Below are 44901 nucleotides of genomic sequence, written 5' to 3'. Positions count from 1 at the left end.
GTCTATGGTGTAATCCAGAGTCGAAAACCATATGATATGAACCATATTTGTAATGACCCAAGACAATTGAATTGAAATACTCAGGATTTTATTTGGTTTTTAATAGAGTATATAAACGGCAAAGGGAAAAGAAGTGGCTTTATGCCGTCCCTTTTCCGAGAAATATTTTGCGACGTTTATTTTTCGGGAATATTGTATGAATATCTATTGCCTTACTTTACTACCCTTAAAGGAGTAAATCCGTCGCTATTTTGAACTGAACTATTTTGCCCTTTTTGGTTCAATAAATCTTTCAACCTTCCCATATCCTTGCTTATTTTTTTCTCCACGACCCTGGCATATCGTTGGGTCGTTGAAAGCTTGGTATGCCCCAATAGCTTTGAAACGGTTTCCAAGGGAACGTTGTTCATCAAGGTTATGGTCGTGGCAAACGTATGCCGTGCCACATGAAAGGTCAAATGTTTGTTTATCCTGCCCAGTTTCGCAATCGATTTAAGGTGCTTGTTCGATTTTTGGTTGGAATAGACGGGCAGTAGGGAATGCTCGTTAATGATATTGGGATAATCGGAATACTTGTCCAAAATCTGTTTTGCCTGAAAAAGAAGCGGCACCCTGACCGGGGTCTTGGTCTTTTTTCGCCTAACGTTGATCCATTGCTCCCCGTCGATACCCTTTACAATGTCCTTTTGCTTGAGCAGTTTCACCTCGATATAACTGAGCCCGGTATAACAGGCAAAAAGGAACACGTCCCTTACCAACTTGATCCCGTTTTCCGATATCTTGACCGATGCAAGTCTTATGAGTTCATCTTCTTCCAAAAAATCACTGTCATATTCCTCAAACTTCATCTTGTAAAAGTTGAACGGATTCTGCGGAATACATCCAAACTTATGGGCAATCCCCAACAGTTTTTTAAACCGTTCCATATGCTTCATGATACCGTTGTTGTTCAACGGTTGCGATTTACATATAGGGGGACATTTTCTAAGGTAATCCTCAAATTCAAGGATAAAAGTATAGTCAATGATGGGTAGGTTGACATCGATGGTCCTGAATTTTTTCTTGGTGAACCGTTTCAGATATTTTTCCGTGGCCGAATAGTTCTTGACCGTACTTTTCTCCAACCTCGAAGTTTCATGGGTTCGATGGTATCGGAAGATGTCATCAAGGGTAATGAATTGCTTGTCCTTTCCTAAATACCTTTGCTTGATGGCCTGGGAGGTAATGGGGACACCCTCTGAATGCAGTTGCCGATGGCACTCCAATAACTTGGCGTGTATATCGTCAAGATACTTGTTGATCTCTTGTGCGCCTTTGGCCCTATGGTCGATTTTACCCGAAATAGGACACCAACATTCTTCGATGGTGGATCTATGGACACTGATATCGGCAAGAATGCCTTCAAATCGGATGCGGGCATAGATGGGAATCTGCCCATTTTTCTTTTTGGCCGTTTTTTTCAGCCAAAAGCTGATACTGAACGAGTTGGAAGTCTTCATGTGCTTCGCTTTTAGTGGAACAATCCGTTAAGCGAAAGTCAAATCACACGAAAAATCGAATCAGGATGTGCAATTTACGAAATCCTGCCCGACAAAAATAGGACATCGTATAGGACATCGTCACCCTTGATTTCAATTGGATATAAAAAAAACCAGAAAATATTAATCTTCTGGTTTTTAATACATTATGGTTTTGTTTGTACCCACAAAACCATGGTTCGTCGGGGTGGCAGGATTTAAACTCCAAAACCAATCCGTTCTATACCAGTATTTTAAGTCTTAATTTTCGTAAATAGGACATCAATTAAGACATCAACGAGAGCGTTTTACGCTTTCTATAGTACAAATTTAGCCAAATGATTTCAAATAATATCATATGGCTATTTTTTGTTCGGCAGTTCCGCTGCGTTCTTACCTTTCATTCTACCACCGACCAAATCTCCCAAGAATTTTGTAAATGGCGCTATATTCTGCCTTACACTGGCCTCTTCCAATGCTTGCATATATTCATCGCGCTTTTCCACGGGAATTACGGTCCACGGATAGCCTCCGGAGGCTAGCATGGCGTTCATAAGAAATCTGCCCATACGACCGTTACCATCCATATACGGGTGGATAAAAACAAAGACAAAGTGGCCCAGTACGGCACGTACGGAAGCCTCAGGCTCTTCCTCCAGCAATTCAAATAGGATGGGCATGGCATCGCGCATGGCATCCACATTTAGGGGAACGTGTTTGGAATTACCGATGTACACCTGGTTATTGCGGTAACCGGAAAGGTCGGAAGCCTTCAACAGGCCTGCCACCACACTTGGGTCGAACAACTGCCTGTACCATGCGGCATGGTCTTTATCGATTTGTGTTCCCGAATTTGCTCCTTCCAATATGGCTTTGATGCTCTGCTTTACGGATTGGAAAGCCTGATAATACCCTCGGGCTGCCATGGCATCCCTTTGTTTCCTATCCCCTTCATTTTCCTCGGTGTCCCATTCCCCTGAACTCACTTTTTGAATCAACTCAGGCGTCACCCGATAACGTTCAATGGACAGTGAATGATAGGCATCCGTTATGTATATATCGTCCACGTCCTTCATATAAGATTCGTGGTCGGTCTGTATGCCGAGGGCTTTCGGGAAATTGGCCATTACTGCTTCACGCATCTGCTGCCATATAAGGCGTATGCGATTAGCATAGGGAGAACGTTCCCTTGCCGACAATTTTAATTCCAACCTGGTATCAAAGGGGTCTTCCTCCCGGATGTCATAATCAGCCTGTTTGAAGGTTTCCATAATCTGGTCGGCTATTCTGTCACGTTGAATGTTACGAAAAGCCCCGGCCAATCGGCCAGCCAAGGTGGTATGGCCATTTTCCAGTAGTATGGGCAGCAATTCCGAAGCATCCCGAATCAGGGACAATGTGGTACGGGCATCGATGGCATTACTTGTATATACTGTTGCTCCTGCATAAATCAGGGAGGCCTGTAAATTATACATGCGGATGCCTTCTTCTACTAATGTCTGTTCTGAAGGAGGGATATCGGTTTTCAGATTGAACAGGGAGGTGTTATGTGGCAATGGCGTAGGTTTGTTGTTGCCCTTGGGCGACCGTATAAGCAATTGCTGCGGTACCGATCGGTTTCCGGCATGAAATAACAAAGATTGGTCTGCCGAAAGCGACCAATCGTCTCCATATTTTCGGTTAAGAAACCGTGCTATAAATTCCCAATATGAGCTATACCAGGCTGTGGTCTCACCATCTTTCCCGTTGGGGTCTGTGGCAATATACCATCCTTTAGTGACTTCCTTTAAAAAGCCGTTCTTGACAAGTAGTTGACGGTGCTTTACATTCGGGATATCATCAGTATGAATTCCTACTATACCTTGGTCTTGTATTCCTTTCAGAAAGGTAAGGGCCTCTGCGAATCTTTCCCTTGGAGTTGCCATGTCGTTGAATTTACTTTTTTAATCTTTGCTTTCGGGCTAAAATTAGCTTTTTCTATCGTGCTAATATTAGCAAAAACAAATGTACTAAAATTAGTAAACATAATCGTGTAAAAATTAGTAAATGTGCTTTACTGTATTTTGGAAACACAAAACATAATGGCTCAATTTTGTCAATACATCCCTTCCACGTTTCTTCTTGGAAATGCTCTTTTATATTTTACGCTTGATACTTACCATGATTTGAACAATCTTATTTTGTAACATATTCAGGAAATATTTGTTACAAAAAGAGTAAGTGTTGAAATAAGAAAGATTATAACCTAGTCTCCAAAATCACTTTCCTGCTCCCGTTCAGTTCCTTCAGCTCAAGCATCATCTTTTCGTTATCTCCCAAGACGAATTTTGGAAGCACGTACACGAAACGCTGGCTTTGCCCATTGGTAATGGAATATGGTATTTTATGTTTGTAAATAGCCTTTTGCAGTAATCGTTGATAAGAGGCTTTGCGTTTGTTGTTACCATTGGTACGGTACACATTGAGATAGTCGATTTCAAAATCGATTCCGGATTTGTTCCTGACCTCTATGACCAGATACACTTCTGAAACGTCATTGGCCATTTTCTGCAACTGTAACCGGATTCCTTTTTTGCGTTTTACGGCAATGGTTTCAGAACCGGATCTGAGCAAATATTCACTTGCCCTTTCAAAATAAGCGGTTCTGTCCTTATTGGAAGTGGTGTTTTCAGCTTTGGATATTTCCATTACGGGACTTTCATTGCCGATGCTTTCATCTTTATAGATGAAGTAGTTCAGCTTGGGGAGTTTGTCGGAATACTTCAAAATATAGGAATATACCTTTCCGTCACTGGTAACGGCCAAAAGATTGCTTTCGGTTCCTGGTTTAGCCTGTAACAGCCCGAAATACTGTTCCTTTTCACGATTGTAGGTAAACACAAAATGTGAAGCTCCCGTAATACCTTGTCGAATAGGATTAGGAAAGAACAAAGCAACGTTCTTTTGGTCATTGGCATAAATGGTGTCCAATGATTTTTGTGCCTGTATGGACATTGTAAAGGTCAATAGCAGTAATGTAAGATATGTTTTCATAATAGTAAGATTAATAGTTACCCATCATGGGTTTTCCTTGAAACTTGGTTTTGGATATTTTTAAAATGAGCCTGTAGTTATCGGTTATAGTAACCTTTACGTTTTTATGGTTTCTCTGGAAAATCTTTTTAAACCCGCTTACCTGTGGCACACCAGCAATGTTGATATCGTCCATCATATCGCCAACAATTTCATTGGTAACTTCAGCTCTGAAACTGTTCTCCACATAAATTCCCTCGCTACCGTCCTGATAGTCATGAGCCCTTAATTTTACGGGTTGATGGTCGATGTTCTCAATATCGATAATGGCTCGATTGGGCTTAAAGCTGACAAATCCATAAATGGGCGTATTCCTCGAATAACGCTGCCCGTAAATGGTGGCATCCTTTAGGAGCCGCATCTGTAGGCGATAATTGTTCTTGACTGTCTGCGTGCCATCCACACGGACGTATATGAACGTGTCCGTATTTTTTGCGTTCAAATCGTCATTCTCAATGGGATGGGAAGCAAAAAAGAGCTGGTGCTCCAAAGCACGTTCCTTGACCTCGACTTCGGTTTCCTGTTCATTAATGACATCGATAGTGTCCCTTTTCTCCTCAATAGTCGGTTTCGATGGCCTGTACCTCGGATTGATATTTTGATAGGATTGTTCCGAATATTTTATCTGCCCTTGTTGGTAGATACTGTCCACCAATCGCATCTTTTCCTTGTCCAACAAATCCGGGTCATAAATGCCCGTGGAATCCAACAGCCGTTCATCATAAATACTTGGTGCGTTGGTTTCCCTAACTTCTTTTAAATCGTTCAGGGCATCCAATTTGGAATCGTACTGCTTTTGGTCGTCCTCCAGTTCCGGCACGGGAACCTGGTTGTTTTCCAAAGTCGGTTCTTCATCCTCTCCCAATACCAGCATGGCATAGCTACCTATAAAAAGTAGGATGCATACCAGTACAATGGAAAAGATGATTTTGTTTTTTTCTACTTTCATATTATCTGAATTTTATTGTTCATCATTGATTTTTCGTAAGCTGCTTTCAAAAAAATTGGTAATCAACAATCCGTGAGTATTGTTCGGAAAGTTCCTATCCACCTTGATAAGGTTCCCCGTTGTGATAAGCTCGTAGGTATCGGTTACGGAACCCCGATTGATTTCAAAAACGGTCCTGGTCTCAAACTTGTGGGGTTCGTTTTCGATATCCACTTTGGATTCGATACTCAACACTTTTTGCACCAATGAATACTGTAACAAACGGTTATAGACCCCATCGGCCTTTTTCTGGTGGTACAGGGCATCCACCGAGCTATTGCCCAACCACAGCGCCTTTTCCAGATTTCTTTCGTAATTGCTCGCATCAATGTTGTAGAAGTAGGTGTGGAACAGCTCCAGATGCGCCAATGCCTCCACGTTTAAATTTTCATTTTGTAAAACTAATTTCAAGGGAATCACGCTACCGTCCGAATTGACCACAAATGCACTGCCCACGGTCTCCTTGTGCAGTTTGATGACCATGAGTACAGAAACAATACAGGTAAGCACAGCTCCAATAACGACCGTCAAAACAATAAAGCGGTTCAGCTTTAGGATGTCGTATATATTTTTATAAGGTGTTTTCATATAGTAATTAATTTTCATTTGCCTAATGTGCCTTAGGCACTTATCCACCAGTGAAGAGTTTAAGGGTGAACGAGATGGCCCTACGGTACAGTTTAAACTTCAGGAATACGATAAACCCGATGGAGCCCAATTGCAGCAACGGGGCAAAAAAGCTGCTCCCCCAATCCGTTCCGAACAGGTTGCTCCAAAAATTGGTGTTGATTTCGGTGTAAAGGTTGTTCACGAATACATTCACCAAAAAGAAGGCTGGTACCAACATATAGACCCCGGAATAGAGCTTAAAGAAATTGTACGCTAGCGACCTGAACTTTTCAAATACGGCCAGACTGATGACCAACGGAAAAAACGCCTGCATGATGCCCAACAAGAAAAACCGCTCCGCCAAGAACAAGGGATAGATGAACAAATCCAACAACCATAGGAATACCCCAATGATAAAGGCCAGCATTTTCATCCCGAACAAAGGGGTGACCAGAGCCTCGTAAAGCATGGCCATCGCTTTTTTGGCGGCTTCCAGGGCACCCACATCCTGTTCGATGTCTATATCCTGCATCTGCAACGGGAGGAGTGCCGGAGCCGTGTCCCGGTATTGGGTCTCGATGGCCACCAAAATGGCATCAAAAACGCCCAATACCTGTGTAGAAAAAATGACTAAAATGACCACTGCAAAGTTCTTCGCCAATTCCGCAGGTGTCAATCCCCAAGTATAGCCCTCATTGTTCGCTACGCCCTCGTTGTATTTTTTCAGGATATTGACCAAGAAGAACAGTACCGCAAGGGCCTTCATACCCCCAATGGTATATTGCGAAAAGGCACTATTTTTTATGGTTTGAAAAATAGTGTCCACATATTCCAGTCCTATGCCCAAAAAAATACCCGACATCAATAATTGGTTTCGCGGTTATTGATTTTATGTTGTATTTCCCGAAAAGCGATAATCTCCCGATAACGTTTGGTCTTGGCCTCGATTTCCGCTACCATTTCCTTGGATTCCAGTTCCTTTTCCTTGAGGACTGCCGCACGTTCGGCATCGGTCATTTTCATATTGTCACTGGACAGGATCTGGTCAATATATTCCATGGCCGCAATGGAATTTTCCAAAATGGCATCAAAGGAATCCGATATACGGGTAACTTCATCGGGCTTGATAAACGGGGAATTCAGGATGTCCCTTAAATCGCCCTGCATCACTTGGTACAGGCGTTGGTTGTTCTCGGCAAGTTCCTTGACCGCCTTCAACTGTTTGATGACATTGTTGACCTTATCGATGTTCTCCTTTTGCTGTTTGAGAAACTTGACGGTCTGCATCAGGTTGCTGGTCTGTTTAGCAGATTCGACCAACGATTTCATAAAGGAAATAAAGTTGGTGTTGTCATACACAGGCATCCCCTGGGCCGTAGCACGGGTGCCAGTGGCACTCACAAGTATGAGCAATGTTGCGGATAAGATTGTTTTTTTGATTTTGTTCTTCATTTGTTTGTGTTTTAAAAGTGAATATTATTGTGATTCTTGCAAGAAGCGACCAATGGACGTTTCCATATCGTTTGTTTCGTTATAAATGGCCATTATGGACTCGTTTTCCTGTCCATCGGTGAGGTAAGCTGCAAAGACCTCGGGCGGTACTTCCAATCGGAAAATGTTGCTTTCCTTGCCAATTTTGATGAACATTTCGGTGTACTTTCTGTCCCCGGTCAAATTGTTCCGGATGGATTTGAGTTGGTTCAGGTCGTGACTGGAGAGGTTCAACCTCTTCTTTAATTCTTCATATCCCTTTTCATTGCGGAGGCTGTAAATGACCTGTGTATTTTCAAGGATGCTTGCCGATGTGGAATTGTTGGGCAGTTGGTTAATCGACTGGAGGATGATGCCAATGGCGCCGTTCTGTTTACGGATGGCCTGATAGTAGAATTCTACGCTTTCCAACACGTTGCCGAATTTCAATTGTTTCGCAAACTCATCAAAAAGGATAATGCCTTTTTCGGCCTTGTTTCTCCAAATGGTGCGTTGGATGGCCGACTTGATGAGCTTCAGCATCACCGAAAGGATTTCCTTGTTATCCTTCACTTCGTCCAGTTCAAAGACAATCAGCCGTTTGTCCTCGATTTTATAGGTCTGGTCTTCGTTGACATTGAACAGGAAACTGTACAGCCCGCCATCGACATACTCTGAAAGGATGTGAAGAAAATCATAGATATTGAAATGCTGTCCCTGGATATGCAGCTCTTCCAAAAGGCTGTCCTTCTTTGCATCGATGAATCGGTACAGATTTTCCAAAGAATGGGTACTGTTGCTATTTTGTAAATAGTAATGTCTCAATACTTTTTTAACAGCCACTTCCTCGGCTTTGGTCGTTGCCTTTCCTGATGCTAGAAGCTCCAAAATAAAAATGGCCAAATCCTCCAATCGCTCCGGTGTCAAATCATCGGTATTGGAGATGTAAAAAGGGTTGATGCCCAGGTTTTTCCCTTGCTCGTATCGAAGTATGATATGTTTATCAGGATAGAGTTTGGCGAACTTGGCATAAGAACCTCCCAAGTCAATCACCACTAATCGAACGCCACTTTCAAAATATTGACGTAAGATGTTGTTCGCTAAAAAGGATTTGCCCTCGCCCGTTGGGGCAAAAATGGCAAAGTTCCTAGCCTTGATGCGTTTCTTCTTTTCATCCCATACATCCTTTAGCACGGGAATATTATGTTGCCTGTCATTAAAGATGATACCCGTGGCATCGGACTGATAGCTGGTATTGTTAATGTACAGGCAAAGGGCGTGCTTTAAATCGGTGACGTATAAATCCTCATTTGAAAAATTTGAGGTATGGCAGCAATAGGAGTTCAGAAAATAGTTTTTGCGTTCCTCGCCTTTTGGGTAGTATGGCACGATGTCCAGTTCCTTAAACTCGGTCTTGATTTTAGAAGCGATTCTCTCTAACAATGCTTCATCTCTGTCCCAAAAGATGATATTTATGTGTCCACGAATAATCCGTGAACTATCGTCCTCATTGATTTTGCCAACGATGTCTTCAATCTTTTTTAAGATGACTTTGTTCTGTGTGCCGAAATTGGAACTCTTTTTAAGTTCCTCGATTTTCTTGTCGAGCAGTTTTCGCCATTTATGCTTGTCGTCCAGATAGATGATTTGGTTGACAATGTGGTTCTCATTGAGGTCCAGCCCCAATCCATCGATAAATCCCTGATGGAACACAAAATCGTCCGAAGTAAATTTATCATTGGTTTTACTGCTCTGTACCACATCGCCAAAGCACAGCTCGCTGTTGACGGCCAATACATCAAAATGGTTTTCTCCGATTTCAATGTTGGATTTCCCACCACGACGGGCAGGCTTCAATTGAATATCGGTATCGAAACCCTCATTGAACCCGTTAAAGTAAGCGTTGGTAAGCTCTAATATTTCGTACTCTTTTAATGGGGTAAGGGACACCCTTCGGCTATTGTTGACAAAGGAAACGGCATCGTTTACCGAAGCGATGAACTCCTGCACGGTATGGTCCATTTGTCTGTGGATGCCCTTTTCGCCCTTACGGAACGGGTTGGTAAACTTGGCAGTGTTCAATGCCTTGTTATATGGAAGAACAAAGAACAGGTAGCAATGATGTTGTAGATAGCTACGCCCCTTAAAATAGTCATGGGTCGCCTTTTGAAGAAAGGTATCATTGGGCAACCCGTTCGCCGAATAATGGTTTTTTTGGTAAATGTCCTGTTTGTGGATGATCGTAGCCACAGGCAACGATTTAAACGCCTGAAACCACGAACCGTGTATGTCCTCAAAATCCTTTTCCGAAAGGGAATAGATTTCAGGGTTGTCCACTTGGTAGCCCAAGACCACATTGCCATTGTTGGCAAAGTTGATATGGCCTTGGATGTCCAAAATGGGATGGTATGCCGATAGGTTAATTTTCTTCATAATTCAAGCGACTGCCTTTTTTATTGCTGATTGTTTGTGGGAATACTTTTTTGATGTGCATCAAAGCAGGGTTTTTGGTAAGGTGGGTCAGCACTGCATATAATGTCCCGTTCCATAGGAATACGGAAATGATGACCGAAAAACTGAACGAAAAGATGATGAACAATAAAGAGCCGATAACGGATGTCATCATCAGGGCGAATAGGGATATGGGCAATCCCATAATTACCGCTCGCTTACGAATGTTTTTATAGACCTCGAACCGCTTCATTAAACCACGATTCCGATTAGGTAGGTGAAGATGCCCACTACGGCTCCGGCAATCAGTACAAAGACCAGTACTCGGGTAATCCCTTTTTTCAAATCGGCATTTTCACCAAAGAAATGTCCCGCATTGAACAGGAACCCGATTAGGAAGATGACCCCGAGGATTATTGGGAAAATGGCACGGATGGTATCGGAAACATCGTTGACGGAATCTTCGATGCCCCCGATTTGGGCAAAGGTTGTACTTGAAATGAACAGCGAAAGAATAGTTACATACAATGATTTTTTCATAATGAAATCGATTTAAAATTTGCTTGATTTTGATATTCGAAAAATACTGTATATTGTAATTCAAATAATTGATAATCAATTATTTGTGAATAAAATAAATTTTGAGTCCGTTTGTTTTTGTTTGATGCGAATTGGCATCAAATCGTATGGAAATCTGAAAAGCCTATGTTGATAACTCTAAAATTTTGGAAGTGGTCGGGCTTCAAAAACGTCAGTTTTTGGGTTTTGCTACTAAAATTCTGCTTTGTTTTCGGTCAGCAAAAAACGATTGTCATCGACCCCGGACACGGTGGAATCGATTCCGGTGCAATAGGTATAAATGATGTATTGGAAAAAGATGTGGTTTTGTATGTTGCCAAGGAAATTATAGGACTTAACAAAACCCTTTTTGATGATAGGTTTGCTATCTATTTGAGCCGATATACCGATACCTTGGTTCCCCTAAAAGATAGGGGTCGATTGGTCAGGGCACTCAAAGCGGATGTTTTTTTATCCTTACACTGCAATGCCTCTTCCAAAACTTCTCAAGGAATGGAAGTTTATGTCCATACTTCCAAAGAGGAAGAAAATCATATCAAGGCATCCATTGCCATAGGGCTTTCCATTTTAAAGGAAAGTACAGGAAAGCTTGGTTTTAAGCAACGGGGCGTGAAGATTGCCAATTTTCAGGTACTCAGGGAGACTGTTGTGTATTGCCCAACGGTACTTGTTGAAATGGGGTTTATGACCCATGCCGATGAAGCGGATTATTATTTGAATCCAAAAAATATCAGGGCTATGGCGTTGGCGATTTTAATGGGGTTGTATAACTATTTTAATGCTGGATGATGAAGGAGTTTTTTGTTGAGATTATAGAGTGTTTAAAGGAGGTAATGGTATGTTTTTTTAAAATGCTTACATCAATGTTTAATTGAATGTCATTGTGAATTTTGCTTTAATTGGATTAATTTTTTTCCATTAAAATGTCCAATGTAGAAACCTTTTCGACCAACAATTACCATCAAAAGAAAATCCTCATTAATCAAGTTTTTTTTGAATTGATTTTTTATCATTTTTATATCTGTACTTGACGGAGTAGGATAGTCTTCGGGATGGGTATGCCATTCGCCAATATAAATGGTTTTACCAAGACTGTTTAAAAATTCATAATTAATGAATAATTGTGCTGATTTTTTATCTCTATGAAAGCTATATCTATAGCTCTTATCAAATAATGTGGGTGTAGTGGCCTTTGTAACAAGAATTTTATTGTTTTCCAAGCGTTTTCCTAAGAGTATGCCCCCCTTCTCATGTTTATTGCCAGTTTGTTTAAAATGACTGAATACATTCAGAACTCCTTCATCAAAAATCACATTAATATTTACATCGGAATATGTCATAAAGTGTTATTGATTAGGGAATATTTCTCGTATGAATCTTTTGCTAAGGTCACATTTAGTTTTTTTGCTATATCTATATCGCCAATCCAAGAATAGAACAGGCTCTGATTATTGCTATTTTCGATGACTTCAACTATTTTGAGATAAGCAGCGGATAAAAAAAGGGACAAATGAGCAGATGAATATGGAGAATAAGTAGCCTGACAACCACTTTCTTTAAGCATGAATAAATCTCTTTTTTTCTCATACTCTTCGGGTGAAATTATAGAAAATCTGTATTTGTAGATATCAGAAAATAAGTCATCCAACTTGGGGAGATTTTCTGGATGGAGGTAGAGTAATTGAGCACCAATCAAGTAGGGTTCGACCCAAAGAATAAAAACAGGTTTTTTTAACTCGCCCTTTTGTAACTCTGTTATAAACCATTTTTCAAGATTCAGTTTTCCCAAACATAGAAACATATAATCCTGTGCATTGACTTTTCGTTTATTTTGGTTATAAAAATCAAATATTGACGATTCACTAAATTGAATCTTCTGACTTGGAAGTTTATGTTTTAAGTAGGTTTTTAATGCAAGTGCTTTGTTTTGATTTAAGTAGTGAAACCCTAGTAAATGGCGTTTAATGTTTTCTGAACTTAGTTTGTCATTATCAATAAGGGCAAATTCAGGGTTATTAAGATTATTAAGAAGACCCACTAGATTTGAGCCAACACTCCCAATACCAGCTACAAGAAACTTATAGTTCTTTGGTGTTTGGACTTCAGATGCAGTTCTTCTAATTAATCTTTGTTCACTAAGGCTGTCAGAAGAGAAACGTTTAACATTCTTTTTATGACCAGGTAAACCTTTATTGAACGTAATATTATAAGGTGTTAGTTTGCTCTGACGGAATCCTTTTATTTTAAAGTCTATGTCGGGATAGCTCCATCCAAAATATTTTTTTTCATCATTGATAGTCTTTCCAAAGACTAAAATTCTAACTGGACTTTTATTAAAGTAATCTTTAAAGTTTTTTTGATTCTCTTCCTTAATAAATTCAAGACTTTCAAAGCAACTAATGGTAAAAGGCGGTCTAGTAAGTCGTGTTTCATCCTTAACAAAAAACACCTCATATTCTTTTGTAGAGTAATCTTGACTTTCAAAATACTGTTGGTAAGGTTGAATTAAATCTTCTTCTTTATTGTAAAGGATGCCAGCTAATGTTTTGTCTTTTTTTGATGACTTAATACTATAAGTGAGTAAGTGTAGAGAATTATAGTTTTTTGGTTCTTTACCTATAACGGAATAAATAGATTCACTTAGTAATTTATCTTTATGATTTCCCGATGTATTCCAATAAGCCACGAATTCATCTTCAAAATCTTCAAAATTTTCACCTTTCAAACCTTCAATCAAAGTTTTTTTTGCTTTACTAAGTTGGTCTATTAGAATTCCCGTAGGGTTTGATTGGTCTACAATTACAAATTCATCGTATACACATACATCGTTTCTCAAAAATGAAGAATGAGGTATGTATCCTAATTTCTCAAAATCATTTTTATCGTAATATATTTTTGCAGGCTCTAATGGAAATAATGAACTTAAAGCAATATACATGGTAAGTTCATCAATAATCCATACTGATTTTACATTGTCATATAATCCGGTTTTTACCTCCCAGACTTCACAATAATCACCGGACTCTAGAAAGTTAGCATCTTTCGGATTGTCAAGTACAGTGATTTCGTCATCGCTGATGCTTGCTAACTTTGTATATGCATCTTTTCGTATTTGCTCAAAACAATCTGACATTAAGCACTTGTAGCATTAACATTAATCACCGCTGGTGCAGCATATGATTTTGATTCACTTTTAGATGAATCTTCTACATTAGCGCAAGCAAACCTGTCCCCAAGATATTTTTGCCATTTTTTACATCCTTCTTTTGGATTGCTATGAGCTATAGCAGCATTACCAGCATCTATAAGCTTAGATAATCTGTCCATAAAATGAGTTTCACTATACTTTTGAAGCAAGTCCTCTCCTTTCTTTGTTGTAGGCCGCTCACATTTAAAATCATCTTCTAATTCTGATTGAATTGCTTCCAAAGTATCTCTGAAAGAAATATCATCACGGTCATTTGATACATAGTGATTTGTAGCAAGAATGGCAAATATCAAGCCACTTGGCATTTTTGTGCTAAAGGATTTGTTTTGCTTGTCTCCCCAGGCTTTTAAATAACGAACTAACCTCTTCAATTGGTCATTTGCCCGGCCATTAAACCATTTATAAAATTCCCTCGGGTCACTATCCGTAAAGCCTTCGGATTTATGCGCAAGCTGCGGAATAGTTTTTTCGCCGCCTGATTCTTTTTCTTTAAAGTATATGGGTAAGTCAATATTGTGGCCATCAGAATACAAAACACGAATACAAGTATTTTTTTTGATAGCTCCTTTTGAAGTGTGATCCTTAACGGCATCATAAATCCAATTGTGATAGGTTGTCACTGATTTTCTATTGTCTATTTCATCAATAAAATAAACGCCATCATCCAAATCATAAGGGTATAAAGTTTTCTCGTTACCATCATCATCGGTCTCGTATGTTGGAAGAGGATTGACAATTATATGCATCATAAAAGACCCTTGAGCAGAATATTTAGGTCTGGTCTCATTCTCCTTATTGTTCTTGAAATAGTCTGTTATTTTTTTTCTTAAAGCATCTCTATTTTTCCTAAGCTCATCCTTTTTAGAAGAATCTAATGAAATAGTCGTATTAAATTCAATGAATTGTTCGTGATTATTTGCCATCTTATATATGTTTTAATTCTTTTGTTTGAAAATCTACGCTAATGGTTCCTCCATTACCTTTTGAAAGACTGTTCTTGGAAAAATAGCCTCCTTCCAGTCTTTTTATCTCACCTTCCTTTTTAAGGGTCAGTGTGTTAAACCCATCTTTTATTGGGATTGAACTGTCACTACTTCCTTTATTCTGATAATAAAAAAGTAATTGATATAGACCGTTATCTTTTCGGATTAAATCTTCAACAATACTTTCAGATTTAGTTTGTGTACTTGATATCTTATTTCCATTTTCGTCTTCATCCCAGAAGTAACAATTAACCTTTATATCTGAAGTGGTCTGATAAATTATAAGTTTGCAATGCTTGTGTCCTAACACACCTTGATAATTGTATTTTACCATTCCTTTATAAGTACCTCTAATCAATGGTACTTTTATAAGTAGCTGCCATAAAAATGGTACTTTATGTAAATGTTTGTTTATTAGCCAAAAAACGAGAGCAAGTAATGCAGTTGCAGGATAGAACCTATAATATTCGAAGTTATAAGCTTTCAATAAATTGATTATTTCTCTTATCAATGCTTCAGAACCTATATAAAGAAGTATTACGAGTAATATCAGCTTAGATTCATTGTAATATTTAAAGTTAAAATCTGATTTCATATATCTTTATTGTAAAGTGTTCAGTATCAAAAAGCAATCCATTTTTAGAAAAAATTAACAATCATATTTTTATTGCTAATATTAAGACACAATGTCATTTAATCAAGGCGACACCTTTTAAGAAGTCGCCATGATTAAGCTTCTAGTTAGATTGCTCCAACAATGCAGCTATTCCACTAATAACAACAAGAGTTGCTATACCAAAGATGATGGTTTTGGCCACATCTCCATGCACATTGACACAATTGCCTTTATGGCATACTCTTAGCACTCCTTTAGAGAAATTAATACTATTCATAAACTGAACTTTAAGGTTAAACAATCTCCATTCAGAGCTGTGGAGTTCCGCTCATTTTTTCACGCCATTTTCTTAAAGACTTTTGTTGCATCATATTCTTTATATTGGGCCTTCAATCTTAGTATGCTTGTTTCGTTAACTTTTTTGCCACTCGATGGCAAATTTTTTAAATCTGCAAGCATATTATTACTAGAACATCAATTGATATGGATAAATCGAGCAAAGAGGTGGCCGATGTATTTAATAGTTATACCATTGACCAATTAAACGACCTCGTTTTAAGAATGAGAGCCTTTGCCAAGCAAAGACTTGGCGATTATGGCGATAATCATGAGGGGCAACAAAAGTTAGATTTTGTTTTCAATGTTTTCCAAAAAGCACTTACCGATATAAGGAAGTGGGATAAGGACAAATGTAATTTTGAGAACTTTCTTTTTGGGGTTCTAAAAAGCGAAATAAGTGCGTATCACGAAAAAGCAAAAAGACGAAAGCCACCGGGAGAAGAGGATGAAAACGACGAATCCTATATTCTCGATATACCAGTATACTCGGAGGAAGTTGGCTTCGACGACCTATCATTTGATGAAATTGACAACAAAAAACTAAAAGAAAACTATGTTACGTTACTTAAAGACTCGGGAGCATCTGATTTGGAGATGCTAATATTTGAATGTTGGTGTGAAAACATCTACAAACCGAACGAGATTTCGGCTTTTTTGGAAGTAGATATCACAGAGGTTTATAATGCCGTTAAAAGGCTTGAGAGAAGAAAAGGCAAACTTAACAGTCAAGTAAAATGAGCAACTTAAAAAACAAAATAGATAAGGGAATTACAGAATTTTATTTGAATTCCGATATTGAATTGATAAAAAAGTCCTTAGAGGAAGATGGTGTAGATGTAACTAAGGAAAGTACGGAAATATCCAATTTTTTGAAGCGATTGAAGTTTACCCAAAACGCAGTGGCAACTCAGGAAAATGACCAAGCATTGATTGCGAGGATAGTTGAAAAATTTCAAGATGCAATCAATAAGAATATAGAGAAGCCTATTGCCACCCTTATAAGTTTAGTAGAAACAAAACAAATGTCTGTACAATTTAGAAACTTGGACAAGTTAACCCCGGATGAAATAAAGGAAATTATCAAAGGGAAAAATCTGGTTGACCTGATGGATGAATTAGACAATGAAGAATCATAGATATAATAAAGGCTCTTTAGAAGCAAAAAACCTACTTGAGCAATATGGCTTTGAAAGTCTTTTGGACTTTCCCCTAGAATTGTTTGCAAGTGGTCTTGGAGCAACCGTTATCGAAAAGCCTTTGGTAAATTCTGATGGACGAATCATATTTGGGAAAAAACACACTATAATTGAAATAAACCAGGATATCGAATTTGATCAAAAAAAACGGTTCACATTAGCACACGAAATTGGACATTTTGTGCTTCATAAAGGTATTGATATTCATAACGATACTGAAGCAACTACATCGTGGTTCAATAATAAGGAAAAACAGGCAAAAAATGGTCGTGTTGAATATGAGGCTAACCAATTCGCTTCCGAATTGCTGATGCCAAGTACACTCTTTTATGAAAAACAAAAGGGTAAAAAATTTTCCCCTCAATTACTAAGGGATTTGGCTATTTTTTTCAAGACGAGTATTACATCAATAGCCTTTAAGTATTTTGAATTGGGAGACCACCCAATTTGTCTTTTTCACTCGCATAACAAAACTGTAAGTTACTGGAAATGGCCCGAAGGTTATCCTCATTTCATTGTTGATAGAACTAAACTAGAACCACCGGAGGATTCAGTGGCGATGGAGTTTTTTGAAAAAGGAAAAATATATGCTAAGCATCAATCTAAACAGCAGATTTGGAAATCTACTTGGTTTGATTTGAAAAACTGGGAAGATGATAATGATTTTAACTTTTTTGAGTATTGTATTATTTCAAGCGCCCATAATTCTGTATTGAGTGTTGTATGGGAAGAATAATTTTATAGCCAATTAAACTGTTTATTTTCTATAAATCTTATGGTAAAAAGACCTTAAAAATTCGTAAATTAAAGCTAAATCCAGATCAAGGAACCTCTACTGTAAATCGCAATGAAAGCACTGGCCATTTTCTTTTTAAACGTGTTCCAAAATATTCTGGGTTTGACCATTGGTGGGCTTGCCAGAAATAAAGCCACGCGAAATTCTTATAGATCTTTATCCAATGTCGATAAGGTAAAATACCTTGAAAAGAGAAGGCAGCAACAAGGCTATCAAAAGGGATGGCTTTATCATAGATGCAGGGAAGAAGGGTTGATGGATGCGTACAAAAATTATTTGGGTTTTATTCTCCAAGTGAAACTGATGCTACTAAATTCCGCTTCGGTAAGTACAAAGGGCAATATGTGGAGGATATTTGGGAAAGTGATAGGGAATACATCAATTGGCTTTCTGACCAGGAATGGCTAGCTGAATATATAGACGAAAATGATATGATCCACGAATTACTTCACATGGAAGAAGAGCACAAAAATTGACTATCCTCTTTTGTCAACAGACTTGGCATCAAAACTTATCAAGTTGAACATTTGCCGCATCCTTGAACGTACCCGATTCCCATACCTTTCTTCCAGTTCTTGGGCATTAAGGTTGGTGGTGGCGTGGGTCTGGATGTTATGGTTCAAGAACAGCTCATAACGGGATAATAGTATTTCGCCCAAAACATTGCAGTCTTTCCCGAAATGTCGTCCGGTAGGTTCTACACCCAAGTCGTCAAAGCAGTAGAACTTTTTTTCTCCATAATCCTCAATGATTTTATAGCCGATATTGTTAAAGGCAAAGGCAATATTCCGGGTGGGGATGACCTCATAAGGTTTGCGGTGGGGTACAATATGTCGCAATAGTTTCATCAGACTGGTCTTACCGCAACCCACGGGGCCGGAAAGCAAAATACCCTTATGGATATCGATACCAAGATTTTTGCAATTCGTTTCGTCCTTGATATAATAATTGCACAGCTTAAAGAGTATGTTTCGGTCTTCCTCATAAATCCTGAATTTCTTGCCAAGGAGCAATTTCCCTTTGGCATTGAGATAAACAAGCATTTTATCAAAATCGTAAATGATTTCATTGTTCAGGAATGTTCCCAAGGTATATTGAACACTACCCTCTATGATGATATGTGGTTTAAGGGAACTCATAGAGGCTCACTATAATTTTTGTTGGAACTTGTTTTGAGGTTGTCCGTATTTTGGCTAACCGTTATCACCGTTTTTTCCGTTTTGAGCACGTCGGCTTTTAACATCCAGTTACGGGCGGTGGCCTGCCAATCAATGATTTTTGTTTTGCCGCCTACTTTCCAGCCGATGCCCTGGTAATGGTTGTAGAATTTTTTGGCCTCCAGTTCCGGCCAATTTTCTTTTTGAAAAAAATCGATGACCTCGTTTTCACTTTTGGGCTGGTCAAGTTTATTCCCGTTTGTATTGTTTATTACTGTTTGTATATGTTTGTTTATAGATACCACCGCTTGTCCAAAGCTTGTCCCAATATTGGTAGGGTTTGGGTACAGAGCTTGTCCATCACTTGTCCCAAAATTGAACATCTTGATTTTGCTGCCATGAAAGGGATTGTGGGAAGGCTCGTATACCAGGTATTTCCAATGGTGCAGCTCTTTGATGCAGCGGTGGTAGGTGGTTTTTGAACCGATTTTTGAAAACTGCATCACTTCTTCCCGGTTGATATGGAAATTATCGGGGAAGTGGTAATTGTTCCACAACTGAAACAAGGCCACGTACAGACTGATATGTGTGGGGTTTAAACGGCCGTCTTTCGAGAATTGCAGAAATACGGCGTTCAGGTGTTTTATGTAATTTACGTCTTGCATAATATTTTTAGGGAAATAAAGCCAACCCGCCAGCTGGCACCTTCGTTAAAACAGTCCACTGGACTGTTTCTTTGCACTCGGCCCTATAATTAATCTGTTCCAAAGAGGCGTTAAAATTTGTTATGGATTTTGTTCTTTTCCATCACGCTGATAATCTCCTCGTAGTCATAATAGAGTACGCCACCCACTTTGGTGTAGGGCAATGTGCCATTGATTCTTAGGTTCTGTAAGGTGCCGGAAGAGATTCCCAAAAGCTCTTTTACCTCTGGGGATTTAAGCCATCTTTTATAGGAATGACCAGAGTGGTTGCCCAATAGTTCTTTAATGTTGTCCAAGAGTTCGAGTTTGAACTCCTGAAGGTCTTCGGTGGTAATGATTGTTTCTGCCATTTGTAAAACGATTTTAGAAAAGCAAAGCCGCCAAGTTGTTTTGATTTTTAAATGACGACTTTGCGTTGATTTGACTTTCGTTCTACAAAATTGATGGAGTTTAATGGGAATTTATCAGAGTCTAAACCCAGTTGGGGAAGATTTTAACACATATAAGTTTTGGTGTGCTTTGGTATGATTTGGTGCTCAATTCAAACGCTCAAACGCTTAAAGTGTCAATAAAATTATAGGAAGTTTAAAAAACCGAGTGCAATCCAAACTCGGTTTTCAGGAATTGGACAAATCGTCCTCGTCTTTCATTTTCTGAAGGAGCTTTTGCCCGGTTTCTTCAAAAAACTTTATAGGTGAACCTTTACGTGCCTTCAAATCTTGGTAAGTACGGGTGGGATTTCCTTTTTTGACATTCAAAAATTCACAGAAGGCATCAATTGCATTGTTAATTCCAACATTCCCATTGTTGAAATATCCCATCTCCTGGCAACCGTACAGCATTTCCACTAAAGCGGCATAGCTCCCAGTCCATTTGAGTTTGCTGTTTCCGGTTTTGTTATTGGTGTTGGTCAATTCTTCCTTTTTTTGCTTTAGGTAATTGGCATACATGGCGAGTCCTTTTATCCGTGCCCAGATTTCATCATGGGAGGTGTTGAATATCGAATCCTTATAGTAAGGATAACTTTTAACAACGGGGTTGTTGTTTAAATTTTTACGTGTGAAATAATGTTCATCAAAATGGTCATATCCTTGTTCCATGTAGAGTAAAAACTCCGTATGCCTACCAAAGAACTGGTTGACCTTTTTGGTTTGTTTGTCAAGAAATGAGAGCTGTCTCTTGACATTGGATTTGGGTATGCGAAGTTCGCAGGAACGGATTTCTGTATAATAGATAAGATATTTCATAGGTATACACTTGATACCTTTGAAAAAACTTATTTCATTCTTGATTGAATCAAAACCAAAATTTGTTACTTGCTCCTTGAACAGGTCCAAAGCCCAAGATGAAATTTGAATACAGGCATTTGCCTTTTTCAATTCGGTTTGAGTTGTACCTTCTATCCCTGCTATTTTTTCATTGAATTCGTTAATAATATTGACATAAAACATATTCTCATAGTAATTTTATTATTGTTTAAGGGAGAAATATGTTGGTTAATTGTTTTTGAAATTAGCTGTATTATTTTTAAGGTTTTTTCTTCTTTCTTTTTCTTTCTTAATTATTTGAAGTTCTCTTGAAGTTTGGCCAACAACAGAGGTGTTTTCTTCAGCTCTTCTAATTAAATAGGGCATGACGTCTTTCACAGGCCCAAATGGGAGATATTTTGCCACATTATAACCGGTATTTGATAAATTATAACTTATATGATCGCTCATGCCATACAATTGACCATACCAAACCCTTTTATCGTTATTATCAAGGCCATTTTCCTTTAATAGTTCCATCAGTAAGTATGAACTATTTTCGTTATGTGTGCCTAAGAAAAATTCTATATCGCCTAAGTTGTTCATCATATATTTTAGGCAATCATTAAAAAGTTTGTCAGTAGCACTTTTATTTATACATATCGGATCCTTGTACCCATATTTTAAAGCTCGCTCTCGTTCCTTTTCCATATAAGCTCCCCGAACTAATTTTATTCCAATCTTAAACTTTTGATGCCTTGCCTTTTCCAATAGTTCTTTTAAATAATCAAGCCTATCCCAACGGTAGGCCTGTAGGGTATTAAAAACAATCACACGATCTTTGTTGTATCTTTTCATCATTTCCTCAACAAGAGTATCGGCAGCATCTTGCATCCAACTTTCTTCAGCATCAATTAAAACAGGGATATTATAGGAATGGGCCTTATCACAAACTTCTATATATCTTTTTCTAATTTCTCCCCATTCTATCTTTTCCCTATCACTTAATGAAGTTCCTGCACTGAGTTTTTTGTAGATTTCGAATCTTCCGAAACCTGTTGGTTTAAAAACGACGAATGGAATAGCTTCATTATCTTTTGCATACTCCAAGGTGCTCAATGTTTTCTGTACAGCATAGTCAAACTGTACTTCTTCTTCTTTACCCTCGGCGGAATAATCTAAAACCGAATAAACTTTTTTCGCATACATTTTTTTAATAATGGGAAGGCAGTCACTCTCATTTATGCCGCCACAGAAATGGTCAAAAACTGTAGTTCTAATTAATTTTTCAACTGGCATGTTTGTTTTTAAGGCAAACTTTGTAATGGCAGTACCAATTTTAACCAAGGGTTCTTTTTTTATCAATGAGAATAAAAAATATGACCTTGAAATTTCCTCGTCTGATTTTAATTCCAAGGCTATTTCTGTATTTTCAAATATTCTTTCCATTTATGCTTTATAGGATAATGTTCTCTTTTTAAACAATAAGCTCAGAATGGAATAGAAAAAGCCAGAAACAACTATACCTAGAATATTTTTTACATCAGATTCAAATAAGAAAACGATACTAACCCCTGCGAGCCAAGAGATAATTCCAATCCAGCCAAAAGACATATTGGTTTTGTTCTCGGTTGTTTTTCCAAAGTAATAATCAGCAATAATAACTCCTGCTATTGGAGGTATCATAGCGGAAAGAACTACAGCAACCTGAACAAACTTGTCCAGAATGCCTATAACGCCCAACAAAGTTCCAATTAACCCAACTGCTAAAGTTGTGTGCGGCCTATACTTTTCGGATAAATGAAAAGTACTATTTAAGCCTAATCCTCCTGAGTAGGCACTCATAACATTTGAAGTCCATGTAACTAAAATAAGAATAGACATGGCCATTATAGGGTATCCTATCTGGGCAAAAATATCTACAATGTCATGAGTTCCCTTTATAATGGCCAATATAGCTCCAATGGTTAAAAAGGCCACTGCTGCCGGAAGCATGCCTACCACGGATCCTACAACAGCAGTTTTTGGGGTTTTTGCAAAACGATTGTAATCAGGGGAAATTACACCCCCTACAGCGATTAAGCCAACGACAATGCCCATGCCCTTTATCAAGGACATTTTTTGTTGTGGAACATATTGTAAAATCTGATCAAAGGAAACTCCTTCTAAGGTCACAATAAGACTGTAGATGATTAGTATTAAAATACATGGCACCGCTATATAGTTTAACCACTTAACGTATTTAAAACCGAAAACGGCAGTCAATACCATTATGATGCCCCATAATAAAGAGGATGCTTCCACAGAGAAATGAACATTGAATGCCTCTTCCATTACTTTTGAAAAAGAAACTCCAGCTATGTTGGTTTGTACCCCAAACCAGACCATTGAGGCAACACCAATAATAAGCCCAACTATAACTTTTGCCCCTGTTTCCCCGAAAGAACGTTGAGCCAATTCTACTGCGTTAAATCGAAATTGAACAGCTTTTATACTTAATAGCGATAAAAAAACGAGTACAAATGAATAGCCTAAAACGGCAACTATAATTGCCTCAAAAAGAGACATAGAACTAATTAAAGTACTGCCTATTAAAAGAGCTGGCAAACTTGCTATGCATCCGAACCAAATGCCCGCTATGCTATACCATGATTCGTTATTTTGTGTATTTTCCATAATTTGAATTCTCTATTTTTTATTTGTGTATTTATCATAAACTAATTTTGCTATCACCAAATCCTCAATTGCCATCCCTGTACACTTAAATAGTGTGTTTTCCTCATCTGAATTCCTTTTCGATAAATTGTCTATACATAGGAATCTTAAATCACCTTTGATATCAGATTTATTGATTTTGTTCTCTTTTAGAGCTTTCACCAGTTCTCCTGCATGTTTTAAGGTAACATCAAAATTATCTGTATAAATAGAACAGGCGGCAACAACATCTTCGCTCACTTCGTGCATGTCTTCAGCGTATGACCCTGCCAAATCAAAATGTTGACCGCTTGAGACATGCTCTTTAGTTAAAATTGGATCATGCGAGGATGTAATACAACTTATGATGTCCATTTCTCTTACAATCGGAACAAAATCTTCAACAGCCTCAACCTTTACCGAACAATCATCCAATGCCTCAACTACTTGCTTGGATTTTTTATAATTCCGACCCCATAGATAAATAGTGGTGATGTTTTGTTTCGAAGCATAGGCCTGGATATAAAAAGGCGAAAGCGTGCCATTTCCAATTATTAATATTTTTGAGGCCTGTTTTTTCGCCAAAAAACTTGATGCCAATACAGAAGTGGCAGCGGTCCGAATATTTGTAATCAATTTGGCATCCATGACTACCAATGGCAAGCCATTTTCCGCATTAAAAAGCATATACAGTCCATTGAGATAAGGTATTTTAGGGTTGTTCAATTTACTATTGTTGGGTGTAGCAGTAATGAGTTTTACCCCAAAATAGCTTTCGTTGTCCCATGAAGGCATGAACAATAAAGTATTATCTTCACTGCTGTTAGTGCTTTTGTAATTGTATGACTGTTTTGGAGGACATTGAATTGTATTTAATCCAAAAGCCATTTCCAAAGCTTCAACAAGCTCTGGATAATTAATATTCTCCTTAATAAATTCATTTGAAATCCAATTCATGTTCTTTATGACTATCCTAAAAAGGGATATCTGTAATTTTTAGGTGGAAAGAATGTTTCTTTTATTGTTCTATTGCTTACCCATCTTAATAAATTCCATATTGAACCAGCTTTGTCATTTGTTCCTGATGCACGGGCACCGCCAAAGGGTTGTTGACCTACAACCGCTCCAGTAGGTTTGTCATTTATATAGAAATTTCCAGCTGCATTCTCTAATTTCTTAGTAGCTGCATCGATGACATAGCGATCGCCACTGAAAATGGCACCAGTTAGGGCATATTCACCAGTTTGATCTACCAAATCTAAAACCGATTCCCAATCTTCGTCTTCAAACACATAAATGGTTATAATTGGACCAAATAATTCAGTACACATGGTTTCGTATAAAGGATTGGTGGTTACAATTACAGTTGGCTCAATAAAATAGCCCTTGGAATCGTCATATCCGCCGCCTATAATTATTTCAGCATCGACATCTTTCCTAGCTTGTTCTATATAACCAGAAAGCTTTGTGAATGCTCTTTTATCAATAACCGCATTAATGAAATTGGAAGGGTCCTCTGGACTCCCCATTTTGAAAGAATTGATATCTTCCAGTATATGCGTTCTAACATCGTTCCATAGACTTTTAGGGATATAGGCTCTTGAAGCCGCACTACATTTTTGACCTTGGTATTCAAAAGCACCTCTTGAAATTGCGGTGGCAACTTCTTGCGCATTTGCTGTTGGGTGTGCCCATATAAAGTCTTTTCCCCCAGTTTCTCCCACAATTCTGGGATACGTTTTATAGTTGTTTATATTATCACCAATAGTTTTCCAAAAACTATTAAATACGGGGGTGGAACCTGTAAAGTGAATTCCAGCAAGATTAGGGCTATTAAGCAAAACATCGGAAATCATACTGGAACTACCAGTTACCATATTTATGACTCCATCGGGCAATCCAGCCTCTTTAAATAGTTCCATAATTACATTGGCCGAGTATATTTGGCTAGATGCAGGTTTCCAGATAACAACGTTGCCCATTAATGCTGCTGAAGCTGGTAAGTTTCCCGCTATTGCGGTAAAATTGAAAGGTGTTATAGCGTACACAAAGCCTTCTAAAGGTCGATACTCCATTCTGTTCCAAACACCAGCAGATGACAATGGCTGATTACTGTATATATCGGACATAAATTGAACGTTGAAACGCAGAAAATCGATAAGTTCACAAGCTGAATCAATTTCGGCTTGGTATACATTTTTAGACTGGGCTATCATTGTCGCTGCATTTAGCCTATATCTATACGGACCAGCCAATAATTCGGCAGCTTTCAAAAAAATTGAAGCTCTTTGTTCCCATGAAATTTTGGCCCATTTCACACGTGCCTCTGCTGCTTTTTGTATAGCTAGTTCTATATGTTGCTTTTCGGCTTGATGATATTGGCCGATGCGATGTTTATTATCATGGGGAGGGTATATCCCTATTGTATTACCAGTTCTTATTTCCCCACCGCCTATATAAAAAGGAATGTCAACTTCTTGGTTGTACATTTCCTTGTAAGCTTCTAATACCAACTGTCTCTCTTCTGAATTGGGAGCATAGCTTTTAACTTTTTCGTTAATCGCTTGAGGAACATTAAAAGATCCTTTAGTCATGATTTTATTATTCTATCTAGATTATTCGTTTAAACTTTTATTACTATTTTACCTTTTTGTTTATTGGAGAGCATGTATTGATAGGCTTCAACCGTATCTTGAAAATCAAAAACTTTATCTACCAATGGTTTAAGCCGTCCTTCCTTAATTCTTTTAAGTACATAATCCGTCCCTTCTTTTAGTTCTTTTCTATCTATAACATGGTTGAACAAGGAATAAGCGTAGAGCGTAGCATTATTTCTTACCAAATCAAGCAATGGAAATGTTGGGAATTCACCGCTTAACAATCCATAAATAGCCGCAGAGCCTCCAAAGGAAAGTAGTGGCATATACTGTTTAATAAATTCGGTATTACCAATGGGATCAAAAGAAAATTTGATTCCTTGGTCCCTCACAATTTCTTTTAGTTTTTCATTTGTGTTTTCCTCATTGGTTACAATTACATGATCTGTTCCAAGTTCGTAAAGAAACTTTTTCTTTGCTTGCGTTCGCGTTGAGCCAATTACAATAGCTCCTGCATCTTTGGCCAATTTTAGTGCGCCTTGTCCGGCAGTACCAGAAGTTGCCGGAATAAAAACGCAATCTCCTTTTTTAACATTTCCCAATTTAAACAGGGCATAATAGGCCGTGAGATATTGCATCCAAAACGAAGTGGCTTCTTCTACTTCATAATTATCGGGAACTTTGGTTAAATACATTTCCGGAACTGTAGCATACTCACCTTGAACGCCATACTTTTGAGTATAAAAAGGAATAGAGGTTACTTTATCGCCTTTTTTGAATTTGGTGACATTGGGACCTACTTCAACAACCTCTCCCGTAGCTTCTGAACCAATGCGAGAAGGAAAAATAGGTTGAGTATAATGCATCCCATTAATAAATAAAATATCTGCTTGGTTTAATGAGAAGGCTTCTACCTTGAACAGAACTTCATCATTTTTTGGTTGTTGTATATCTACATTATCAAACTGTAAGACTTCAGGTCCTCCAATTTTATGGAATCTAATTGCTTTCATACTTTTTGGTTCAAAACATATATAAGCCTTGTATCTTCTAGGACATTACCAGCCTGCAGTTCAAGCGCATTAATGTATACTACAGTTCCTTTTTTGAGATATCCTGCCACTGAGCCATCTTCGTTTAGCATTTCTATACAACCTTCTGTTACAATAGAGACTTCGTTAAATGGATGACGTGAAAATCCTTTCTCAGGGATACGAGAACCCTTTTTTAAGTAGACAGTCCCAAAGGTGGTTAATACTCCAGCATTTTCATGAGTTAATAATTCATTGTTATAATAATCTTTTGGGTCTGGGTATATAATTTCTTTTAATATCATTTTATTAATATTGATGAGTTAATATAGATTTTACCTTTCGGGAAAAACTTCTTTTTTAAACATTATATAAATTAGCTTTGTATCTACTAAAATATACCCTGCATGCCCCTCTCTTTTATTTATCTTAAAAACATCACCAAACTTTAAAACAATCTTCTCTTTTAGTTTGTCTTCAAGAATGCATACTATTTTTACTTCTTAATACCTGGTATAGTCACTATCAAAAGGTATTCGAGCATTTTTTTTTAAAGGTGGCACCAAATTGGAGTTTCCAATCACCTTCATAATGTTTTAGTAATTCCATTAGATAATCTTCTTAGGAACCAGATGGGCAACTAAGTCTCGATAATACCAAAGGAATTATATTCTTCCTTTATTTGACAATTATTCTATTCCCAAAAACAAATTCTTCCTTAAAAAGTCCGAATTGCTCAATATCGGCACATGGAGGTGCTTCACAGCTCCATTTTCTAGAAGGTTTCCATCCAAAATTTCTTTTCAAATACGCGGCTTGTTCGGCTTGTTTTAATGACGCAAGAGAGGGGTCAATAACAGGAACTTGTAATTTTTCTTGAATTTTTTCGTAAAAGCCAAATTCTAATGTGCAACCAAGAATTATTGACTCGGCATGGTCTTCTTTTACCGCCATTTCAGCAGCCTTAAATAATTTACTAGCTGTTATATCATGATCTTTTTGAAATTCGCAAACATTCATTTCTACACTTCTAAAAGAAGCCAAGTGCTCTCCATAACCATATTCTTTAATTGTAGAGTGCATTTCATGCTCCCACTTCGTTTGACCTATGATTACGGAAAACTTATTTGATAATTTTAATGCAATCTCTATCGATGAATGAGAGGGGCCAACAACAACCATGTCCCCGGAAATTTCTCTTGCATCCAATAGAAAAGGGTCATAAAAGCAACCAATAATCAGGGCGTCAAAACCTTCTTTAGAAGCCTGACGGGTTGCCTTAATCAATTCAGTTGCTATCAGAGCATTATATGTTCTGTATTCTAAATTGTCCATTAACCCAACACGTGAGGACATTGAGGTAACATGCACTTCAGTATTGGAAAACTTATTTTCCTTAATCATTTCCGCAAAAATTGTGTCATATGCACTAAATCCGATTGGAGATAGGTACATGATCTTTAATGTGTCTTTCATAATTAATTCTATTTTGGCAATTGTTTTATTTAATCTGTTTAATTCATAATCTGTTCAATTTCACTTATCTCTTTAGGAATGTATTCGCCAATAAGATTGCTTCCGGAACGAGTTATAACATACTCATCTTCAATTCTTACTCCTCCAAAATCTAAGTACGATTCGATAGTGGGGAAATTCAAAAAGGGAGCACATTCCACATTATTCGATTTCCATTCATGGAATAATTCTGGAATAAAATAAATCCCGGGTTCTACAGTAATGGTGAACCCTTCTTTTAGTCTTTTTCCTAGTCTTAATGACTTTAAACCAAATTGTTCAGATTTTAAAACCTCAGTATCATAGCCCACATTATTTTCTCCTAAGCTTTCCATATCGTGGACATCCAAGCCTATCATATGTCCCAATCCGTGAGGAAAAAACAATGCATGAGCCCCAGTAGCTACTGCATCCTTAACATCCCCTTTCATTAAACCCAAATCTTTTAATCCCTCAGCTAATTTGTAACATGCAGCTAAATGAACATCCCTATAAAGCACATTGGGTTCCAGCATTTCTATTGCCCTTTTTTGGGCATCTAGTACAATTTGATAGATTTCTTTTTGTTTTGCACTAAACTTTCCTGAAACAGGAATAGTTCTTGTGATGTCACCTGCATATCCTGAACTTGATAATCCGCCGAAATCACCCAATAGCAGTTGACCTCTTCGAAGCTCATTTGTATAATTAATATTGTGTAAAATTTGACCTTGAATCGAAACTATAGGAGGGTAAGCTGTTCTGCCTCCAGCACTAATTGCCGAACTTTCCAAAGCTCCAACTAAGTCTGACTCCTTTAGACCCGGTTTGGCTTTTGAAATGACTTTTACATGCATTTCTTTTGTGATACCAATAGCTTGTTCTAACTCATCAATTTCTTCAGATGATTTAATTTCTCTCTGAGATACAACAGCATCAATTAGCTCTTTAGAACTGTTCACACTGACTTCCCGGATAGAAAGACCTACAAGGTTTGATAATAATAATGTTGTGGATATGCGATACGGCGGTAAAAAATGGATTTTAGTTATGTTCAAATAATCTTTGATATAATCAGATAGCTTATCAAAGCTTAACACTTTGTAAACACCTACATTATAGGCTTTGCTCCTCAAAGGTTCTTGAGGTCCTATCCAAATAGTATGTTCCAAAGAAACTTCATTTCCAAAAAGTATGGATTCCCCCGTTTCACAATTGAGAACCAAGACCAAATCCGGTAGGTTTATCCCCATATAATAAAGGAACGAGCTGTCCTGAACAAAAAAATAGGTATTAGCCTTAAAATTTCTAGCAGATTCACTATTTCCAGGTAAAACAATAATGCCGCTACCTATTTTTTTGATTAATTCGGATCTTCTATTTACATATGTTTCTTTATCAAAGAACATGGTTACGATACCTTATAAAATTCTTGAGCTTCTTTCTGTGTTATGTACCCATTCTTTATGTCCAATAAAACTTGTTCTCTTGGTCTGTCTTTTGGATTTCCATACCCGCCTCCGGTAGCCGTTACACATCGAACTATATCTCCTTTTTCCAGATAAATGTTGGTTCCTAGGCTATATCTTTCTTTTGTACCATCTTTTCTTATTATCATGAAATAGTTATAGGATCCATCATGTCCGCCTTTCATACCCCACGTTTTTGTTTTTTCCCCTAGAAATGCCGCGGTTACGTGTGCACCATCTGATACAATCTTATAATCTACATACTGGCCATTACCTCCTTGGTATTCTCCATAACCTCCCCCTTCATTATGAAATGCGTATTGATCTACTTGTATACCGTATCTCATTTCTCTAATCTCGATAGGAATGTTGTACGATTCACCGCTACCACAGGACAATTGTCCTCTGTTACCATCATGGTCACAGGAAGCCCCCCATCCTCCAGCAAGAGGCTCTGCCTGAATGTAAAATTGCTTGGTGTCGGGGTGTACACCTGAAATAAATGTGGCACACACAGAACGTAAATGGCCAGCAGGCAGTTTATTGGGAATCAAAGGAGCTAAAATTTTCCATACCAAATCTATGGAGGCAACCATTACTTCATAGTATACCGAAACGGCAGAGGGCGTCTGTGCACTAACGATTGTTCCAGGTTCACAGACTACCTTCATTGGTCTGAATGCTCCTCCATTAGCGTCCATGCGTGGTGTTGTAATAGCCTTAAACAAACTTCTACAGCCTGTGACCAAACCACTAAATGCTAAATTGGTTGCACCTTTTACTTGTGGATGCGACCCGTTGAAATCCGCAATAAATTCTGTGTCTGTTACTGTAATTTTTGCTTTAATTGGAAAAGGTCCCTCCCCAAAACCATTGTCTTCAATTATGCTTTCTCCTTCATAAACCCCGTTCGGAATATCCTTTAAAGCTTCAATACACATACGTTCCCCGTAATCTAAGAAATCGTTTTTGGCTTTTTTGTAGGTATCCAGACCGTATTTTTCAATGATTGATATTACCCTTTTGGCACCGACTTCGGCAGCAGCGATACCGGCAAACAAATCACCCAATGTACTATCAGGCAATCGCACATTAACTTTTATCATATCGATAACAGCAGCATTTAAAACCCCCTCAGATTTTATTTTTATGAATGGGAAGTGCAATCCTTCTTGATAGATTTCAGTAGCCACCGTTGAAACGGAACCTGGGAATGTGCCTCCCAATTCTGTCCAGTGAGCTTTATTAACCGTAAAGGCAACCAATTCACCCTTGTAAAATACAGGATAAACCACGGATACATCTGACAGGTGTGTTCCTCCTCCTGCGTAAGGTGTATTTGCTATAATTACATCACCTTCTTTTAAAGGATTTTTCTCATTATACTTTTCCAATGAAGCCCTAACTACAGAATCTAAAGCTGCCAAAAATGCAGTTACGCCGTTTCCTTGAGCCAATAATTCACCTTTGGAATCAGTAATACCCACGGCGTAGTCAAGTGATTCATATATAATTGGACTCATACTGGTACGTTCCAGTGTTTTGAACATTTCATCTCCAGCAGCTACCAAAGCATCCTGGATTATTTCTAATGTGAACTTTTCCATAATTAGACTTTTTGTAATGTTAAAATTAAATTTCCGTATGCATCAATATTAACCGTATGCATGGGGGTAACCACCGTTGTTGTTGCCTTTTCAGCTATTATTGCTGGCCCTTTTATTGTCATATTGGGCTCTAACAAGTCTCTGTGGTAAAATGGTGTGGTATGTATTCCCAAATCATCAAAGTCTACTTCTTTATTATCGAATATTGCATCTTCAACCTTTTTACCTGTAATATCCATTTGTGGAAAATCTGGCTTTTCAACTTCAACTTCCGCTACTAAATGAAAGTTTACTAATTCAACCATTGCATCTAGTTCAAAGGAATATTGTTTTTTGTGTTCTTTATGGAAAAAATCGATAATGGTTTCTAGCGGTGTATCATAATTAAAATCTGAAAGCAACACTTTTACATAATGCTCTTGACCTACGTAGCGTAAGTCGGTATAATAAGTGAATTTTATATCATCAAGATTATACCCATCCAACTTAAAATTATCAATCGCTTCTTTTTCCATTTCGTTAAATGTGGACTGGATAATATGCCTTTGTTCTTGAACAAGTGTTAATACATTGGTCCTGATATAATCCCTCCTTATATCGGACATCAACATTCCAAAGGCAGAAAAAACACCAGCATGTGGTGGAATTATGAGTTCAGATATTTGTAGTTCCCTAGCTAAATCCGCACCATGCATTGCGCCTCCACCACCAATTACCACCATGGTAAAATCTCTCGGGTCATGCCCCTTATTTATAGATATGAGCTTCAAAGCATTTACCATATTAGCATTAGCTACGCGAATTATTCCTTTTGCTATATCAGTTTTAGAACCTTTTAATGTTTCACATAATGTTTTAGAAGCTTCATTGATGCTATCATAATCTGGCTGCAATTCCCCTCCTAAAAAGTAATCAGGGTGAATTCTACCTGTAATAATATTGGCATCAGTTGTAGTTAAGTTTTTACCACCACGACCATATGCAGCAGGTCCAGGCATTGCTCCAGCACTTTTTGGCCCAACATGCATTTTGCCTCCTTCATCAATCCAAGCAATACTTCCACCTCCATTTCCAATTTCTACAATATCAATTACAGGGGTTTGAATAGGATAGCCAGCTTCAATTCTTGAATGCTCAATTTTATAATTGGTTGTAATTTTTACTTGACCGTTTTCTACCAGGGCACATTTTGCTGTTGTACCACCTATATCCAATACAATTAAATCCTTTTTATTAATTACCTTACCCAAAGCTATAGCACCAAAAACTCCACTGGCAGGACCGGACTCTACCATGGTTATAGGGTTGGCTTTTACATCGTTAATTGATGTAATCCCTCCGTTGGATTGCATGATGTAAGGAGAGTTCTTTAGTCCTTTGTTTTTTAGCTTATTTTCGAGGTTGTTAAGGTATTTTTTTGCTATCGGCAATACATACGCAGATAAAGCAGTTGAACTACTACGCTCATATTCCCTCCATTCACGAGTTACCTGGTAGGAAGCAATAATTTCAACTTCAGGAAACAGTTTCGATAATTCTTCCACCAACTTTATTTCGTGGTCAGGGTTTTTATAAGCATGCAATAAGCATACTGCTATTGCTTCAACATTTTCCTCCTTACAAGATTTAATGATTGAATTCAAATTACTGATATTCAAATTTGTTAAAACCTGACCTTTATAATCCATTCTTTCTTCTACTTCAAATCGCAGATATCTGGGTACAAACGGAGGTTGTTTAATAAAGTTAAAGTTGAATAAATCTGGCCGGTTGCATCTTGCAATTTCCAAAACATCCCTAAATCCTTTTGTTGTAATTAAAGCTGTTTTTGCTCCTTTTCTTTCTGTTAAGGCATTTATTACAACTGTAGTACCATGAGCAAAAAAATCGATTTTGTTTAAATCTATTTTACCCTTAGATATTGTATCTAATATCCCTTCTTCAAAGTTTGAAGGTGTAGTATCCGATTTGGCCACTTTGACTCCAATTGGCTTACCTGATTTTTCGTCAAATTCAAGACACACAAGGTCTGTAAAAGTTCCGCCTATATCTGTTGCGACTCTCATTATTATATTTTTTATTATTAAAAAAGGCCAACTAATGATTAGTGGCCTTACCATGTTAATTTACCTAGAAGGCTAACTAATTCAAAACACTTAATTATTGAAAACTAACAGTTTACATTAAAACCTATATGATATTTCCACACCATATGTTGCTGGTTGGCTAGGTGTTCTAACGTCTCCAATTGGTCCTCCCGTAGGATCACCGTCAAGGACGCTAAACGGCCACCATTCTTGATTATATTGAGTATCAAAAATATTTTTACCCCAAACTGCAAACGAAATATTATTGACACTATAAATCAATTTTGTATTCACTAAAGTGTATGGGTCTTGGAATACATTTTCTTGATCTACACCATATAAATCATCAGCAAACCAGTATTTTTTCCCCTTGTTTTCTACATTCACATTGGCAGATATATTTGAGTTTTCACCGGTATTAAAGTTCCCAAATAGACCAACATAAAAACTACTTTGCGGTGCGAAAGGAATTTTGTTTCCAATTGCTGATTCTTCGAAAGCTTTTGTAATTTCTGTATCTATAAACGAAGCGCCTCCTAGTATGTCAAAGTTTTTAGATAATCTTAGTTTGGTGTCAATTTCAAATCCTGACGCCTTGGATTCCTCAAAATTAATTGTTCCTAGAAATGTTCGAACTCCATCCGATCCAAATCGGTAGACTTGTTGATCTTCAAATACCGTATTGAAGTATGCCAGATTAATTATAAATCTATTGTTCCAAAAACTGTTTTTAAGCCCAACTTCAAAGCTATTTGTAAATTCCGGTCTAATTTCTTTTTCAATACCACTAGCCACAAGCTCTATGGGATTATAACCTCCACTTCTAAACCCCCTACTATAACTAGCATAAAGCATGTTCTCTTTGGCTATTTTGTATGAAGCGGATAACTTTGGTTGAAACGCATTATAGGTTCTTTTGCTTTCTTCTCCGGATACCCCTTCGATATTCTCTAAAGTTTCCCACTCGTTACGAATACCTACTGAAATATTAAACTTGTTACTTATGTCATATTCGAAGAATCCAAATAAACCAATTGAGTTCAACTTGTTGTCGTCGTTGGTGATAACAATTTGGGTGGTATTGGTATAATTTAAATCATTCGGGTCATTATTTTGATATGCATTGGTATCCCAATCAGAATTAATATTTTGATAAAATAGACCTAAATTCCATTTGAATTTTGAAATTGGATTGGATGAGACTAATCTAAGCTCTTCGTTTAGAGTTCTAGAAGCTCTGGTCATATCCTGCGTTGCAGCAGGAATTGGCCCATAATTATCAATAGGAGCAAAGGAGAGATAATCCCCATCATAGAATAAATCAACATCGGAATAAGAAGTATGTGATAACAATTTAAAACCCTTGAATGCTGTTTCGAAAGAAGCTGCTAAAATTGTTGACTTTAGTGTTCCTTCACCCAAAAAATCAGCGTCAGGGTTTCCCCCAAAACTATTAGGGTTAGAGTCTTCAAAATCAGGGTTATTGTTACTTCCAATAAAAGTAATAGCCCCGCTTTTACTATCATTATGCTGGCCAGTAAATGACAGTAAACTACTATTTCCTAGTCTAAATTTTAGTTGACCTCGTATTCCTAAATCCCTACGGAAATCTACTTTTTCGTCCAAGGTTGTGTTATTAATTAACCCATCAAAATTTGAATAATTTACACCTAAACGATAGTAAGACTTGTTATCCTTAATCGACCCAGATATGCTAGACCCTAATTTATAGGCGTTTCCATTTCCATATCCAGCATTTATTTTGCCTTGAAACCCATTTTTTGGTTGCTTTGTAGTTATGATTACAGCCCCACCTATTGCATTTTTACCATAAAACAAACCTTGAGCACCTTTGATTACCTCTATCTGGTCAATATCAAACAGAGTTTGGGTGTTTAAGTCTGCAGAGGCCATATATACTCCATCTATAACTGTTGCAATTGGAGAAGGACCATATCGAATTTGCGGAATTCCTCTAACACTTACCATAACTGTCCCTGGATCCTGTGACTCGCCATATGAAATACCAGGTATTTGAGTCAAAAAGCTTCCAACATCTTCAATACCCGTTACATTAATTTGTTGTGATGTCACTGCAGTTACACTTTCGGGCATAGTTTGTATGGATTCCAGTCTTTTACGAGCCCTACCTTTCACATCTGTAAAACCCTGTACAACCACTTCATCTAGCTGAGCTGCATCTTCCACCAAAACAACATCAATTTTACTTCTTCCATCTATGGGAATTTCTTGAGTTTTAAATCCAAGTGAGGAAAAAATGAGGATTGCTCCTTTGTTGACCGACAACGAGTAATTGCCATCAATGTCAGTGGTGGTTCCATTAGACGTGCCTTTTTCAATAACATTTACAAAAGGCTGAGGGCCATCAGCAGAACTGACAAAACCACTTACAACGATATCCTGTGAAAATGTCATTAGCGGCATAATCAGGACTAAAAGTATTAGTTTGCATTTCATATTTAATTGAGTTATTAGTTCGATTGAGTAAATCTAAATTATTTTAAATTCCATGATTGTATTTCCTAATCTTTTGATTTATTTTTGTAATTCCTAATTAGAAAACAGGAATTATATGGAAAAGTCTGAAAATATAACAAATAAAGGAACTCTAGTGCTTACCAAAGCTGTTTTCAATATACTTTTAGAGAAGATTATTGACCACTTTAGCAGCAAACATAACATCAATTTTCCTAGCTATAAGGAAAATCAATTATATGGTTTTGGAAATTACAATATAGAACTGCCCAATCTAAAAAAAGATCTTGAATCAGTACTTAAAGGATATATCAATGGTAAGTACCTATACAATAAAAACAGGGAAGCTTCAACTGGAAAACCGTTTATTAAAATTAGTAGAGAATACAAATACGTATTCTTTAATTATCTGGGATTCAAAGATATTCATGAATTTATAAACCAAGATTTTTTTACTCCCAGGCAAAAAAGCAAACAGTTAGAACTTTTACATCAAGAAAATAAGGTAGAAGACTATTATTATGTTTGCTATTACTACGGAGAGGATAAAAAGATGAGCAAAGGACAAGTAATTGTCTATAGGCAATGGAAAAACGTTGAAATGAAATACATTTATGAAGATGACTATGGGCAAACAGGGATTTATTCCTTCTTTGGTTCTATAACACATAGTGAAAATTTTGTCTTTTTCGATACGAAATTTTATGTAGGTAGCAAGAAAAACGAAGGCGCCAAGTTCATTTTTTTTATTGGCAAATCTGCTCCTCATGAACGAAATTTTTTAATCGGCACTTATTCAGGGTTCGATAAATATGACAATACTATTGCGGGTAAAATGATATTAAAAAAATCAGATTCCCGAGTAGATATGGAAAAAGAAATATCGAATAAAGAATTTGACCCGATTATTTCCCAAGAATTGAATAAAAAAAGAATTATAGTAGAAAGTGTTATTAGAAAAAGCCCTCTCTTATTTTCGTTAAAAAGCCCGTATGCCCAAGTACTATTTAATGTTTCTGGAAAGTACATATTAGAATTTCACCAAGATAAGAATGCCTATGCAATAAAAATCAACATTGAGAAGCACCATTTGAACATAAAAAGTTTAAACGATTCTTTTATAATAGAGGATGATCAGATTAACTTGATAAATAATGGCCAAATTATAAACATGGATTTTTCCATTAAAGGATTGTTCTATATTCAAAAAGCCTCTATATACATCAATACTTATGACTTATTAGAAGGAAATAATGATACAACTTCTGGAAAGTTCACTGCCGTTGACGTTAATAATGATATAATTTCTGGGATAGTGAGGTTTGAAAAATTAAAAAGCTGATAGGATTTCGCTATATATCTTTTCAAAATTTAATGGCACCTTACAACTATTGGATGTAATTTTTGGTTGAGGACGTCCTTTAAGCATTAATTGAAGTTTAAAGTAGACTTTTCTATCGATACCATCCCCAAAGGCAATGAATTCACCCTGTCTTAGCCGGAAGAATATATCTGCTCTACGCTTGGAAACCTCCTTTTCCCCTTTGGTAATTCTACTCTCTAGAGTGAGCCCTGAACTTTTACTGACGCTCATGGTCGGTTTCTTGACAATCTCAAAAAACCGTTCATAGTATTTGGCCGTGTCCGGGTCATTCACCTTGCCAAAAAATTGATAGGAAAGATTACTTAGTATGGCTTTGCTTGCCTTGTCCCCATACAATAAATCATTTTGAATCTTGTCCTGCATCACGTAAACGGTAGAGATGTCATAACTTCTAAGCGTTGCAGGAATGCGGTGCATATTGGGCAGTTTGATGGTCGGTGCTTCCTCCATCAATAGAAACGAGTGGTTACGGTTGCGGATGCTCGTCTGTTTGATAATGGTATGCAATATTAGCGCAATGACGGGCGAATAGACCGTATCGTATTTCGGATGGTTGACCAAGGAAATGACCACAGGATTTTTGGGATTGTTGATGTCCAAAGGCACTTCATCCTTGGACAACACATAGAACATTTTTTGTGAGCTTATCTTTTTAAAGGCATTGGACAATGAACTTTTTACCCCGGCGGTCTGCTTTTCGGATTCGATACCGTTTATAAAGGCACTGGCCATGTTCCAGGAGGTAAAATCAGATTTAAGAAAAGCCACCAGTTTTTTGGTGCTCATGGTCTGGTAGAGGGCAATGATATGGGGTAGCGTACATAGATCGGGATAGGCAGTCTTCATCTTCCATATTAGTCCCGCCAATAGGCCTTCCACGGCATCGGAAAAGAATTTGTTGCTCCCAGTGTTTTCCGAAAGGTTCTGTTCCAAGAGGTTTTCCATGAGCACTCTGGAAACCTCGTTGACGCTTTCCTCATTGGGCAGGTACTTTGGGGCAATGGGATTCACTCGGTAATGGATCTGGTCAAAGGCTATCGTATAAAATTTGGTTTCACTGTCCTTAAAAAGAGGATAGGCAATTTCGGTAAGTTCAAAATCCTTGTAGTCATGGATGACACCACTAAAATGGTATTTGGCAAAATGCTGCAAAAAATTATAGACTACACTTTCGGTCTTGCCGCTTCCCGCTGAACCGATTATGGATGCGCCACGTCGTATGTTATCGATTTTAAATCTGCCATTCCTTATTTTGAAACGTACCCGGTATTTTTTATCATTTTTGTTCGCGCTCTCGCCGAATACAAAAACATAAATTACTGTACTCAAAAACAGCACTGGAACGATAACAAACAAAACGATATGTGGATAATCCCAACTCATATTCCTATAGAACCTGATTCAATGGCCTTTCCAATTCCCTTCTTAATTCTATTGATAGCCTTATAGGTAAGCTGCACGGTATTCACAGGAATTTTAGGGATGGGAACACCAGTTTTGGACAGCAGTTTATAGGCAAATGCCCTTTCATTGGTGGGTAGCCCTGAAATCATAGAAAAATACTTTTTCGGGTCTTTCAAAAAAGTTTTTCTGGCGGCATAAGTCTCCACATAGTTGCGCTTGTATTTGAACAAGTCATCAAAGGTCTTTTCAGAATTTTTAAAAAAAGTGTCCCTATCGAACCCCCGTTTAACGGTCTTACCATGAAGCTCCACTTCGGAAGCTTTGTGCTTGCTCCCTGGGGATAGGCTGAATCGGTTACTGGCATCCTTGCGGCTGACGATGATATGGACATGGCTCTGGTGTCCCGGTTTGACCATTCCCCGAATGATTCGTTTGCCACCCAATTGGTGAGGGGCTTCTTTTTCCAGCCTCTGTATTTCTTTGTGCAATAGTTTGATGTTACCAGATTTTTCACCTGATGCAATTCCACGTATCTGTTGTTTAAGTTCCAATATCCTTGTGGCATAGGGTTGGTTCTCTCGGATTTCCTTATCGGTGCCCTTAAAGGTACGCTGCCGTTCAACCTTGGCATAATATTTAATATCGTTAACACTAACGGACCTGCCATCAATGTCACGGTGAAACGCTTTGGCATATTGCTTCATGGCTTCCCTTGTGTAGCGTTTGAGGGCTTCGGGGGAATCCTGTATAGCTCTCAGTTCCCTGGCACTTGGGTTGAGCGTAATGGAATAGAACTTGGGTTCGCTCTTTTTGAGCTTGGCCGTGTTCCCATCAATTTCGTTGATAACCTGTTCCGCGGATATTTCATCCCCGTACTGGTTAAAGAAATGTTCCTGTTCTTCCATAATTTTGCCCTCGTTCTCCTTTTCTAGATAGGAAACAAAGTCCGCAGAGCTTTGGGCGTAGTTACCGTCAATCTTCTGTGCTGTAATCGTGATGTACATGTTGCAGTTCGTTTTTAAGTTTATCAAATGATTCCCTGTCCATATCCAGTTTTAAATACCCGGGACCAAAAGCTGATTTTATATAAATGACCTTTTCCATTAGGGAATCCATCTTTTCCTGAACATTGGTCAATTGTTCCTGTAGATTTCCATAGCCGGTTTTATAGAACTCAAGCTCTTCGTTGGCATCCCATAATTTTGGGGTTCCAAAATCAAAGGTTTCTTCCTCTTTTTCCATTTCCGTCATCTCATGGAAAAGGGAGTCCATCATGGTCTTGGTAGGCAGGGTCTGATATTTCTCGATGTTCTTCAGGATGGCTATGACCGCATTGATACGTTTGTTGGTGCGGTTGTTATTGATGCCCAGGTCATCATTGGGCGAAAGGTCGTTCCGTTCAAAAAAATCCATCACGGCCACCAAGGTCAAGGTATGTGAATCCGACACCAAACGGGAAAATTCCCGAAAGCGCAAAGCCACGTCCTTTTTGATACTGATGGCCGAAAAACGGTATTTTTGATAGGTATCTCCCATTTTTACTGTAAAAAATCGCCTGTTTATGGGCGGTCTGGCCGTATTTACTGTAAAAGCCCTTGTTAATCAATTCCTTAAATATTTTCAAATTATTGATTTACAATATTTTACATCTAAATAAATAACCGTAACACCGCAGCGCGTGTTACCCTCTTGCTCTTCGATTTTCGTCCCGCAGGGACAAAAATTTTCAGACGCCCAACCCAAGTTGAGCACCTTATTTTTTATTGGTGAATGGTCATTTAAGGAAAGTCAAATCACCCGATAAACGGATTATTTAATGACCAAAAAATGTTAAAATATAACTTTGTAAATATACTATTTTCAGGTGATTGGACATAAAAAAAGCCCATCATAATAAATGGGCTTGTTTGGTTCAATTTGGTATTCATATTTTGAAAATATACTTATAATTGTATAGATTTAGTATCGCTTCTTCTTCCAATAGGGTCTGGTAGTTTACAATGTGCTTCTTGGCATAGTTCCTTAGTTGTTCCCCAAACCGCTTTTCAATGTCCTTTTTGGACATGGATAACAAACGTTCCTGGGTCTCGTCATCGAGGTTGTTATAATTGAGATGTATCATGGCTCTACAATTTTAGTTATACCAATCCATTGTCCGCAAAGCTGTAGTAACTTCCATTTGGTGTAATAATCAAATGGTCAAGTACCCGAATGTCGAAAAGCTGTGCTGCCCGTTTAATTTTATCGGTCAGCTGTTTGTCCGCTTCACTGGGTTCGGTCTTATAGCTCGGATGGTTGTGGGCAAGCAAAATCCCCACGGAAAGGGTCTTCAGCACAATGGCAAACAGGATGCGCATATCTACCAATGTACCCGTAATGCCCCCGGTAGATAAAGGATAAATCCCTTTGACCTTATTGGAGTTGTTCAACAATAGGATTTTAAAGGTTTCGTGCAGCCCTATGGTATTTTTGTCCCAAGTGTCAAAAAGCAATTTGGCAGCATGCTCTGAACTTTTGATAGGTTCGGATTTCAATGTCCCGATTTTCTCTCGGTAACTTATCTGTATTTCGTTAACTTTGTTCTTCATTGTTTTAACTTTTATAGTGAATGATGAAAAAGAGGGTGCTACTTTCCACGGGAACACCCTCTTTACTTTTTTACTTGTTGCCCATCAATAGGATTTCATCGGCTACCACTTCGGTAACATAGCGTTGGTTGCCATCGTCCATGGTATAGATTCGGGTCTTTAATTTGCCCACGATACCGATTTCCTTGCCTTTGTCCACAAACTTTTCGACAATGTCGGCTACCTTGCCCCAAGCGACAACGGTATGCCAATTGGTATCGTTCTGTTTCTCGCCCTTGCCGTCTTTGTAGTTCTCATTGGTCGCCAATGAGAAACGGGCAACTTTCTTTCCGCTTTCAAGGTTCGTAATGGTTGGTTCCTGCCCAACGTTCCCGATTAACTGTACATGATTTTTGATAGTACTCATAATAAATTGTTTTAAAAGCCTGCCTTGTTTCGGCAGACGGGGTTAATAAATCCCCTTTGGATTTCATTTCAATTGAATTTTAAGGGGTGTTTGTTTGATTTCTTGCGTGCATGGCACCAATGGATAAAGTGGGTTTTGTCAAGACTTTCGGGGAACAAATCAGGAGGGTCTGCAACGTAGTTTTTACCGAAGGGCTAAAAACAAGGCAGTGGAAACCTTATTTTTCAATGAAACCTGCTATGGTCTTGACAAGTTCCATAAGAGTATTAGCAATTCTTTTAAAGCCGTTCGTGATTTGAGCGTACCGGTAGTTAAGCGAAATGAGCGATCGGGTTTAATCTAGAATTGGTTATACTGTGCCCGTTTTTCGATGCCCCGAAAAACGATAAAGGCTTTATCCGTTATAAACCCCTTAAAATGTACAGGGCAGAGCTAGGTTTTAGGGATTATCGAGCAAAGGCCCAAGTAGGCTTTGCCGAAAATCCTGTGAAGAAAACCGAAGCTGTGACCTTCCGATTATAAAAGCGCACTTGCCCCAATCCGCGTAGTGGCAAGTAGAACGATTCGTTCCAGTGTACGGAACGGGAGAAGCATAACGGGAGCAACGGGGGATTGGGGCGTGTCCAAGACCTTGTTTTAGTGCAGCTCTTTTTCCGGAATGCAGTGCAACGAAATAAAGGGAAATGTACCAAACGGAATAAGGGACTTGAGGTCTTATAATGCCTACCCATTTAAGGCCAGAAATGATTATGAGGCTAAAATCGATAGTATAAATGAGAGATAATTTTATCTTTGAGAATTATCAATCTTTAGATGAAAAAAGTTGATTTTCAAGAATATAAAGCAAACTTAATATCGCTCGGGATACCGGAAGAAGAAATTTACGATTTCACCGGCGACGTAATTGAATCATTTTATCAGCGTTACTTTGACTGGTGTGTTGATAATATTATTGAGTACAGTCCAATATTTGGTGTCGAGCCTGCCTATTTTTATTTTTGGGATACTTATAGAATAAATGCAGTAGCTGGGAAAGGTAAGAGTGCATATAGGATTAGGTTTTCAAAACCTTATATGGAGGCCTTATATGGAAAGTTGGGTAGAAAGGGACAGTTTTTTGATAAAACCGATTGGGTCGCTTTTAAAAACCTTCAAAATATTACGCCAAATAGTCTTGAATTTTTGATGTTCCAAGCATCTACGATTTTTACATTCTATCATGAATTTGCACATTTGGTTCAGTACAAGGATAAAGTGTTTTCAATGAATGAACATTCGACTGACGATACATATTCCTATGAAAAGCATGTATTTGAGTATGATGCTGATTTGAATGGGTGTCAATTTGTTAGTGTTTATTTTCAGCAGTTTTTTCAGGAACAAATACCTGAGCCTTATCAGACCGATAATAATTATAAACGCCTAATGTATCTTGGTATTTCAAGCATCCTTATTACTCAGTTACTTTTTTTATACGGTAAAATATATCCGTTTCAGCCAGAAAATTTAGATACAGATTTCTATACAAGAGAAAAGTCTCATCCTCATACTTTGGTAAGGGCAAAATATATAATTGAGCATTATGTAAATGTTGCAAAAGCAAATGGTGTAAAAATTGACTTTGGAGATACAACGAGGAACGTTACGATTATTTGCAATGAATTTTTCAAAGACTCTGGGTTATTTAAAAACTTCATTGAAGGATTTCAAAACCATTTCGATGAAATAAATGCCTATGCCCTAGACCTCTATATAGGACAAAGAAATAATAGCAATTGCATTAAACATAAAATAAAGCTTTTCGGTTTTAACTCAGAGGGCTAAAGGTTTTAGCTAAAACAGGGTGATTGTAATTGGGCATTGTATGAAATTAGCTTAAAAGAAGATAATTCATTCGAATCAAGGGTTGAATTTCCATAAATATTGAAAATCAATTCTATGCATTTTTTATAATTGAAAAATGATAAAATATGCCTTTACAACCTATTGAAAATCAATACTGGTTTTCAACCCTTGATTCGCATAATTCAATAATTGCAAAGTTTTTAGAGGTATAACCGAGATTTCACACTAAAATTTATGAATAAAAAGAAAAGCCTGCTCTTTTTGGAGCAGGCTTTCACATTTGAAGGAATTTCAAGCATTAAAGTTCAAATTGTACAATCTGCTGTTCGATTTCCGATTTACGTTGTTCCAAGGTGGACTGTAAGTGGGTCGTGACCAACTTTATCAGATTGGAGTTGGTGGTCTTGAATTCCAGGTTACGTGAGTCCCTGATATAAAAGGAACTTGAACCGTCCTGGTTATAATTGAACTTGGTCAGTTCGTTGAGGGTTTCCGTTAACCGTTCACGTTGTGTGGCCAATCCCCTGAGCTTCTCGAACTTCTGGATGCGGTCGTCTAAGTTGATAACGGGCTTTTTAGCCGTTACTTTCTTTTCAGGTACTACTGTTTTTCCAATGGCCTCACTGGTCAACTTGTCCTGTACTTCCTTTTTAACGGTTGCATTTTGTCTTTTTGCGATTCCGTTCGACTTTGCTTTTGTTTCCATGATAATGAAATTTTTAGTTAAACAATATTTGAGGGCAACACAAACGGAAGACAAAATTTTGGAGCGGAAAGGAAACGGAATCGTTACTTAGCCGATAGAAATAATATTGTTGGAACAGATAGAGTTCTAACCTTAAATCAACAGTTCCACTTACTGCATTA

Annotated in this window: 43 protein-coding genes and 1 pseudogene; 8 read left to right on the top strand and 36 right to left on the bottom strand. The window is 37.8% G+C overall.

Annotated elements, in window-relative coordinates; all coding sequences use genetic code 11:
- Positions 1-212: 212 nt before the first annotated feature.
- The 10 genes and pseudogenes from J0656_RS19510 to J0656_RS19465 form a co-directional block, all read right to left on the bottom strand.
- Complete coding sequence (locus tag J0656_RS19510; RefSeq protein ID WP_207036920.1) at positions 213-1499, bottom strand: site-specific integrase; 1287 nt, start codon at positions 1497-1499, stop codon at positions 213-215.
- A 569-nt stretch (positions 1500-2068) separates the two neighbouring features.
- Positions 2069-2443 (bottom strand): annotated as a pseudogene (locus tag J0656_RS20470) (Fic family protein); the annotation flags it as partial.
- Positions 2444-3755: 1312 nt separating this feature from the next.
- Entirely contained in the window at positions 3756-4550 is a 795-nt protein-coding gene (locus J0656_RS19500; protein WP_207036916.1) for a DUF4138 domain-containing protein, read from the bottom strand.
- Positions 4551-4560: 10 nt separating this feature from the next.
- A complete protein-coding gene (traM, locus tag J0656_RS19495) occupies positions 4561-5538 on the bottom strand; it encodes a conjugative transposon protein TraM (RefSeq protein ID WP_207036914.1) in 978 nt (325 codons plus the stop codon).
- Positions 5539-5550: 12 nt separating this feature from the next.
- A complete protein-coding gene (locus tag J0656_RS19490; protein WP_207036911.1) occupies positions 5551-6165 on the bottom strand; it encodes a conjugal transfer protein TraK in 615 nt (204 codons plus the stop codon).
- 40 nt (positions 6166-6205) lie between these two features.
- On the bottom strand, positions 6206-7048 hold the full coding sequence (locus J0656_RS19485; RefSeq protein WP_417947768.1) for a hypothetical protein: 843 nt from the start codon (positions 7046-7048) through the stop codon (positions 6206-6208).
- On the bottom strand, positions 7048-7638 hold the full coding sequence (locus J0656_RS19480) for a TrbJ/VirB5 family protein (protein ID WP_207036908.1): 591 nt from the start codon (positions 7636-7638) through the stop codon (positions 7048-7050). Before J0656_RS19480 ends, J0656_RS19485 begins: the two co-directional genes overlap by 1 nt.
- A gap of 24 nt (positions 7639-7662) precedes the next feature.
- Entirely contained in the window at positions 7663-10089 is a 2427-nt protein-coding gene (locus tag J0656_RS19475; RefSeq protein ID WP_207036906.1) for a TraG family conjugative transposon ATPase, read from the bottom strand.
- Complete coding sequence (locus tag J0656_RS19470; RefSeq protein WP_207036904.1) at positions 10076-10360, bottom strand: hypothetical protein; 285 nt, start codon at positions 10358-10360, stop codon at positions 10076-10078. The genes J0656_RS19475 and J0656_RS19470 overlap by 14 nt, the downstream gene beginning before the upstream one ends.
- Complete coding sequence (locus J0656_RS19465; RefSeq protein WP_207036592.1) at positions 10360-10647, bottom strand: hypothetical protein; 288 nt, start codon at positions 10645-10647, stop codon at positions 10360-10362. Before J0656_RS19465 ends, J0656_RS19470 begins: the two co-directional genes overlap by 1 nt.
- Positions 10648-10872: 225 nt before the next feature.
- Here J0656_RS19465 and J0656_RS19460 point away from each other — a divergent pair, with 225 nt between their 5' ends.
- On the top strand, positions 10873-11475 hold the full coding sequence (locus tag J0656_RS19460) for an N-acetylmuramoyl-L-alanine amidase family protein (protein ID WP_237688999.1): 603 nt from the start codon (positions 10873-10875) through the stop codon (positions 11473-11475).
- 89 nt (positions 11476-11564) lie between these two features.
- Here the strand turns inward: J0656_RS19460 and J0656_RS19455 are convergent, their stop codons facing one another.
- The 4 genes from J0656_RS19455 to J0656_RS19440 are packed head-to-tail and all read right to left on the bottom strand — an operon-like array spanning position 11565 to position 15472.
- Positions 11565-12026 (bottom strand): Mov34/MPN/PAD-1 family protein, encoded by a 462-nt coding sequence (locus tag J0656_RS19455; RefSeq protein WP_207036899.1) that lies wholly within the window; start codon positions 12024-12026, stop codon positions 11565-11567.
- Positions 12023-13819, bottom strand: a complete 1797-nt coding sequence (locus J0656_RS19450) for an E2/UBC family protein (protein ID WP_207036890.1) — start codon at positions 13817-13819, stop codon at positions 12023-12025. Before J0656_RS19450 ends, J0656_RS19455 begins: the two co-directional genes overlap by 4 nt.
- Positions 13819-14817, bottom strand: coding sequence for a CBASS cGAMP synthase (locus J0656_RS19445; RefSeq protein ID WP_207036881.1), 999 nt, complete (start codon positions 14815-14817; stop codon positions 13819-13821). The genes J0656_RS19450 and J0656_RS19445 overlap by 1 nt, the downstream gene beginning before the upstream one ends.
- A gap of 1 nt (position 14818) precedes the next feature.
- The gene (locus tag J0656_RS19440; RefSeq protein ID WP_207036879.1) at positions 14819-15472 is read right to left on the bottom strand and encodes a Cap15 family cyclic dinucleotide receptor domain-containing protein; all 654 of its coding nucleotides are present in this window, start codon (positions 15470-15472) and stop codon (positions 14819-14821) included.
- Positions 15473-15976: 504 nt separating this feature from the next.
- On the opposite strand from J0656_RS19440, the gene J0656_RS19435 reads away from it, so the two are divergent.
- From J0656_RS19435 to J0656_RS20465, 5 genes are all read left to right on the top strand, one after another.
- Positions 15977-16570 carry a hypothetical protein gene (locus tag J0656_RS19435; RefSeq protein WP_207036877.1) on the top strand — a complete coding sequence of 198 codons (594 nt, stop codon included), beginning with the start codon at positions 15977-15979 and terminating at the stop codon, positions 16568-16570.
- A complete protein-coding gene (locus tag J0656_RS19430) occupies positions 16567-16968 on the top strand; it encodes a hypothetical protein (RefSeq protein WP_207036875.1) in 402 nt (133 codons plus the stop codon). Before J0656_RS19435 ends, J0656_RS19430 begins: the two co-directional genes overlap by 4 nt.
- Positions 16955-17764, top strand: coding sequence for an ImmA/IrrE family metallo-endopeptidase (locus J0656_RS19425; RefSeq protein ID WP_207036873.1), 810 nt, complete (start codon positions 16955-16957; stop codon positions 17762-17764). The genes J0656_RS19430 and J0656_RS19425 overlap by 14 nt, the downstream gene beginning before the upstream one ends.
- Before the next feature lie 111 nt (positions 17765-17875).
- Positions 17876-18232, top strand: a complete 357-nt coding sequence (locus J0656_RS19420; protein WP_207036864.1) for a hypothetical protein — start codon at positions 17876-17878, stop codon at positions 18230-18232.
- The gene (locus J0656_RS20465; RefSeq protein ID WP_417947773.1) at positions 18178-18300 is read left to right on the top strand and encodes a hypothetical protein; all 123 of its coding nucleotides are present in this window, start codon (positions 18178-18180) and stop codon (positions 18298-18300) included. Before J0656_RS19420 ends, J0656_RS20465 begins: the two co-directional genes overlap by 55 nt.
- On the opposite strand, the gene J0656_RS19415 is transcribed toward J0656_RS20465, so the two are convergent.
- The 15 genes from J0656_RS19415 to J0656_RS19345 all read right to left on the bottom strand — a co-directional run bounded on the left by J0656_RS19415 (position 18301) and on the right by J0656_RS19345 (position 36389).
- Complete coding sequence (locus J0656_RS19415) at positions 18301-18963, bottom strand: P-loop NTPase family protein (protein WP_207036862.1); 663 nt, start codon at positions 18961-18963, stop codon at positions 18301-18303. It abuts the gene before it with no gap.
- Positions 18960-19646, bottom strand: coding sequence for a hypothetical protein (locus tag J0656_RS19410; RefSeq protein ID WP_207036860.1), 687 nt, complete (start codon positions 19644-19646; stop codon positions 18960-18962). The genes J0656_RS19415 and J0656_RS19410 overlap by 4 nt, the downstream gene beginning before the upstream one ends.
- A gap of 110 nt (positions 19647-19756) precedes the next feature.
- A complete protein-coding gene (locus J0656_RS19405) occupies positions 19757-20035 on the bottom strand; it encodes a helix-turn-helix domain-containing protein (protein WP_207036857.1) in 279 nt (92 codons plus the stop codon).
- 267 nt (positions 20036-20302) lie between these two features.
- The gene (locus J0656_RS19400; RefSeq protein WP_262897087.1) at positions 20303-21136 is read right to left on the bottom strand and encodes an RteC domain-containing protein; all 834 of its coding nucleotides are present in this window, start codon (positions 21134-21136) and stop codon (positions 20303-20305) included.
- Between the two features lie 45 nt (positions 21137-21181).
- Positions 21182-22381, bottom strand: a complete 1200-nt coding sequence (locus J0656_RS19395) for a proline dehydrogenase family protein (RefSeq protein ID WP_207036853.1) — start codon at positions 22379-22381, stop codon at positions 21182-21184.
- On the bottom strand, positions 22382-23608 hold the full coding sequence (locus J0656_RS19390; protein ID WP_207036851.1) for a cytosine permease: 1227 nt from the start codon (positions 23606-23608) through the stop codon (positions 22382-22384). It lies immediately after the preceding gene.
- A 12-nt stretch (positions 23609-23620) separates the two neighbouring features.
- Entirely contained in the window at positions 23621-24583 is a 963-nt protein-coding gene (locus J0656_RS19385) for an ornithine cyclodeaminase family protein (RefSeq protein ID WP_207036849.1), read from the bottom strand.
- An 11-nt stretch (positions 24584-24594) separates the two neighbouring features.
- Entirely contained in the window at positions 24595-26220 is a 1626-nt protein-coding gene (gene pruA, locus J0656_RS19380; protein WP_207036847.1) for an L-glutamate gamma-semialdehyde dehydrogenase, read from the bottom strand.
- Between the two features lie 29 nt (positions 26221-26249).
- On the bottom strand, positions 26250-27236 hold the full coding sequence (locus J0656_RS19375) for a zinc-dependent alcohol dehydrogenase family protein (protein WP_207036846.1): 987 nt from the start codon (positions 27234-27236) through the stop codon (positions 26250-26252).
- Complete coding sequence (locus tag J0656_RS19370; RefSeq protein ID WP_207036844.1) at positions 27233-27559, bottom strand: hypothetical protein; 327 nt, start codon at positions 27557-27559, stop codon at positions 27233-27235. The genes J0656_RS19375 and J0656_RS19370 overlap by 4 nt, the downstream gene beginning before the upstream one ends.
- Positions 27560-27932: 373 nt before the next feature.
- Positions 27933-28730, bottom strand: coding sequence for an aspartate/glutamate racemase family protein (locus J0656_RS19365; protein WP_207036842.1), 798 nt, complete (start codon positions 28728-28730; stop codon positions 27933-27935).
- Between the two features lie 38 nt (positions 28731-28768).
- Positions 28769-30157, bottom strand: coding sequence for an aminopeptidase P family protein (locus J0656_RS19360; RefSeq protein WP_207036840.1), 1389 nt, complete (start codon positions 30155-30157; stop codon positions 28769-28771).
- 2 nt (positions 30158-30159) lie between these two features.
- Positions 30160-31824, bottom strand: coding sequence for a hydantoinase B/oxoprolinase family protein (locus J0656_RS19355; protein WP_207036838.1), 1665 nt, complete (start codon positions 31822-31824; stop codon positions 30160-30162).
- Positions 31825-31826: 2 nt separating this feature from the next.
- Positions 31827-33890: a hydantoinase/oxoprolinase family protein gene (locus J0656_RS19350; protein ID WP_207036835.1), complete on the bottom strand. Its 2064-nt coding sequence runs from the start codon at positions 33888-33890 to the stop codon at positions 31827-31829.
- Positions 33891-34007: 117 nt separating this feature from the next.
- Positions 34008-36389 carry a TonB-dependent receptor gene (locus tag J0656_RS19345; RefSeq protein ID WP_207036833.1) on the bottom strand — a complete coding sequence of 794 codons (2382 nt, stop codon included), beginning with the start codon at positions 36387-36389 and terminating at the stop codon, positions 34008-34010.
- 115 nt (positions 36390-36504) lie between these two features.
- Here J0656_RS19345 and J0656_RS19340 point away from each other — a divergent pair, with 115 nt between their 5' ends.
- Positions 36505-37749, top strand: a complete 1245-nt coding sequence (locus tag J0656_RS19340; protein ID WP_207036831.1) for a hypothetical protein — start codon at positions 36505-36507, stop codon at positions 37747-37749.
- Here J0656_RS19340 and J0656_RS19335 read toward each other — a convergent pair.
- The 6 genes from J0656_RS19335 to J0656_RS19310 form a co-directional block, all read right to left on the bottom strand.
- A complete protein-coding gene (locus J0656_RS19335; protein WP_417947771.1) occupies positions 37738-39129 on the bottom strand; it encodes a type IV secretory system conjugative DNA transfer family protein in 1392 nt (463 codons plus the stop codon). The genes J0656_RS19340 and J0656_RS19335 overlap by 12 nt on opposite strands.
- 41 nt (positions 39130-39170) lie before the next feature.
- Positions 39171-40199, bottom strand: a complete 1029-nt coding sequence (gene mobB, locus J0656_RS19330) for a MobB family relaxase (protein ID WP_207036827.1) — start codon at positions 40197-40199, stop codon at positions 39171-39173.
- Positions 40168-40731 carry a BfmA/BtgA family mobilization protein gene (locus J0656_RS19325; RefSeq protein ID WP_207036825.1) on the bottom strand — a complete coding sequence of 188 codons (564 nt, stop codon included), beginning with the start codon at positions 40729-40731 and terminating at the stop codon, positions 40168-40170. The genes mobB and J0656_RS19325 overlap by 32 nt, the downstream gene beginning before the upstream one ends.
- Before the next feature lie 388 nt (positions 40732-41119).
- Positions 41120-41317 (bottom strand): hypothetical protein, encoded by a 198-nt coding sequence (locus tag J0656_RS19320; RefSeq protein WP_207036822.1) that lies wholly within the window; start codon positions 41315-41317, stop codon positions 41120-41122.
- Between the two features lie 16 nt (positions 41318-41333).
- Entirely contained in the window at positions 41334-41783 is a 450-nt protein-coding gene (locus J0656_RS19315; protein ID WP_207036821.1) for a JAB domain-containing protein, read from the bottom strand.
- Positions 41784-41853: 70 nt separating this feature from the next.
- The gene (locus tag J0656_RS19310) at positions 41854-42189 is read right to left on the bottom strand and encodes a single-stranded DNA-binding protein (protein ID WP_207036819.1); all 336 of its coding nucleotides are present in this window, start codon (positions 42187-42189) and stop codon (positions 41854-41856) included.
- Between the two features lie 813 nt (positions 42190-43002).
- Between J0656_RS19310 and J0656_RS19305 the strand changes: the two genes are divergently transcribed.
- Positions 43003-44013 carry a hypothetical protein gene (locus J0656_RS19305; protein ID WP_207036817.1) on the top strand — a complete coding sequence of 337 codons (1011 nt, stop codon included), beginning with the start codon at positions 43003-43005 and terminating at the stop codon, positions 44011-44013.
- Between the two features lie 319 nt (positions 44014-44332).
- Here the strand turns inward: J0656_RS19305 and J0656_RS19300 are convergent, their stop codons facing one another.
- Positions 44333-44740, bottom strand: coding sequence for a hypothetical protein (locus tag J0656_RS19300; protein WP_207036815.1), 408 nt, complete (start codon positions 44738-44740; stop codon positions 44333-44335).
- Between the last annotated feature and the right edge of the window lie 161 nt (positions 44741-44901).

Origin of the sequence: Flagellimonas aurea (genome assembly GCF_017313785.1) — a bacterium.
Lineage (GTDB): Bacteria > Bacteroidota > Bacteroidia > Flavobacteriales > Flavobacteriaceae > Flagellimonas > Flagellimonas aurea.
The sequence above is the reverse complement of the archived record's forward strand: the minus strand, read 5'-3'. Positions and strand labels throughout refer to the sequence as shown.

Coding starts and splice junctions, on each gene's coding strand:
- J0656_RS19510 (WP_207036920.1), bottom strand. CDS start 1,499: ATGAAGACTTCCAACTCGTTCAGTATCAGCTTTTGGCTGAAAAAAACG.
- J0656_RS19500 (WP_207036916.1), bottom strand. CDS start 4,550: ATGAAAACATATCTTACATTACTGCTATTGACCTTTACAATGTCCATA.
- traM (WP_207036914.1), bottom strand. CDS start 5,538: ATGAAAGTAGAAAAAAACAAAATCATCTTTTCCATTGTACTGGTATGC.
- J0656_RS19490 (WP_207036911.1), bottom strand. CDS start 6,165: ATGAAAACACCTTATAAAAATATATACGACATCCTAAAGCTGAACCGC.
- J0656_RS19485 (WP_417947768.1), bottom strand. CDS start 7,048: ATGTCGGGTATTTTTTTGGGCATAGGACTGGAATATGTGGACACTATT.
- J0656_RS19480 (WP_207036908.1), bottom strand. CDS start 7,638: ATGAAGAACAAAATCAAAAAAACAATCTTATCCGCAACATTGCTCATA.
- J0656_RS19475 (WP_207036906.1), bottom strand. CDS start 10,089: ATGAAGAAAATTAACCTATCGGCATACCATCCCATTTTGGACATCCAA.
- J0656_RS19470 (WP_207036904.1), bottom strand. CDS start 10,360: ATGAAGCGGTTCGAGGTCTATAAAAACATTCGTAAGCGAGCGGTAATT.
- J0656_RS19465 (WP_207036592.1), bottom strand. CDS start 10,647: ATGAAAAAATCATTGTATGTAACTATTCTTTCGCTGTTCATTTCAAGT.
- J0656_RS19455 (WP_207036899.1), bottom strand. CDS start 12,026: ATGACATATTCCGATGTAAATATTAATGTGATTTTTGATGAAGGAGTT.
- J0656_RS19450 (WP_207036890.1), bottom strand. CDS start 13,819: ATGTCAGATTGTTTTGAGCAAATACGAAAAGATGCATATACAAAGTTA.
- J0656_RS19445 (WP_207036881.1), bottom strand. CDS start 14,817: ATGGCAAATAATCACGAACAATTCATTGAATTTAATACGACTATTTCA.
- J0656_RS19440 (WP_207036879.1), bottom strand. CDS start 15,472: ATGAAATCAGATTTTAACTTTAAATATTACAATGAATCTAAGCTGATA.
- J0656_RS19435 (WP_207036877.1), top strand. CDS start 15,977: ATGGATAAATCGAGCAAAGAGGTGGCCGATGTATTTAATAGTTATACC.
- J0656_RS19430 (WP_207036875.1), top strand. CDS start 16,567: ATGAGCAACTTAAAAAACAAAATAGATAAGGGAATTACAGAATTTTAT.
- J0656_RS19425 (WP_207036873.1), top strand. CDS start 16,955: ATGAAGAATCATAGATATAATAAAGGCTCTTTAGAAGCAAAAAACCTA.
- J0656_RS19420 (WP_207036864.1), top strand. CDS start 17,876: ATGAAAGCACTGGCCATTTTCTTTTTAAACGTGTTCCAAAATATTCTG.
- J0656_RS19415 (WP_207036862.1), bottom strand. CDS start 18,963: ATGAGTTCCCTTAAACCACATATCATCATAGAGGGTAGTGTTCAATAT.
- J0656_RS19410 (WP_207036860.1), bottom strand. CDS start 19,646: ATGCAAGACGTAAATTACATAAAACACCTGAACGCCGTATTTCTGCAA.
- J0656_RS19405 (WP_207036857.1), bottom strand. CDS start 20,035: ATGGCAGAAACAATCATTACCACCGAAGACCTTCAGGAGTTCAAACTC.
- J0656_RS19400 (WP_262897087.1), bottom strand. CDS start 21,136: ATGTTTTATGTCAATATTATTAACGAATTCAATGAAAAAATAGCAGGG.
- J0656_RS19395 (WP_207036853.1), bottom strand. CDS start 22,381: ATGGAAAGAATATTTGAAAATACAGAAATAGCCTTGGAATTAAAATCA.
- J0656_RS19390 (WP_207036851.1), bottom strand. CDS start 23,608: ATGGAAAATACACAAAATAACGAATCATGGTATAGCATAGCGGGCATT.
- J0656_RS19385 (WP_207036849.1), bottom strand. CDS start 24,583: ATGAATTGGATTTCAAATGAATTTATTAAGGAGAATATTAATTATCCA.
- pruA (WP_207036847.1), bottom strand. CDS start 26,220: ATGACTAAAGGATCTTTTAATGTTCCTCAAGCGATTAACGAAAAAGTT.
- J0656_RS19375 (WP_207036846.1), bottom strand. CDS start 27,236: ATGAAAGCAATTAGATTCCATAAAATTGGAGGACCTGAAGTCTTACAG.
- J0656_RS19370 (WP_207036844.1), bottom strand. CDS start 27,559: ATGATATTAAAAGAAATTATATACCCAGACCCAAAAGATTATTATAAC.
- J0656_RS19365 (WP_207036842.1), bottom strand. CDS start 28,730: ATGAAAGACACATTAAAGATCATGTACCTATCTCCAATCGGATTTAGT.
- J0656_RS19360 (WP_207036840.1), bottom strand. CDS start 30,157: ATGTTCTTTGATAAAGAAACATATGTAAATAGAAGATCCGAATTAATC.
- J0656_RS19355 (WP_207036838.1), bottom strand. CDS start 31,824: ATGGAAAAGTTCACATTAGAAATAATCCAGGATGCTTTGGTAGCTGCT.
- J0656_RS19350 (WP_207036835.1), bottom strand. CDS start 33,890: ATGAGAGTCGCAACAGATATAGGCGGAACTTTTACAGACCTTGTGTGT.
- J0656_RS19345 (WP_207036833.1), bottom strand. CDS start 36,389: ATGAAATGCAAACTAATACTTTTAGTCCTGATTATGCCGCTAATGACA.
- J0656_RS19340 (WP_207036831.1), top strand. CDS start 36,505: ATGGAAAAGTCTGAAAATATAACAAATAAAGGAACTCTAGTGCTTACC.
- mobB (WP_207036827.1), bottom strand. CDS start 40,199: ATGTACATCACGATTACAGCACAGAAGATTGACGGTAACTACGCCCAA.
- J0656_RS19325 (WP_207036825.1), bottom strand. CDS start 40,731: ATGGGAGATACCTATCAAAAATACCGTTTTTCGGCCATCAGTATCAAA.
- J0656_RS19320 (WP_207036822.1), bottom strand. CDS start 41,317: ATGATACATCTCAATTATAACAACCTCGATGACGAGACCCAGGAACGT.
- J0656_RS19315 (WP_207036821.1), bottom strand. CDS start 41,783: ATGAAGAACAAAGTTAACGAAATACAGATAAGTTACCGAGAGAAAATC.
- J0656_RS19310 (WP_207036819.1), bottom strand. CDS start 42,189: ATGAGTACTATCAAAAATCATGTACAGTTAATCGGGAACGTTGGGCAG.
- J0656_RS19305 (WP_207036817.1), top strand. CDS start 43,003: ATGAAAAAAGTTGATTTTCAAGAATATAAAGCAAACTTAATATCGCTC.
- J0656_RS19300 (WP_207036815.1), bottom strand. CDS start 44,740: ATGGAAACAAAAGCAAAGTCGAACGGAATCGCAAAAAGACAAAATGCA.